Origin of the sequence: Allobosea sp. (assembly GCF_051860145.1) — a bacterium.
Taxonomy (GTDB): domain Bacteria; phylum Pseudomonadota; class Alphaproteobacteria; order Rhizobiales; family Beijerinckiaceae; genus Allobosea.
Genome location: NZ_JBHYEM010000016.1, coordinates 1 through 41,577 on the forward strand (window position 1 = coordinate 1; position 41,577 = coordinate 41,577).

Here is a 41,577-nt window from a genome sequence, read left to right on the forward strand (position 1 = left end):
CGGGCCTTACCGACCGGAGCGGTTCATCGCCTGAGGCGGTTGCACGACGGATCCGCCGCAGTGCGGCGCTGAGGCGGCGCACCCGCCCTTGATCTGCCACAGCCCGTCACCCCGCCCTCCTTCGTCATCCTCGGGCTCGACCCGAGGATCCACGCATTACGGCGTAGCTTGAGTTTGTGGCATGGATCCTCGGCTCAAGGCCGACGATGACCGCGGAGAGGTGGAGAGCCTTGGTTGGGGTCGCCTGGTCCGATGTGGCATCCTATCGCCTGATCCGCGTCGACAGGATGATCGACGACAGTGTGCGTTCCACGCCGTCGATAGCGCCGATGCGGTCGATCAGGTGATCGAGTTCGGCGATCGACGTTGCCTCGACCACGGCAATCAGGTCGAAACTGCCGCTTACCGAATGTAGGGTGCGTACGGCCGAGATGGCGTGCAGTTCCGTGGTGATGCGCGCCAGCGTCTTCGGCGCGATGGTGATCAGTACATGCGCCTTCACCATGCCGCTCTCATAGGCGTCCGAAAGCTTGACGCCATAGCCGGCGATCACGCCGTCCCGCTCCAGCCGGTCGATTTTTGCCTGCACGGTCGTGCGTGATAGACCCAGTTTGCGGGCGATCGTGGCTGTCTGTTCGCGGGCGTTCTCGCTGAGGATGGCGAGAAGTTCGCGATCCTTGGCGCCTAGCGTCGAAATGCTCATTTTAACCGTCATTCTGCCGATACTGATGATTGATTATGCCGGATATGGCGCTTTAAATCGACTGTCTTCCCTCTCAAAATAAACGCATCAATTCATGCCGGAGGGAAATCACATGAAGGACATCGTCGTCATCGGCGCGGGCAAGATCGGCTCCACCATCGCCCGCATGCTGGCTCACAGCGGGGATTACCGCGTCACCGTCGCGGACCGTTCGGACGAGCAGCTTGCCGCCATCGAGCGCCACGATGCCGTTTCGACCGCCGTGGTCGATATCGCCGACGGCGCCGCGCTCCGCGCCCTGCTCGCCGGCAAGTTCGCCGTCCTCTCCGCTGCGCCCTATCATCTGACGGTCGCCATCGCGGAAGCCGCAGCAGACGCGGGCCTGCACTATCTCGACCTCACGGAAGACGTCGAATCCACCCGCCAGGTCAAGCGCATCGCGGAAAACGCCAAGACGGCCTTCATCCCGCAGTGCGGCCTTGCACCGGGTTTCATCTCCATCGTCGCCAACGATCTCGCCAGCCGTTTCGATTCGCTCGAAAGCGTGCGCATGCGCGTCGGCGCGCTGCCGCAGTACCCGTCCAACGCGCTCAACTATAACCTGACCTGGAGCACGGACGGCGTCATCAACGAGTATTGCGAGCCCTGCGAGGCGATCGTCAACGGCGAGCTCGTGCTGGTCCCGGCGATGGAGGAGCGCGAGGAGTTCTCGCTCGACGGCATCACCTACGAGGCCTTCAACACCTCGGGCGGTCTCGGCACACTTTGCGAGTCGCTCAAGGGCAAGGTCCGGACGCTGAACTACCGCACGATCCGCTATCCCGGCCATTGCGCGATCATGAAGGCGCTGCTGCAGGACTTGCGTCTGGCCGACCGCCGCGACGTCTTGAAGGACATTTTCGAGAATGCGCTGCCGAGCACCCTGCAGGACGTCGTCGTGATCTTCGTCACGGTGAGTGGCCTGCAGGAGGGGCGGCTCGTCCAGCAGACCTATGCCAACAAGGTTTACAGCGCGACCGCCGGCGGCGTGACCCGTAGCGCCATTCAGATCACCACCGCCTCGGGCATCTGCGCGGTGCTCGACATGCTGGCTGAAGGTTCGCTGCCGCAGCGCGGCTTCGTCCGGCAGGAGGACATCACGCTCGAGGCCTTCCTCGCCAACCGCTTCGGCCGCGCCTATGCACGCCGCGAGGATGGCGCGCCCGGCAATGGCGAGATCGAGGGCAAACGCCGCGCCGCCTGAGCGCGCGACGGATGGGGCAGGCGCTCAACGCAGGGAGCGCATGCCGTATACAGGACTGGCATTGACCCGAACGACCGTTAAAAAGAGTCGAAAAGGGTCCGGAGGGGACGAAGACACGATGGCAAGGCGGGTTCTGGTCGCGGAATTCATGCATGAGACGAACACGTTCAGTGTTCAGCTCACGGGAGAAGAGGCCTTTCGCAGCTCGGGCGTCTATCTGGGCAACGAGATTCCGCCGGCTTTTCGCGGCACGCGCACCTCGATGGGGGCGGCCTTCGAGGCGGCCGATAAATTCGGCTGGAGCGTGACGCATCCGCTGGTCGCGGGCGCCAATCCCTCCGGCCGCGTGACCAAGGCTGCCTTCGAGCTCTTCGCCGGCCACATCCTCGCCTCCTGCGACGGCGTCGATGGCGTGCTGTTGCATCTCCACGGCGCGATGGCGACCGAGACCTCCGATGATGGCGAGGGCGAGCTGCTCGCCCGCATCCGCGCCAAGGTCGGCGAGGCCGTTCCGGTCGTCGCGGTGCTCGACCTGCATGCGACGCTGACCCAGCTCATGGCCGACAGCGCCAATGCCCTGATCTCCTACCGCACCTATCCGCATATCGATCAGTACGAACGCACCTGGCAGGCGGCCGAGCTGCTGCAGAAGGCGATGGACGGCACGATCACGCCGGTCTGCACTGTCGCCCGCCGGCCGATCCTCTATGCGCTCGACGGCGGCCGCACGACCTCGCCGCCGTTCAAGGAGCTGCTGCGCCGCGGCGATGCACTGGAAGCGGCGGGCGATGCCCTCGTCGTCAGCGCCCAGGCCGGCTTCTCCTCGGCTGACGTGCACGATATCGGCCCCTCCATCGCGGTCACGGCCAATGACCGGGCCAAGGCCCAGGCGATCGCCGAGGAGCTGATGGACTATGCCTGGGAGCAGCGCCGCTTCTCCTCGATCCATTTCGCGCCGCTGGCGGAAGCGATGGCCAAGGCCAAGGCGGGCGAGGACAAGCCCGGTAAGCCGCTGGTGATCTCCGACTATTCCGACAATCCGGGCTCGGGCGCCTATGGCGATGCCACCAACCTGCTGCGGGCGGTGCTCGCGGCCGGGCTGCAGAATGTCGGGTTCCATGCGATCCGTGATGCTGAGGCCGTGCTGCAGGCGCAGGCCGCCGGCGTCGGCAACGACGTCACGCTGGAGCTCGGCGGCAAGGTCGATCCCACCGTGGGCGGCGGGCCGCTCGAGATCACCGGCTGCGTCGTCGCGATCACCGACGGTCATTTCATCGCCTATGGCCCGATGGGCGGCGGCGCCTGGCGCAATTATGGCCTGAGCGCGCTGATCAGGGTCGAGGGCGTCGAGATCATCGTCATCAGCCATAACGGCCAGGCCACCGATCTGGCGCAGTTCACCTCGCTCGGCGTCGATCCGACCCGGAAATCGACGCTGATCGTCAAGTCGATGCAGCATTTCCGCGCCGCCTTCGAGCCGATCGCGCGCGAGGTGGTCGAGGTCGATACCGGCGCGCTCTCGACGCGCAATTTCAAGGAGCGGCCCTACAAGAAGGTGCGCCGGCCGATCTTTCCGCTCGACGATATCTGAGAGATGACGTGCCTTCCCACGAGCCCTCATCCTGAGGAGCCGCATCAGCGGCGTCTCGAAGGATGCTCCAGGAGGCTCCGGCACCAACTGGAGCATCCTTCGAGACGCAAGCTACGCTTGCTCCTCAGGATGAGGGCTCAGGGTTCCCCATGAATTCTGAGACCATTGCGAGACGACGGAAAGGGATGACGATGACGACGGAGCAAGCGGCATGAGCGTCAAGGCGGATATCGTGCTGCGCGGCGGCCCGATCTGGTGCGGCCGCGAGGATGGGGTCGTCGAGGCGCTGGCGATCTGGCAGGGCAGGGTGCTCGCAACCGGCAGCGATGCCGATATCGCCGCGCTGATCGGGCCCCGGACGAAGGTCATCGACCTGAAGGGCCGGCTGGCGACGCCGGGCCTGAACGATTCCCATCTGCATCTCGTCTCGCTCGGCATGACGATGGACTGGGTCGATGCCAAGCCGGCGGCCGCGCCCGACCTCGAATCCCTGCTGGCGGCGATCGCCAGGCGCGCTGCCGGCACCAGGTCCGGCGACTGGATCCTGGCGCGCGGCTACGACCAGACCAACCTCGACACCGGCCGCCACCCCTATCGCGAGGAGCTCGACCGCGCCGCACCGGACAATCCGGTGATGCTGGTCAGGACCTGCGGCCATGTCTCGATCTGCAATTCGCGAGCGCTCGAGCTCGCCGGCATCGACGAGCGCTCGCCGACACCTCCGGGCGGGCTGATCGAGCAGCAGAACGGCCGCCTGACCGGCCTGCTGGCCGAGAATGCCCGCGCGCCGGTCTGGGCCGTGATTCCCGATCCGACCGAGGAGGATCTCGTCGCCGGCATCGAGCGCGGCGGCAAATACCTGCTCTCGCTCGGTATCACCAGCTGCATGGACGCCGCCGTCGGCCAGCGCGGCGGATTTGGCGAGATCGCCGCCTACACCAGAGCCAAGCGCGACGGCCGCCTGCCGGTGCGCGCCTGGCTGACCCTGCTCGGCGACGAGGGTCGCTCGATCGTGCCGCAATGCCATGACGCCGGGCTGATCTCCGGCACCGGCGACGACATGCTGATGATCGGCGCGGTCAAGCTCTTCCTCGACGGCTCGGCTGGCGGCCGCACTGCCTGGATGAACGAGCCCTATCTCGGCGAGGACAAGACGACCGGCGTCCAGATGCTCTCCAACGAGGACCTGGAGCGCCAGGTCATGGAGGCGCATGTCAAAGGCTACCAGCTCGCCTGTCACGCCATTGGCGATGCCGCGATCGAGCAGCTGATCACGGCCTATGAGAAGGCGCTCAAGGCCCATCCTGACCCGGACCGGCGCCACCGCATCGAGCATTGCGGCTTCTCGACGCCGCGGCAGCATGAGCGCATGGTCGCAGCCGGTATCTATCCCTGCCCGCAGCAGGTCTTCATCCATGATTTCGGCGACGCCTATGTGAAGGTGCTCGGGCCCGAGCGGGCGCTGCCGAGCTACCCGTTCCGGACCTGGTTCGATCTTGGCCTGAAGCCGGCGACGGGCAGCGATGCGCCGGTCTGCGATCCCGATCCCTTCCCGAACTTCCATACCATGCTGACCCGCAAGACCTGGCGCGGCACGGTGATGGACGACAGGCAATGCGTCTCGATCGAGGAGGCGCTGCAGGCCTATACCGAGTTCGGCGCTTTCTCGCAGAAGCAGGAGACGGTGAAGGGCCGGCTCGTGCCGGGTTTCCTCGCCGATGTCGCGGTGTTCTCGCGCGATCTGCTCACCGCTGCGCCCGACGAGATCCTGAAGGACACGCGCTGCGATCTCACCATCCTTGGCGGCGAGGTGGTCTTTGACCGCGCCGCCTCGAAAGCCTGATCCGACCTGAGTTTTGGGAAAGCCGGCCAGAGAGGGAGGACAGACCGGAAAAACTCAGTATGGTTCCAGGCGGGACTGACCGACGCCGCCCTCGCGCGGCGTAAGAAGAGAATTCGAACGGGGTATTTTGGGAGGAATATGACGTGTTGAAGAAACTCGCTTTGACGACCGCGCTGACGCTCGCGGCCTTTACCGTGCAGGCGCAAGAGCCGCGCAAGGGCGGCACGATCCGCTTCACGGCGCCCTATGCGGCGTCCTTCGTCAGCAATGACAGCCATGTCTCGAACCAGATCCAGGACGAGATCTACGGCTACGCGCTGCATCGCTCGCTCTACAAATGGGATGCGGTGAACAACAAGCCGGTGCCGGAGCTGGCGACCGAGGTGACGAAGTCGGCCGACGGCCTGACCTACACCTTCAAGCTGCGGCCGGACGCGCTGTTCCATAACGGTCGCAAGCTGACGGCCGACGACATCATCTGGAGCCTCACCCGCCTGATGGACGGCTCGAAAAGCTATCCGGGCGCGCGCCATGTCCGCCGCATCGTGGGCGCGATCGACGTCGAGAAGGGCCAGGCCAAGGAGATCTCGGGCCTCAAGAAGATCGACGACTCGAGTTTCTCGATGACGCTGGTCGAGAAAGCCGATCCGGGCTTCTTCTTCTATTCGTCGACCACCTCGATCTATCCGGCCAAGGAAGCGCAGCAGGACGGCTTCTTCAACAAGCCGATCGGGCTCGGGCCGTTCAAGTTCGTCGAGCACGTGCCCGGTTCGCGCATGGTGCTGGAGCGCTGGGAGAAGTTCTACAAGGCTGGCAAGCCCTATGCTGACAAGGTCGTGATCTCGCCGATGGGCGAGGCGGCGGCCCGCGACATCGCCTTCCGCAACAAGGAGATCGACGTCTCGATCCTGGGGCCGACGCAATATGTCGCCTACAAGGCGGATCCGAACCTGTCGAAGGGCATTCTTGAGGTCGCCGAGGTCTTCACCCGCAACATGGGCATGAACCCGACCTTCAAGCCCTTCGCCGACAAGCGCGTGCGCCAGGCGATCAACCACGCGATCGACGCCGACCTGATCATCAAGCGCCTGGTCCGCGACAAGGCCTATCGCGCGGTGAGCTGGCTGCCGATCTCCTCGCCGGCCTATGACAAGGACATGAAGCCCTATGCCTTCGATCCCGAGAAGGCGAAGGCGTTGCTCAAGGAGGCCGGCTACGCGGACGGGTTCGAGTTCGAATGGACGGCCTCGCCGAACGAGAGCTGGGGCGTGCCGATCGTCGAGGCGGTCATTCCGATGCTGGCCAAGGTCGGCGTCAAGGTGAAGATCAAGCCGATCGAGGGCTCGGCGCTCGGCGGGACCATCTCGAAGGGCGACTTCCAGGCCTATATCTGGTCGAACACCTCCGGTCCCGATCCGCTGACGACGCTGAAATGCTTCCACTCGACGACGCCGCAGAGCGCCTGCAACTACGTCACTTACAAGAACCCGAACGTCGACAAGCTGATCGACGAGGCCGCCGCGACGGATGATCCGGCCAAGCGTCTCGACCTGCTGAAGAAGGTCAACGCGATCATCTATGACGACGCGCCGGTCTGGTTCTTCAACTACAACAAGGCGGTGATGGCCTATCAGCCCTGGCTGCACGGCCTGCAGCCCAACGCGACGGAACTCGCGCTCCAGAGCTACGAAGACCTCTGGGTTGACGCCTCTTCGCCAGCGGCGAAGTAGTCCCGGCGCATCCAACCCGGACGCCCGGCGGCCTTGCCTGCCGGGCGTCCGTGGTCAGGAATCCGCGGCGAGGAGTTCCGCATGTTGTCTTTCGTCTTTCGGCGCCTGCTGCAGGCCATTCCGATCCTGCTCGCGGTCGCCGGCCTGATCTTCCTGCTGTTCAGCGTCATCCCGGGCAATTTCGCCACCAGCCAGATGGCCGACGGCCGCACCGTCGTCGACGCCGAAGCAGTGGCGCGGATGAATAAGCAGTTCGGGCTCGACCAGCCGGTCGCGACGCGTTTCGTCAAATATGTCGGACAACTGGCGACGCTCGATCTCGGCACCTCGTTCCGGACCCGCCAGCCGGTCTGGCACCTGATCGGCGAACGCCTGTGGCCGACGCTGCAGCTCGCCTTCGCCTCGATGCTGTTCGCCATCGTCATCGGCGTCCCGCTCGGTTTCCTCGCCGCGCTGCGGCCGGGGAGCTGGGTCGACATGGGCTCGATGGTCATCGCCGTCTCGGGCCTGTCGCTGCCCAAGTTCTGGCTCGGCCTGATGCTGATGTATCTCTTCGCGCTGACGCTGGGCTGGCTCCCGAGCTTCGGCTACGGCGACGGCTCGCTGAGGAACCTGATCCTGCCTTCGGTCGCGCTCGGCGTCGCGCCGCTGGCGCTGCTCGCGCGCACCACGCGCGCCGCCGTGCTCGAGATCATGAACGCCGATTTCGTCCGCACCGCCCGCTCCAAGGGCATGAGCGAGCGGCGGGTCGTGCAATGGCATCTCGCCCGCAATGCGCTCGTCATCGTGCTCACCACGGTCGGCCTGCAGTTCGGCTCGGTGATCGGCCAGGCCGTGGTGATCGAGAAGCTCTTCGCCTGGCCCGGCCTGGGCTCTCTGCTCGTCGACAGCGTCAGCCTGCGCGACATCCCGGTCGTGCAGGGCTGCATCCTGGTGATCGTGCTGTTCTTCCTTCTGGTCAACATGCTCGTCGATGTCCTCGCCGCGCTCATCGACCCCCGCATCCGGTACACCTGAAGGCGCCGATGAAGTTCAGAGCCAATCTCGTGATCGGGGGAGTGCTGTTCGCGACCGTCGTCGTCGCCGGCGCGCTCGCTCCCTTCCTCGCCCATACCGACCCGGTGATGGACGCCAACCTGATGAATGCCGAGGTGCCGCCGGGCAGCGAATTCTGGTTCGGCACCGACGCCCAGGGCCGCGACATCTACAGCCGCGTCCTCTACGGAGCGCGCATCTCGCTGACGGTCGGCATCGTCTCGCAGCTCATCAACACGGTGATCGGCGTCGCGCTCGGGCTCTCGGCCGGCTACTGGGGCGGCAAGTGGGACGACTTCGTCAACGGCCTCACCAACCTGATGCTCGCCATTCCCTCGCTGATCTTCGCGCTCGCGATCATGGCGATCCTGACGCCCGGCCTGACCAGCCTGCTGATCGCGCTCGGGCTGACCAACTGGTCCTATACCTGCCGGCTCTCGCGCGCCTCGACGCTCTCGCTCAAGAGCCAGGGCTATGTCCAGGCGGCGAAGGTGCTGGGCTACAGCGATATCCGCATCATGCTGACGCAGATCCTGCCGAACATCCTCGGCCCGATCATCGTCATCGGCACGCTCGGCATGGGCGGCGCGGTCCTGGCGGAGGCCTCGCTCTCCTTCCTCGGCCTCGGTATCCGCCCGCCCTTCCCGAGCTGGGGCAGCATGCTCTCCGACGCGCGCGACCAGATCACCACCGCGCCGTGGATCTCGGTGTTTCCGGGCCTCGCCATCTTCGTCACCGTGCTCGGGCTGAACCTGCTCGGCGATGGCTTGCGGGACATCCTCGACCCCCAGTCGCGGGCGCGCACGGCATGACCGGCGAGCCGCTTCTCGACGTCGAGGATCTGCGCCTCGACCTGGTCGTCGGCGCGAAGCGCTTCCCGGCCGTGAAGGAGGTTTCCTTCACGATCGGGCGCGGCGAGACCTTTGGCCTCGTCGGCGAATCGGGCTGCGGCAAGAGCATCACCGCGCTCGCGCTGATCGGCCTGCTGAAGCACCCGCTCGCGATCGGCGGCGGGCGGATCCGCTTCAGGGGCCGCGAGATCCAGAAGCTGTCCTCGGGCGAGATGCGCAAGCTGCGCGGCAACGCGATCTCGATGATCTTCCAGGAGCCGATGACGGCGCTGAACCCGCTCTCGCCGGTCGGCCGCCAGATCGCCGAGATGTTCGTGCTGCACAAGGGCGCGACCTGGCACGAGGCGGAGCGCAAGGCGGTCGAGGCGCTGGCGAGCGTGCGCGTCCCGGCCCCGGACCGGCGCGTCAAGGACTATCCGCACCAGCTGTCCGGGGGCATGCGCCAGCGCGTGATGATCGCGATCGCGCTCGCCTGCCGGCCGGACCTGCTGCTCGCCGACGAGCCGACGACCGCGCTCGACGTCACCGTCCAGGCCGAGATCCTCGACCTCATTCGCGACCTGTCGGCGGCGCAGGGCACGGCGGTGCTGATGATCAGCCACGATCTCGGCCTGATCGCCAACATGTGCGCCCGGGTTGGCGTGATGTATGCCGGGCGCCTCGTCGAGCAGCGTGTCGCCGACGAGGTCTTTCGCGCGCCGAGCCATCCCTACACCAAGGGCCTCGTCGCCTCGCTGCCGCTGCTCGGCGCCCGCGCGCGCCACGGCCGCCACAAGCTCAAGGAGATCACCGGCGTCGTGCCGCCCGTGACGGCCTTCCCCGCGGGCTGCCGCTTCAACCCGCGCTGCTATGCCCGAACCGATATCTGCATCGCGGAGGACCCGGGCGAGACGCCGTTGCCGCATGGCGGCCTGGTCAGGTGCCATCATCATGAGTGACGCGACCCGTGAGACCATTCTGAAGGTCGAGGACCTCGCCGTTCAGTTCCATCTCGGCGGCGGGCTTCTCGGCGGCAAGCGGCGCACCGTGCATGCCGTCGACGGTGTCGATCTCGAACTGCGCAAGGGCGAGTGCCTTGGCCTCGTCGGCGAATCCGGCTGCGGAAAATCCACGCTCGCCTTGTCGATTCTCGGGCTCCAGCCGGCGACGCGCGGCCGGGTCCTGCTCGACGGCGTCGACATCGCCGCGCCGGGCGTCGACCGCAAGGCGCGCGCCCGCATCGTGCAGATGGTGTTCCAGGACCCCTATTCCTCGCTCAATCCGCGCCAGACGGTGCGCCGGACGCTGGAGGCGCCCCTGCGCATGCATGGCGTTACCGACCAGGCCGAGGTCGATGAACGCATAGCCGAGATCCTCAAGCATGTCGGGCTGCGGCCGGAACAGGCCGCGCGCTATCCGCACGAGTTCTCGGGCGGCCAGCGCCAGCGCATCGGCATCGCCCGCGCGCTGATCCTGAAGCCGAAGATCGTGGTGCTGGACGAGCCCGTCTCGGCGCTCGACGTCTCGATCCGGGCGCAGATCATCAACCTGCTGCTCGAGCTCAAGGAGACGCTCGAGCTCTCCTACATCATGATCAGCCATGATCTCGGCGTGGTCGAGCACATGAGCGACCGTGTCGCGGTGATGTATCTCGGCCGCATCGTCGAGACCGGCGACTGGCACACGATCTTCACGAAAGCCCGCCATCCCTATACGCGCGCGCTGATCGCCGCGATCCCCGATCCGTTCAACCACGAGCTCGTGGTGAAGATGTCGGGCGAGGTGCCCAACCCGCTGAACCCGCCCACCGGATGCCGCTTCCATCCGCGCTGCCCCGAGATGCGCGACATCTGCCGCGAGCCGCCGACGCCCTCGCTCGACGAGCTCGGCGAAGGCCATGCCGTCCGCTGCCTCAGGGCGGCGGAGCTGGCCTGAGCGGTCTCACCTATCGCCACAGCAAGCTATCCGAAGGACGAAAGCCTTGGCCAAGACCACGCAGAATCAGGCGAAGCACGATGCCGGCCTGGATGACGGCCCGCTGGAAAGCGTGCGCTTCACCGGGCTGAAAGCCGGCCCGAAGCTGATCGTGCTCGGCGCAGTCCATGGCAACGAGACTTGTGGCCCCAACGCGATCCGCCGGGTGATCGAGCAATGCCGCTCCGGCGAGCTGGTGATTCGCCGGGGCGAGGTCACCTTCGTTCCGGTGACCAATCCCAAGGCCTATCGCCAGAAGACCCGCGAGGGCGACCGCAATCTCAACCGAGATCTGCACGAGAAGCCGCAGCCGGCCGATTACGAGGACCGCATCGGCAACCGCATCTGCGCGCTGCTGCGCCAGCACGATGCGCTGCTCGACGTCCATTCCTTCAGGGGCGAGGGCGAGCCCTTCGTCTTCTTCGGGCCGGAGAACAATAGCGGCGAGCTCGAGCCGTTCCGCCTGGCAAAGGCGGAAGGCGCCTTCGCCGCCTGTCTCGGCGTGCCGGTGATGATCCATGGCTGGCTCGACAATTACGCCCGCCTGATCGCGGCGCGCGAGCGGCTCGACCTGCCGCGCCTGTCGCTCACCGAAGGCTACGGCACGACGGAATACATGCGCTTCGCCGGCGGCTATGGCGTGACCCTCGAATGCGGCTCGCATGACGACCCCGCCTCGGTCGAGGTCGGCCATGTCGCGATCCTGAACGTGCTCGCCCATCTCGGCCTGGTCGATGCGCCTGCGCCGAAGAGCAAGCTCCGGACCGTCATCCACATCACCGAGGTGATCATTTGCGAGTCGACCGGCGACCGGGTCGAAGGCGACTGGAAGACCGGGGACGCGATCGCGGCGGGCCAGATCATCGCGCGCCGCGCCAATGGCGAGCCGGTGAAGGCGCCGAGCCCGGGCTTCATCATCTTTCCCAACGCCAATGCCAAGCCGGGCGAGGGGATCTGCTATTTCGGTGTGAAGAGCGACCGGACACTATGAGAACGGTCCTCGCAATGTTTTGACTTTACAACCTCCGGTATGCGTTGAAAGCTTAACCACGCCGACCTGAGACGACTGGCGCGAGCGATCCGGCAGCTATACATGCTGAGGACGAAACCGGCTGGTGCCTGATATGCTGAAACTGCATAGTTTGTTCCTTGCGATGGGGTCGTTCGCGGTATTTGCCGCGCTCACGACATCGCAGGCTCAAGCCGGTCTACTCGAAATGATCTTCGGGGTGAGGCCGGCGCCGCCGCCCGCGCGTATCGAGAATCCTCTGGAAATGACGATTCGGCCGAGGAAGCAACTCTCCCGCCCGAAAGCGCGCCATGTCGTGCGGCAGGTGGAAGAGAAGAAGCCGGTGCTCGCGACCCCGATCGACCCCGTTGCCAACCCGCACTGGTATCTCAGCGACCCGACGCTGCGGCGCGGCGACATCGTCGTGCTGCCGGGCATGGTCCTGGTCTATGCCGGTGATCGCGGTCCCCGTCGGCTGGCCGATTTCGACACGCTCTACAAGTCGCGGCTGGTCTCGCGGAAGGATCGCGAGCGCATCAAGCTGCTGACGGAGTACACCCGCGGGCCGATGGGAAAATACAAGATCGTCCCCGATACGGACGAGCCGCTGCCCAGCGTGACCGAACGGACGGACAGGAAGCTCAGCGTCATCCTGCCCTGAGCGGATGCCGCGATAGAGCCCAGGGATCAGTCTCTCTGGCCACCAAGGCGGGTACCGCTGCCCGTCTCGCGGCGAGCCGCCATGCGATCAGACCGCTTGCCGGGTCTCCCTCCTGCCGTACCTTGTTCTCCCGCGACGGAAATCGGAGGAAACCCCCAATGGAACGACGCACATTCATCCTGGGCCTGCTCGCCGTGCCGGCGGCGGCAGTTGCGCTCAAGAGCGAGGCCAAGGCCGCTCCGGTCATCGACAGACTGCCGCAGGCCTCGGGCCCTGTTCCGACGCAGGACGCCGCTGTGACACTGCCCGATGGCACGCCGGTCGACTATGCGCAGTATCGGCGCCGGAGGCGGCGGCGCACGGTCTGCACCTGGCGGCGCAACAGGTATGGCCGCCGCGTCCGTGTCTGCCGGACGGTCTGGTACTGATCCGGACGGAATGAGCATGAAGGCCGCGGGCGAGCAGCCTGCGGCTCTTCGTTTGCGGGCTGCAGTGGGCAGCGTTGGTCCGGGACTGTCCGCCCCGGATCACGCCATATAGGCCCAAAAGGCGCGTATCCGTGCTGACCGGCGCACATTGCGCGGTTCGACAACCTACCGAAATGATTGAGTAAAATGGTCGGAGCGAGAGGATTCGAACCTCCGACCCCTTGTCCCCCAGACAAGTGCGCTAACCGGGCTGCGCTACGCTCCGACTGGCCGGCTTATAGAGGCGCGCGCGCCCGGATGCAACGCGCATCGGCGCTCTGTGGGCCTGGTTTTTGCGGCCGCGGATCTGCCCCGTAGCGGCACAGTCGGCCGCGTCCGTCGTTAACCCTCGATTAAGGCTTCGATTGCGGCCGCCTCCCGCTTTCCGCATCGTGCCGGCGGGACGGGAGGACGCGGCGGAGGGATCATCATGTCACTGGCGATTGCGACGGCGGAGCGGCGCAGCTCTCCGCTCCTGGCTGCGTCCAACAGGCCGCTAGGTTCCCTGGAGGGCTTTTTTCGTGAGTTGCAGCCTGACTGGCACTCGCAATGGGCCTGGGAGAATTACGAGCCGACGATCCTGGAGCTCGCCCGCCAATTCGGCCTGCGCCGCGTCTGCGAGATCGGTGGCGGCCGCGATCCGCTGTTCTCGGCCGGGGAGGCGGCAGGTCACGGGCTCGATCTCATCGTCAACGATATCGACGGCGGCGAGCTTGCGTTGACGCCGGCCGGCCTCAGGACGGCGCGCTTCGATATTGCCGGCGACCTCTCCGAGCCCGATGTCGTGCGCGGCGACTACGACCTGATGGTCTCGCGCATGGTGTTCGAGCATGTCCACGACGTCGAGCGCGCCTGGAGCAACATCCATGCCCTGCTGGCGCCCGGCGGCGTCGCGCTCGCCTTCTTCCCGACGCTCTGGGCGCCGGTCTTCGCCCTCAACCATATCCTGCCGGAGAAGGCCTCGCGCGCCATCGTCCATGCCCTGTTCCCGCTGCGGCGCGACGGCGGCGGCGACCCGAAATTCCCGGCCTTCTACGACTGGTGCCGCGGCAGCCGCTCGCGCTTGACGCCAATGCTGAATCGCGCCGGCTTCGAGGACGTTCATATCCAGCGCTTCTGGGGTCACGGCTATTTCGAGCGGATGCCGGGGCTGCGCCAGGCCGACCACGCCTTCAACGCGCTGGCGGCGAAGACCGGCTGGGAGTTCGTCACCACCTACGCCTATGTCGTGGTGCGCAAGAGCGCGGCCTGAAGCCGTGGGGCGCTAGCGGCCCGCGGCCGCGCGCGGTGGGTGGTCCGGCGTGAGCGCGGCCAGCCCCCAGACCAGCCCGAGCATCAGATACATGTGGCGCCAATGGTCGGTGTCGATCTGCAGGCCCTGCAGGATCGTGACGAACAGCACCGACCACAGCACGATCGCGTGGTTCTGCCAGGGCGCGCGGGTGAAGACCAGCCGCCAGCCGGCAAAGCAGGTGGCGGCGGTCAGCCCGAGATAGGCCAGCCCGCCGAGCCAGCCATAGGAGGCGAAGGCGTTGATGTAGACATTGTGCGGGTCTTCCGGGAAGAGCCAGCGGAAGCGCAGCGGGCCAAAGCCGTTCGGCGCGTCGAGCAGCAGCGGGATCGAGCGCAACTGGTTGCCGAAGCGGCCGGTGACGCCCTGGTCGTAGTCCTGGTCGAGCGAGGCGCGGACCTCGAAGACGCTGCGGATATTCTCGAACGAGAGCGCGATCAGCAGCGCGACCACCAGGAACGCCAGCGCGACCAGCGACAGGAAGACGATCCGGGTGCGGCGCGACGCGTTCGGCGAGGTCAGGAAGGTGAGGGCGACCATCAGCAGGGCTGAGCCGGCGAGACTGCCCCAGGCGCCACGCGAGAAGGTCAGGAACAGGGCCAGCAGCGGCACGCTCATCACGGCGAGCCCCCGGCCGAGCCCGAGCCGGCCGATCAGGACGTGCTGCAGCGTATAGACGATCGGCAGCACCAGGAACGGGCCGAGCACGTTCGGGTCCTTGAAGGTGCCCGAGGCGCGCCCGTAGAGCGTGAAGAGCGAGCCCAGCCCCGCCAGGTCGAAATAGCCGAGGATGGCGGCGAGCCCCGCGCACCAGGCGGCAAAGAGATAGCCCTTGCGCAAGGTGTCGAGCCGTCCGAGCGGGTCCTCGGCCATGATCGCGGCGAGGAAGATCGCGGTGATCATCAGATAGACCGAGACGGCGGTGAAGCGCACCGAGGCGCTCTCGTCCATCCAGGGGATCAGCGAGAAGATGCCGCCGATATTGTAGACCAGTAGCAGGAACACCATCGGCAGCAGCTTCTGCGAGAAGCGGATACCGGTCAGCGCGAAGACGAAGAGCGCGATCAGGAAGACGAGCTCGTAGGGCGAGGGTTCGATCAGCGCGAAGCCGCTGGAGGCCGTCAGCAGCCAGAGCGCGCCGCGCTTGATCGCGGCATAGGAAACCCGCAGGCCGCCGCGCCGGCCTTCGTCTTCGGCGCGGTCGGCAAGCGCGCTCAATAGGCGTTCTCGGTCTTGGTCAGGAGCGAAAGCGGCGTCTTGATCAGGATGTAGAGGTCGAGCAGCACCGACCAGTTCTCGATATAGTAGAGGTCGTGCTCGACGCGGCGCTGGATCTTGTCCTCGGTGTCGGTCTCGCCGCGCCAGCCGTTGATCTGGGCCCAGCCGGTGATGCCGGGCTTGACCTTGTGGCGGGCGAAATAGCCGTCGACGACCTGCTCATAGGCGCGGTTCTCGGCGGTGGCGTGGATCGCGTGCGGACGTGGGCCGACCAGCGAGAGATTGCCCTTCAGGATGACGTTGAAGAGCTGCGGCAGCTCGTCGATCGAGGTCTTGCGGATGAAGCGGCCGACGCGGGTGACGCGCGGATCGTCCTTGGTGACCTGCTTGGCGGCGGCGAAGTCGCTCATCTCGTGATAGAGCGAGCGGAACTTGAAGACCTCGATCAGCTCGTTGTTGAAGCCGTAGCGCTTCTGCCGGAACAGCACCGGGCCCTTCGAATCGAGCTTGATCGCGATCGCGGTCGCGACCATCAGCGGCGAGAGCAGGATCAGCGCCAGCGTCCCGACGACCTTGTCGAACAGCCATTTGACGACGATGTCCCAGTCGGCGATCGGCCGGTCGAAGACGTCGAGCACTGGCACCGCGCCGATATAGGAATAGGAGCGCGGCCGGAACCTGAGCTTCGACATATGCGCCGAGAGCCGGATGTCGATCGGCAGCACCCAGAGCTTGCGCAGCATGGTGAGCAGCCGCGCCTCGGCCGAGATCGGCAAGGTGAAGATCACGAGGTCGAGCTTGGTCCGGCGCGCGAACTCGACCAGGTCGTCGATCGTGCCGAGCTTGGGATAGCCGGCGACGAGATCGGGCGAGCGGTCGTCGTTGCGGTCGTCGAAGACGCCGCAGACCCGCAGGCCGGTGTCGCGCTGCGCCTCGAGCGCCTTGATCAGGGCTTCGCCCGCTGCGCCGCCGCCGACGATCGCGGTGCGGCGCTCCAGCCGGCCCATCCGGGTCAGCCGGCGCACGCCGAGCGTGACGGCCAGCCGCTCGACCAGAAGCGTCGCAAGACCACCGGCATAGAACCCGGCGAGCCAGACGCGCGAGACCTGGTCGCCGACCTTGAGGAAGAAGAAGGTAGCGAGCGCGAGCAGGAACAACATCGTCCAGCCAGCGACGAGACGAACCGCCATCGAGATGAAATGGCGCTGCGCACCGACATGGTAGAGATGCAGCGCCTGGAAGACGGCGAGCGCGCCGACGGCCATCAGGGGAATGGTGATCTGGTAGGGCAGGTTGCTTTCGACGGTGCCGGCGGCATAGAGCCAATAGATCAGGCTGCCGACGCCGGTCACCACCAGGACGTCGAACAGGCGCACCAGCCCCTCGATCATCACTGGCGAGAGCGTCGGCTTCACCGGCATGGCAGCGATGCGCTCGGCCAGGGGATGGAAGATGCGCGTGCCGCCGCGTGCCTGCCGGCCTCCCATCTCCGATGTCGCGGCCGCGGCCGCATCGACCTTGATCAGATCGCGTACATCGAAAGCGCCCATGACAACTCACCCTCGGTCCGGTCGGTCGGCCGCAACCCTCCAACCTCGCCACTCGACTATCCGAAAATGCTCACGGAAGACTTAATCGGACGCTTCGTTGTTTCAGCGGATTCGCCGCGACTCTAGGGAAGCCGGGAGTGCCGGGATGGGGTCCGAACGACACGCTGAGCCCGAATAATTCCGCAGCCGCAGAAAGCGCGATTTTCCCTCGGCCCGACAAGGTATTAGCTCAGGTATAACGAAGTGTTTTTGATATCGTTTCCTGCTCCGAAAACGCTGAAAAAGCTGTTTCAAGTTGACAAAAAGCAATGAAATTGGCATATCCAGCGGCGATGAGTGTCTGAGAAGCACATTTTTGAGCGGAACCTGTCTCGGCCCTTCGTGGTTGTGAGACAAGTCGCTGTGCCGCCCCTGCAGTTTTTCCTGCCGGGGCTTCGTATCCGGAACTCGTTGTCTAAACTCTAGCTTTGCTTAGCTGCCTTAACGCCGCCCCCGCGGCGTCCAGCGCCGGCTTCGCCCGTGTGCAACATGTCTTTCCATTGGTTATTCCTGCTCGCGGCCATCGCCGTCGAGATCGTCGCGACGGCCGCGCTGAAGTCGGTCGTCTCGGAGCCCTGGCTCCTGACCGCATTGCCGCTCGCCCTGATCGGGCTGTCCTTCGCGCTGCTCAGCGTGGCGCTCAGGGTCATCCCGATGGCTGTCGCCTATGCGGTCTGGGAAGGGCTCGGCATCGTCGGCATCGCCGCCGCCGGTCACCTCCTGTTCGGCGAGCATCTGTCGCCGGGGCGCCTCCTGGCGCTCGCCGCGATCATCGCCGGCATCGTGCTGCTCGAGCGCGGGGTCGGTCATGGCGCTGAGGAGGGTGACGAGCAGGGGAGGCTGGCGTGACCATCCTCCTTCTGCCGCAGTCGCTGGCCTTCGCTTGGCTGGCGCTTGCGGTCGTGCTCGAAGTCGCGGGCACCTATCTGCTCAAGCTTTCCGACGGGATGAAGCGGCGCGCCCAGGGTGCGCTCGGCATCCTGCTCGTCATCGGCGCCTTCGCCGCGCTGGCCCAGGCGATCCGCGGCATGGACCTGTCGGTCGCCTATGCGGTCTGGGGCGGCGCGGGGCTGGTGATCACCGCGATCATCGGCATGCTCGCCTTCGGCCAGCGCATCCGGCCCTCGGGCTGGATCGGCATGGCGCTGGTCGTCGCCGGCGTCGTCGCCCTGAAGCTGGTGTGAAAGCCAGCCGGGCTCAGGGTCGGGCGCGGCGCGCCATCGCGTCGCGATAGGCGCCGAGCACGCCGTCCACCATCGTGTCGATGCGGAAATTCGCGCGCACATGCTTCGCGAGATCGGCCGACTGCTCGCGCCGCTCGGCCTCGGGCATGGCGAGCGCGCTGCGGATCGCCTCGGCGAGGATGACCGGGTCGTTCGCCGCGATCAGCCGGTGCGCATGAAGCGGGCCGTAGATTTCCTTGATGCCGCCGACATCGGTCGAGATCAGCGGCTGGGCCGCGGCGGCCGCTTCGAGGATGACATAGGGCAGCGATTCCGCGCGCGAGGGAATCGCCATGACATGGGCCTTCGACAGGGCCGTGCGGATCGGCCCCGGCGGCTCGAAGACGCATTGCTCGCCGATGCCGCGTTCCACCGTCATCTGCTTGAGTTCGGCCTCGTCGGGGCCCGAGCCGACGATCAGGAGGCGTGGCTGCAGGCCGTCGCGGCGCTTCAGCAGCGCCAGCGCGTCGATCAGCGTGTCGACGCCCTTGGCCGAGCGCAATTCGCCGAGATAAAGCAGGTCGAAGCTCGCGCCCGAATGGTCGATCGGCGCGAATTCCGCTTCCGAGATGCCGTTCAGCACGATCCGGTGGTCGCTGCGCGGCTTGTGGCCGATATAGGCCTCGAAGCGCCCGGCGATGAAGGCGCTCTCGAAGCAGAACATGTCGGTCGCGCGCTCAAGCAGCCTTTCGACCGCCATGTAGACGCGGTGCTCGGTGCTGCCGGGTTTGTAGTTGAAGCTGCCGCCATGCGGCGTATAGGCGGTGACATAACGCCGCCCGGGCGAGAGCAGGGCAGGCAGGCGCGCATAAACGCCGCCTTTCGAGCCATGCGCATGGACGATGTCGGGTGCGAGCCGCGCGCGGGTGCGGACCGCGCTGATCTGCGCCATGGCGTCGGTCGGGCTCGGATAGCGCGACATCGGCACGCGCGTGATGCCGAGCGAGAGCGTCCCGGCCAGTTCGGCGAAGACCTGGTCGGCGCGGACCCCGCCGGTGGTCGAATCGCAGAAGATGCCGACCTCGTGCCCGCGTTCGGCCTGGCCGCGCGCGAGATCGAGCACATGCCGGAACAGGCCGCCGAGCGGCGCGCGGAAGACGTGCAGGATGCGTAGCGGCCTCACGCCGGGAGCGTCCGCCATGACCGTTGCCCCCTCAGGCCTAGAACCAGCGTTCCTTGATGACGATCGTGTCGCCGGGCTGCACCTGATAGGTGATCGGCACGGTGCCGGTCACGAGCTGGCCGTCGATCTGCCGGGTGACCTCGGCATAGTCGCGCTGGCCGCGCGGGGTGAAGCCGCCCGCGATCGCGACCGCGGTCTGGACGGTCATGCCGTTGACATAGGGGAACTGGCCGGAATTGGTGACCTCGCCCAGCACGAAGAAGGGGCGGTAGGCATCGACCTCGACCGAGACCTTCGGCTCGCGCAGGAAGCCGGCGCGCAGGCGCCCCTCGATCTCGCGGGCAAGCTGCTGCGTCGTCCGCCCCTGCGCGTCGACCGCGCCGATCAGCGGCATCGCGATCCGGCCGCTGCCGTCGACGGCATAGACGTTCGACAGGTTGTCCTGGCCGAAGACGATGATACGCAGCCGGTCGCCGCTCGCCAGCCGATAGGGCGCGTTGATATCGGCGACCGCCAATTCCGGCGCGACATAGCGCGGCGCGCAGGCGCTCGCCGCCAGCGCGACGGCCAGAGCGAGAGAGGCGAGCGGTCGACTCATCACTTGCTGAACCTATCCAAATGCGAGGTCAGGGTTAGGGCGATATGGTTAACAAAGCCTGATCGCGCCGCCTTGCCCGAACCCCAGGCGAAAGCGCGTCTTAACTCCGCAATAACCTTAATCAGCTTTGATTGACCCAGCGTCCTGTCCCGGACGCGAGAGTTTTGCGTGAATGGATGGGTCATGACCGCTCGAACCGACAGCGATGCGCGGGATGCCGGCGAAGGCCGCGGCGACATGCTCGACCTTGCCGCCCTCTGGGCCGCGATCAAGCGCCGCAAGGCCTGGATCATCGGGCCCACGCTGGCTGCGCTCGGCCTCTCCTTCGTCGCGGTCAACCTGATCCCGCCGCGCTATACGGGCGAGGCGCGCATCCTGCTCGAGAATCGTGACAGCTTCTACACGCGCCCCGGCCAGAGCGCGACGGAATCGACCGGGCAGCAATTCGACAGCGAGGCCGTCCAGAGCCAGGTCCAGGTCATCATGTCGCGCGACCTGGCGCGCGAGGCGATCAAGCGAATCGGGCTCGTCGGCAATTCCGAATTCGATTCCGGCGCGGGCGCGCTCGGCGCCGTGAAGAAGCTCGGCGTGCTGGTCGGGTTGGGCGCGCATCCGGCCGACCGCTCGCCTGAGGAGCGGGTGCTGGAGAAATACTACGACCGGCTGCTGGTCTATCCGGTCGGCCGCTCGCGCATCGTCGCCGTCGAGTTCACCTCGCAGGACCCGGCTCTGGCGGCGAAGGCAGCGAACATCATCGCCGAATCCTATCTCGAATTGCAGGAGGCGGCGAAGCAGGATACCGCGCGCAGCGCCTCGTCCTGGCTCTCGACCACGATCGAGCCCTTGCGCAAGCGCGTCGCCGAGGCCGAGGCCAAGGTCGAGGATTTCCGCTCGCGCAACGGCCTGCTGGTCGGCACCAACAACACCACCATCACCTCCCAGCAGCTCGCCGACCTGTCGACGCAGCTCTCCAGCGCCCGGACCCAGCAGGCCGAGGCGCAGGCCAAGGCCGGCATCATCCGCGACGCGATCAAGCAGGGCCGCACCTTCGAGATCCCGGATGTCGCCAATAACGAGCTGGTGCGCCGGCTGATCGAGCAGCGCGTCAACCTGCGCGCCCAGATCGCGCTGGAATCGCGCTCGCTGCTGCCGGAGCATCCGCGCATCAAGGAGCTGAACGCCCAACTCGTCGATCTCGAAGGCCAGCTCCGCGCTGCCGCCGAGCGCACCGTGCGCATGCTCGAGAACGAGGCCAAGATCGCCGGCCAGCGCGTCGAGAGCTTCACCGCCGCGCTCGACGGCCAGAAGAAGAACGTCTCCAGCGCCAATGACAGCGAGGTGCAGCTGCGGGCGCTCGAGCGCGAGGCGCGCACCCTGCGCGAGCAGCTCGAGCAATATATGCTGCGCTATCGCGAGGCGATCGCGCGCGACACCCAGAACGCCACGCCGGCCGATGCGCGGGTGATCTCGCGCGCCATCGAGCCGACCGAGCCGTCCTTCCCCAAAAAGATCCCGACCATGATCGTGGCGACGCTGGCGACCTTCCTCGTCGCGCTCTCGACGGTCGTCGCGCGTGAGCTGCTGAACGGCAATGCCGGCGCGCCGGCAGGGTCCGGCGGGCAGCGCCGCGCTCCGGGTTGGGTCGGCGGCGGCGCCACCATGCCGTCCCGCCCCGGCAGCGCCGATCCGCGCCGCGAACGGGTGGCGGGGCTTCTGACTCATGGCGGCCGCCTCGGCCAGATCACGGTCGACCTCGCCGATCCCGACGAGGCCCTGGCGGCTCTCGCCGAGCGGGTCGTCGAGCCGCCGCGGGGCATGGCGCCGCTTGTCGTCGTCCTTGACGGGGCCGGTCCCGAGGCGACCAGCGCGCGCGACCTCGCCGAGCTGCTGGCCAAGCGCTGCCGCTGCATCCTCGTCGACCTCGCCGCCGACGGAGAGGCCCCGGAGGCGGGCTTCTCGGAGCTCCTCGCGGGCGAAGCCCTGTTCTCCGACATCATCATGCGCGAGCCCGGCTCGCGCCTGCACCGGATCGGTCCCGGCCTCGCCGGCCGCGAGGCGGTCCTGGCCGCGCCCGATATCGTCGAGGTCGCGCTCGACGCGCTTTGCGAGACCTATGACTGGGTGCTGGTCGCGGCGAATTCGGGCGATGACAGCGCCGTGCTGGCGCCGCTGGTGGTGCGCGCCCAGGGCGCGCTCGTCATGGCCGGCAAGGTCGGCAACGGCCATGCCGTCGAGGCCGCCTACCGGATCACCGATTTCACCAAGGCCCCGGTCGTCCTGGTCCTCGACGCCGTCGATGAGCCGCCTGCCGGCCCGTTCCCGACCCGCGAGCGCGACGAGGCGATGGCCTGAGCTGCGGCCGTTCCCGTCATGGTCGGGCTTGTCCCGACCATCCACGTCTTCGCTTATCGTGGGCAGTGTTCAAGACGTGGATGCTCGCCACAAGGGCGAGCATGACGAGCTGCAGTAGCCGCGGCCAGCGTACCGGAACGACCTATCAGCCCTCGTCGGCTTCCATGCGGCGGCCGCGCCGGTTCAGCCAGCCCGAGGCGCGCTGCGCGATCTTCAGCGCCAGCGGTGAGCCCTTGATCCGGCGCTTGGCGACGCGCTTGGCGCGGCTGAACCAGGCATAGGCCCGGCCCTTCGCGGTCAGCGGCAGGAAGGTGTCGACGAGCTCGTCCCGGTCGTCGCAGATGGTGGTCTTGTAGCGCGCCTCGCCGACGCCGAGATCGAAGACCCGGATGCCTTCGTGGCATTTCAGCTTGATCAGGTCGACCAGCAGGATCTCGCCCGGGCTCGTCTTCGCGATCTCGCTGTCCATGTCGAAGGAGGTCGCCATCCCGGAGAAGCGCTGGCCCTGAACCGCGCCGACATAGGTCGCGACCGAACGGCCCTCGACATCGAGCGAATAGAGCTCGAGCGCCGGCGGCTCCTCGGGCCGGATCGTCGCCGCGCCGCGCAGGAAGGCGCGCAGCCCCGGTTCGGCGAAGGGGTCGGGCACGCCCATCGTAGCGAAACGCACGGCCTTCTGCGCCAGGAAGGCGTCGATGACGCGCTCGATCTCCTCGGGTGTCACGGCCCTGACCAGCGCAGAGGCGCCGAAGCCGGCGAAGCGATTACGCTTGTTCTTCAGCTTCTTGCGGGCATGCGTGCTCATCGCCCGCTTCAAGGTGCCTTCGCAGTCATGCTGCATCAGTGCCAGCTTGTAGGCCCCGCTCGGGCTCGGGCCCGCGGCGAGAAGCGCGGTCGGGTTCGGCACGCCCTGCCATTCGACCGGCTGGTTGACGAAGATGAAGCCGTCGAGCCCGCCGATGCCGGCGCCGATCTCGGTCAGCATGGCGCGGGCAGCCGCCGGATCGAGCGCTGCGGCGAAACCGGGGGCATAGAGCCCCATATGGTAATTGGCGTGCTTGCCGCCGATGAATTCGGCGAAGCGGATGCCGCTGCGCCGTGTGATCACCAGCGGCAGGATGGCCTGCGCCAGTCCGTTGGCATCGCGCAGGACGGCATGCCGGAAATCCTGCTGATGCGCCGCGCCGACCGTCTCGACGAAGGGGGCGATCCAGCCCAGCGCCTGATAGGGCGTGACGAGCGCGCGGGCCTCGAGCTCGCGCCAATCCGCCGCGATCGCCGCGAGGTCGGGCGTGATGGTGACGCTGTGCCAGGGCCGCGCGCGTTCGCTGTCGCGGCCGGGAGCCAGCGCGAGCGAGAGAGCCGAGGCCGGCGTCACGGCGCGTTCGGCGAGTGCGGACATCGTGTCGGAACCCTTTGGCGGCAGCATTCCGCGTCCTTTTAACCCGCTATTGTGAACAGACCTGCCAAACTCTTCGCGAGAGGCCGAAGCTTCGGCGAACAACGTTAGCGAGCGGTTTCGGCCGAGATCGGGATGAGCCTGCGCCACAAAGCCTTTTCCGCCGCCTTCAGGGTCATGGCGGCGACCGGCGCCGACCGCTGGGGCAGGGGCTTCGCGCAGGGGCGCGGCATGATCCTGACCTTGCACCATGTCCGGCCCTGGCGCGAGACCGGCTTCGCGCCGAACCGGCTGCTGGAGATCACGCCGGATTTCCTCGATCTCGCGCTCGGCCTGATCCGGGAGGAGGGCTACGACCTCGTCTCGCTCGACGAGGCGCTGGTCCGGCTCGGCGATGTCAAGCCGGGCCGCTTCTTCGTCGCGCTGACCTTCGACGACGGCTATCGCGACAATCTCGACCATGCCTGGCCGGTACTGGCGAAGCACGGAGTGCCCTGGACGTTGTTCGTCACTCCGGGTTTCGCGGACCGCACGGCGCGGCTCTGGTGGCTGGAGCTGGAGGAGGCGATCCGCGTCCTGCCGCGCTTCTCCCTCGATCTTCCGGGCGGCGGTTTCTTGGCCCGCACCGAGACTGACCGGGAAAAACAACTCGCCTTCGCGACGCTCTACTGGCGTCTGCGCAAGGAGCCGGAAGCGATTCTGCTCTCAGCGATTTCCGAGCTGACGCGGCAGGTCGGGATCGACGCTGCCGCGCTGGTCGAGCGCGAATGCCTGCCCTGGGAAACGCTGCGATCCCTATCGGGCGCGCCGGGCGTGACCATCGGCGCGCATACGCTCAGCCATCCGATGCTGGCCAAGCATCCGCAGGACGTGGCGCGGCGCGAGATCGTGGAGAGCAAGGCGCGGCTGGAAGCCGAGCTCGGCCTGCCGATCCGGCATTTCGCCTATCCGGTCGGCGACCCGAACTCGGCAGGTCCGCGCGAATTCGGGCTGGCGCAGGAGGCGGGTTTCGCCAGCGCGGTCACGACGCGGCCGGGCCATCTCTTCGAGCCGCATGCGCGCCATCTCCATGCGCTGCCGCGGGTCTCGCTGAACGGCCATCACCAGAGCGAGGAGGCCGTGCGGGCGCTGCTCTCCGGGCTGCCGTTCCTGCTGTGGAATCGCGGGCGGAAGGTGAATGTGGGGTAGGCTGTTCGTCATGCTCGGGCTCGACCCGAGCATCTCTTTCAGGAGATTCTCGGGTCTGCGCTTCGCTCCGCCCGAGCATGACGGCCTTTACGCCTCGTCCTTCCGCTCCATCCAGCGGATCAGCGGCAGCAGTGGCAACACCCAGGCGAGGCCGAGCGCGATATAGGCGATCGTCTGCACCAGCTTGGGGGCCTCGGTGATCCGCCCCTGTGCCAGTGCCATCGCGACGAGCGCGTAGACGCAGACGAAGGCGAGGATCACGACCGTTCCGATCAGCTTGCGGTGACTCTGGCTCATCTCTCGTCTCCGGGCGCTGCGGCATCGCGGGCGTTGTTCCGCTGCCGCGCGGGGTCTATCTGTCACCCGCGACCGCGCTTGTGAAGCGTCCTCTCTGCGACCGAAGGCTCCGTTTCCGTGACCCTAGCCCTGAATCAGACCGCTGCCGAGGCGAATCCCGGCGCCCATGCCGGCATCCGGCGCTGGCTCTGGATCACCGCCGCGCTCGTCTTCATCATGGTCGTCGTCGGCGGCGCGACGCGGCTCACCGGCTCGGGGCTTTCGATCACCGAATGGCGGCCGGTCACGGGCGCGATCCCGCCGCTCTCCGATGCCGCCTGGGCGCTCGAATTCGAGAAATACCGCGCGAGCCCGCAATACCAGCTGCTCAATGCCGGCATGGCGCTGGCGGAGTTCAAGTTCATCTATTGGTGGGAATGGGGCCACCGCCAGCTCGGCCGTTTCATCGGGCTGGTCTATCTCCTTGGCTTCCTCGTCGTGGCGCTGCGCCGGCTCCTGCCCTGGCGGCAGAGCGCCGTGCTCTTCGGCATGGGGCTGCTGCTCGGCCTGCAGGGCGCGATTGGTTGGATCATGGTCGCCTCCGGCCTCGAGCCCGGCATGGTCGCCGTCGCGCCGGTCAAGCTGACGCTGCACTTGACCTTCGCCGGCCTGTTCTTCGCCTCCGTCGTCGCCTTCGCGACCTGGCTGACGCCGCCGCGGCGGGCCGAGGCGGCGAGGGGGCGTGCCGCCGCCTGGATCCTGCTCGCGCTCACCTTCGCCCAGATCGCGCTCGGCGGTCTCGTCGCCGGCTCTCGCGCCGGCTTCACCTTCAACACCTGGCCGCTGATGGATGGCGGGCTCGTGCCGGCCGCCTCGACCCTGTTCGCGCAGACGCCGTTCTGGGAGAATTTTGTCGATAATGTCGCGCTGGTGCAGTTCAACCACCGCCTCGGCGCCTATTTGCTGCTGGCGCTGGCACTCTGGCACGCTTTTGCGATGCGCCGCGCGGCGCCGGGCTCAGGGCCGGCCAGGCGCGCGACCGCGCTGGCCGGGCTGACGCTGGCGCAGGGCGCGCTCGGCATCGCCACCTTGCTCCTCGTCGTGCCGCTCTGGGCCGGGCTGGCGCATCAGGCGCTCGCCTTCCTGGTGCTGGCGATGGCCGTGGTGCATGTGACGCGGAGCGCGTCGTCCGGCACCCGTCATGCTCGGGCTTGACCCGAGCATCTCTTGACCGTGAGGGCTCCCGATGAAAGGGAGCCTCTTCCTGCCTGAGATTCTCGGGTCTGCGCTTCGCTTCGCCCGAGAATGACGGCTGCCGGTCAGGCGAGCGCCTGCTCCAGATCATCGATCAGGTCGGCGACATCCTCCAGACCGATCGAGAGCCTGACCACCTCGGGCCCGGCGCCGGCCTGCGTCTTCTGCGCATCCGTGAGCTGGCGATGCGTGGTCGAGGCGGGGTGGATGATCAGCGAGCGCGTGTCGCCGATATTGGCCAGATGCGAGAACAGCTTGAGGTTCGAGACCAGCTTGACGCCGGCGTCGTAGCCGCCCTTCAGCCCGAAGGTGAAGACCGCGCCGGCGCCCTTGGGCGAATAGCGCTTGGCGAGGTCGTGATACTTGTCGCCGGCCAGGCCGGGATAGCTGACCCAGTCAATCGCCGCATGCTTCGAGAGATGCGTCGCCACCGCCAGCGTGCTCTCGCAATGGCGCTGCATGCGCAGCGGCAAGGTCTCGATGCCGGTCAGGATCAGGAAGGCGTTGAAGGGCGAGAGCGCCGGGCCCATGTCGCGCAGGCCGAGCACGCGGGTCGCGATGGCGAAGGCGAAATTGCCAAAGGTCTCGCCCAGGACCATGCCGCCATATTCCGGGCGCGGCTTGGAGAGCATCGGGTAGCGCTCGTCGCCGACCCAGTTGAACGAGCCGCCATCGACGATCAGGCCGCCGATCGAGTTGCCATGCCCGCCTAGGAACTTGGTGGCCGAGTGCACGACGATGTCGGCGCCATGCTCGAAGGGGCGGATCAGGTAGGGGCTCGCCATCGTGTTGTCGACGATGAGCGGGATGTTGTGCTTCTTGGCGATTGCCGAGACGCCGGCGATATCGACGACGACGCCGCCCGGATTGGCGATCGATTCGATGAAGATCGCCTTGGTGCGCGGCGTTACCGCGGCCGCAAAGCTCTCCAGATCGTCGGAATCGGCCCAGATCACGTTCCAGCCAAAATTCTTGTAGGAATGGTTGAACTGGTTGATCGAGCCGCCATAGAGCTTCTTGGCGGCGACGAACTCATCGCCCGGCTGCATCAGCGCGTGGAAGCACAGGAATTCGGCCGCGTGGCCTGACGCCACGGCGAGCGCAGCCGTGCCGCCCTCGAGCGCCGCGACGCGCTCTTCGAGCACGGCATTGGTCGGGTTGCCGATGCGCGTATAGATGTTGCCGAAGGCCTGCAGCCCGAACAGCGAAGCGGCATGGTCGACATCGTCGAAGACGAAGGAGGTCGTCTGATAGATCGGCGTGGCGCGCGCGCCGGTGGCGGCGTCAGGGGCCGCGCCGGCATGGATGGCGAGCGTGTGGAAACCCGGGGCGCGATCGGTCATGGACGGTTCCTCGGCGAGATGTCTTGTTGAAAGGCGATATCGTTCGATTTAACGAACGCTCTTGGCGACGTCAATTGTTCGCCGCATCCCCTTGCGTAACCTGCGGCCTTCGCCAAAACTCGCAGCGTGAATTCGGGTGGGGGATTTGGATGCGACTGGCCTGGGCCTGTGCCGTAGTGATTGCCTGTTCTCTTGCTTCAACCTTTCCCGCCCGCGCCATCTGGCTTTCCGAGAATGGCGCCTCGGCATGGCTGAGCGGCTCGATCGAGCATGGTGACGAGGAAACCTTCAAGGCCTTCCTTGAACGGCCGCGTTCCCAGCCTCTGAAAGTCATCCATCTGTCGAGCGAAGGCGGCTTCTTGACGCCGGCGATGGCGATCGGGCGCATGATCCGCAAGGCTGGGCTGGCGACGGCCGTCGATGCTGGCCGCACGAGCTGCGACAGCGCCTGCACCTTCATCTTCGCCGGCGGCGTGCATCGACACTATGTCAACGCCGAGGGACTGTTCGAGGGGCTCTCGGGCCATGCCGGGCTCGGGTTTCACCCGTCGCACAGCAAGGGCAACCGTATCCGCAGCGGCGAGCACAGTGAACGCGGCACTGCACGGATGCGTGCATACTATGCCGAAATGGGCATGCCGCGGGCAGCGGACCTGATGCAGAAGGCGTCGATAACGACGCTGTTTCGTCCGAACGCCCGCACGGCGCAGGAGTTGCGGATCGCGACCAGCCTGACGGCGCCATGAACCGGGAGCGCCATGAATCGGGAGCGCAATGAACCGGGAGCGCCGGCTCAGGTGCCCGGCCGGTTGATCGTCAGCTTCTGAAAGCCCTTGCCGGCGAGCTGGGGCTTCTTTGCTGACAGGATGCGCGAATTGATGCCCTGCCAGCCGATCTCGCCGGAGAGCCGGCCATATTCGATCTTGGGGCAGCGATTCATGATCACGGTGACGCCCTTGGCCTCGGCGCGGGCGGCGGCGGCGTCATCGCGCACCGAAAGCTGCATCCAGATCACCTTCGGCAGTGGGTCGAGCGCGAGCGCCTCGTCGGTGATCGGCCCGGCGGCTGCCGAATTGCGGAATATCTCGACCATGTCGATCGGGCCGGGGATGTCTTTCAGCGAGGCATAGACCGTCTTGCCGAGCAGGGTCTGGCCGGCGAGGCCGGGATTGACCGGAATCACGTCATAGCCGCGGTCGATGAGATATTTGGTGACGATCCAGCTCGGGCGGGCCTCGCTGGCGGAGGCGCCGACCAGCGCGATCGTCTTCACCTCGCGCAGGATGCGGCGGATCAGCGCATCGTCATAGCTCTCGTGATTCAAGGCGCTGGAACCTCTCGGAAAGACGCTGCAACCTGCCAGATCCGGCTTTCGCGGGGGGCTGAATCCCAGCTTCATCATTCCTATCTGATGGAATGGAACACAGGCCGAACAGCCCGGTTGTTCCGCCATGAAAGGAGGGTCTGCCATGTGCGATTACAGTCTGCACAATGTGATGTCCACTCCAGCCAAAGTGGGCGATGAACTGACCACGACCAGCTTCCCGAACTCGAGCACGCGCGGCTTCCGCACAACCGCTGAGCCGGATGTTGCTGTCTGCGTGCTGCCCGGCACGGAGCTGGCCTTCGAGAAGGATATCGAATGTGACCGGTTGGTCGGCTTCCTGCCGCATCGCAAGATCGCGGCGCGGGTCGCACGCTTCCGTCAGATCGATCTCGACAAGCCCTATGCGCATCACGATGCGCTCGAACTGCCCGACGGCCAGGTCCTGCTGCTGACGAACCTGTCGATGGGGCAGAAGGCCACCGTGCTGCAGCTGCCGGCCGATCCGCAATCCGAAGCGGAGAAGGCGCGGCCGCAGGCCGAGATGCCGGAACATTATCCCGCGATCCTGTGACGGGATGCGCGATTGGCTGGCCCACGCGGCGACCTCGTCGGGTTGCCGCGTGCAGGATACGCAGCGCGGCCAGATGACGGCCGGCGCCTAGAGCATCGGACCGAAAAGTGGAATCCACGTTTCGGAAAAATCCGATGCTAAAACAAAAAGATAGATCGCCACCTTGCGTCCGATAGGACGCACGGCGATCTAGCTGTCGCGCCAGACAGGCTGGCGTTTCTCCATGAAGGCGCCGATGCCTTCCTCGGCGTCGCGCGCCAGCATGTTCTCGGCCATCACCGCCGAGGCGTGGTCATAGGCGGCAGCGAGGCCCATCTCGCGCTGCTCGTAGAAGGCGCGCTTGCCGGTCTTGACGGTCGCGGGCGATTTCGAGGCGATCACGGCGGCGAGCCGATGCGCCTCGGCCAGCGCTTCGCCGGCCGGCACGACACGGTTGACCAGCCCCATCCGCATCGCCTCCTGCGCCGGCACCATCTCGCCGAGCAGCAGCATCTCCATCGCGTGCTTGGCCGACAGGTTGCGCGAGAGCGCGACCATCGGTGTCGAGCAGAACAGGCCGATATGGACGCCGGGCGTGCAGAACCGCGCCTCGTTGCCCGCGACGGCGAGATCGCAGGTCGCGACGAGCTGGCAGCCTGCCGCGGTCGCGGTGCCCTCGACGGCGGCGATCGCCGGCTGGGGCAGGGCGGTGATCTGCTGCATCATGGCGGAGCAGCGGCCCAGCACATCGGTGAAATAGGCTCGCCCGCGATCGCCGTCGCCGCGCCGGGCGCTCATTTCCTTGAGGTCGTGCCCGGCCGAGAAGACGGGGCCCGCTGCGGTCAGCACCACGACGCGCACGCTCCTGTCGGCGGCGATGGCGACGAACGCGTCCCGCAGCGCGGCCAGCATCGCCTCGCTCAGCGGGTTGCGGGCCGCCGGCCGGTTCAGCGTCAGCGTCGCGATGCCGTCATGGTCCTCGCGAAGAAGCGCGGGCGCGGTATCAGGCTTGGTGGGATCGGGCTTGGTATGGGCGTTCATGGCGTGGCCTTTCGCATCCATGCCTATTGTCGGAGCCGGATCGCCATGCTGCAAGGGGAGGAGCCCGCTCCTCAACGATCGCCGGTTTTCCGCCCATGACCCCCCGCATGACCGTCTCGGAGATCGAGGCCTATCTCGACCAGGTCTTCCCGCAGCTCCATTATGGCGGGCGCACCTATTTCATCGAGGAGGTCGGGCCGCTGACGGCGCGGATGCGCTGCGACTATCACGAGCGGCATTTGCGTCCCGGCGGCACGATTTCCGGCCCGACCATGATGGCGCTCGCCGATCTGGCACTCTATGTCGCGATCCTCGCCCAGATCGGCCCGGTCGCCCTCGCGGTGACGACCAGCCTCAACTACAACTTCCTGCGCAAGCCGGGCCAGGCGGCGCTGATCGCGGAGGCGAAGCTGCTCAAGCTCGGCAAGCGGCTGGCGATCGGCGAGATCGCGCTGTTCTCCCAGGGCGACCCCGAGATGGTCTGCCACGCGACCGGGACCTATTCCATTCCGGCGCACTCCTGACCAGAAGCCCGGCATGACCGCCGACGTCTCGTTGCTCCAATATGTCCTCGTCGCCGCGACCGCTTTCCTGGCATCGGTCGTCGGCGGCGTCGCCGGTTACGGCACGGGGCTGCTCCTGCCGCCGGTCCTGATCCCGATCATCGGCGCTGAGGCGGTCGTTCCGGTGATCGGATTGTCGGCGCTCGCCACCAATGCCAGCCGGCTCATCGCTTTCCGCGAGCATCTCGACTGGCGCCGCGCCGGCATCGTCTCGCTCTGCGCGCTGCCGACCTCGGCGCTCGGTGCTTACGGCTACACCTTGTTGTCCGGCGCCGGGGCGATGGTGCTGATCGGAACCGTGCTGATCGTTCTCGTTCCGGCGCGGCGCCTTCTTGCGCGCCGGCGCGGCCATCTCGGCGATCGCGGGCTGGCCTTCGCCAGCGGCGGCTACGGCCTGCTCGTTGGAGGAACGGCCGGTTCCGGGGTCTTCCTGATCTCGATCCTGCTCTCCGCCGGCCTGACCGGCATGGCGGTGATCGCGACCGACGCCGCGATTTCGCTGCCGGTCGGCCTCGTCAAATCGGCGGTCTTCCTTTGGCAGGGCGCCTTGCCGCCGTCATCGCTCGTCATGGCGGGCCTGATCGGCGCCTGCGCCGTTCCCGGCGCGTTTCTCGCGCGCCGCCTGACGGCGCGCCTGCCCATCGCGGCTCATGCCTGGATACTGGACGGGGTCGTCATCCTCGGCGGCGTCCTGATCGTCGCGCAGGGTCTGCGGCAGATTCTGTGAGGGTCATCGCCGCGGTTGTGGTATCCTGATACCTATAGCGCTATCGCGCTTGAATTAATGGATTTTTTGCTTCCGTACGCGCATCCGAATATTGACATGACGCAGGCCGGGCCCTAAGCACCGCCTCACATCGCCGCCGGCCCGCCGGCGGCTTGTCCTTTTTCAAGCAACCGAAGGGTGCCGCGATGAAGACCGTCTCGCTCAAGCCCGCCGACGTCGAGAAGAAGTGGGTTGTGATCGATGCCTCCGGGCTCGTCGTTGGCCGTCTCGCCTCCGTGGTGGCGATGCGCCTGCGCGGCAAGCACAAGGCCGCCTACACCCCACATGTCGACTGTGGCGACAACATCATCGTCATCAACGCCGACAAGGTGGTCCTGACCGGGCGCAAGCGCGATCAGAAGGTCTATTACCACCACACCGGCTATGCCGGCGGCATCAAGGAGCGTTCCGCCAAGTTCATTCTTGAGGGTCGCTTCCCCGAGCGCATCGTCGAGAAGGCCGTCGAGCGCATGCTGCCGCGCGGCCCGCTCTTCCGCCAGATCCTCGGCAATCTCCGCGTCTACAAGGGTTCGGAGCACCCGCACGCCGCCCAGTCGCCGGAGGCGCTCGACGTCGCCGCGCTCAACAGCAAGAATGCGAGGGTCTGACATGGCCGAGGTTCTTCAGTCTCTCGAGCAGCTCGGCCAGGTCGCGAAGTCGACCCAGCCCGAGGCTCCCGTTCACGTCAAGAAGGTCGATGCGCAGGGCCGCGCCTATGCCACCGGCAAGCGCAAGAACGCCATCGCCCGCGTCTGGATCAAGCCCGGCTCCGGCAAGATCACGGTCAACACCCGCGATCAGGAAGTCTATTTCGCCCGCCCGGTGCTGCGCCTGATCCTGCAGCAGCCGCTGATGCTGGTCGATCGCGCGACGCAGTATGACGTCATCGTCACCGTCAAGGGCGGCGGCCTCTCCGGCCAGGCCGGCGCGGTCCGCCACGGCATCTCCAAGGCTCTGACCCATTACGAGCCGGAACTCCGCGGGCCGCTCAAGAAGGAAGGCTTCCTGACCCGCGATTCGCGTGTCGTCGAGCGCAAGAAGTTCGGCAAGGCCAAGGCCCGCCGCAGCTTCCAGTTCTCGAAGCGCTGATCGTTTCAGGACTATCCTTCATGCATCGGGGCGGCTCGCAAGAGCCGCCCTTTTTCGTTTTGATGGCTCGCCAATCTCGACGACACGCACGACCCATGAAGACCACGCCAAGGAGCTCCCCGATGATCCGTCCCGTCCTTCTCGTCACCGGCGGCAGCCGCGGCATCGGCGCTGCGATCTGCGTCATGGCGGCCAAGCGCGGCTACGATGTCGCGGTGAACTACCAGCGCGACGCCGAGGCGGCGGCCCGGGTGGTCGCTGCCTGTGAGGCGGAAGGCGCCAGGGCGCTCGCGCTCCAGGGCGACATGGGCAACGCGGCCGACATCATCCATGTCTTCGCCGAGACCAAGGTCACGCTCGGGCCGATCAGCCAGGTCGTCAACAATGCCGGCATCACCGGCAAGTCGAGCACGCTCGCCGAGGCCGACACGCAGGTCATCCGCACCTGCATCGACGTCAACGTCACCGGCGCGATCCTGGTCGCCCGCGAGGCGGCCCGCAGCCTCTCGGCGCATCCGGAAATCGGAAACCGGGCGATCGTCAACATTTCCTCGGTTGCCGCCACGCTGGGCTCGCCCGGCGAATATGTCTGGTACGCGGCCTCCAAGGCCGCGGTGGACGCGCTGACGATCGGCCTCTCGAAGGAGCTGGCACCGGCCGGCATCCGGGTCAACTCCGTCGCGCCCGGTCTCACCGAGACCGAGATCCATGCGGTGTCGACCGGGGAGGCGGGACGGGTCGCGCGGATCGCGCCGCTGATTCCGCTGCAGCGCGCCGCGACGCCGGACGAGATCGCAGAGGCCGTGCTGTTCCTGCTGTCCGAGGCGTCGTCCTATACGACAGGCATCATCCTGCGTGTCGGCGGCGGCCGCTGACGCGGCGACGGCTCTTGGCGACAGATTCGGCTGCAGCTGCCCATCTCGGTGGCTGGAACAGCGCCGCCGCCATGCTAAACCGCAGGCTCGTTTCGTCAGGTCCGGCTGTTCGACATGCGCATCCTGCTCGTCCTCATCGCCTTCGGCATGATCGCCGTCCCCGCCCTGCTGGCGCTCGGCCGCCAGGACGAGGCGCGCGGGCGCCGGATCGCCAATGCCCTGATCATCTTCCTGACGCCGGCCTTCGCGCTCGGCCTGATCCATGGCGTGCCGGAGCTCGATGGCCGCGCGCTGCAATACCCCATCGCCTGGACGACGCTCAGGCTGGTGCTGACCGGTATCGCGCTGATCCTGCCCTGGTGCCTCTATGTCTGGCTCGCCGGCGCGCGGCGCTGACCGCATTCACGGATGCCCGAGATGACCGAACCGGCCGACACACCCACCATCGACCACGCCTTCACCGGCGACAGGCGCGGGCCGGCGCATGACCCGACCTATGCCGGCGCGCTCTCCTTCATGCGCCGGCGCTACAGCAAGGACGTTGCCGGTTGCGATCTGGTGGTCTGGGGCGTGCCCTTCGACCTTGCCGTCTCGAACCGGCCGGGCACGCGTTTCGGCCCGCAGGCGCTGCGCCGGGTCAGCGCGATCTTCGACGGCGACGCGCAATATCCCTCGCGCATCGACCCGTTCGAGCATCTCTCGGCCGTCGATTACGGCGACTGCCTGCTGCCGCGCAGCGACCTGCAGGGCTGCGCCAAGGCGATCGAGCACGAGGCGGCTGCGATCATCGCGACCGGCGCGCATCTGGTGACGCTCGGCGGCGACCATTTCATCACCTTGCCGCTGCTGCGCGCCCATGTCGCCCGCCACGGCAAGCTCGCGGTGGTGCAGTTCGACGCGCATCAGGACACCTGGGATGACGGCGTCGGCGCGATCTCGCACGGCACCTTCATGCTCGAGGCGGTGCGCGAGGGGCTGGTCGATGTCGAGCGCTCGATCCAGATCGGCATCCGCACCATCGCCCCGCGCGATTGCGGCATCGCGGTGCTCGATGCCTATGCGGCCCTCGAGCTGGGCGTGGATGGCGTGACCGAGCGCATCAGGCAACGGGTGGGCCAGGGGCCGGCCTATCTCACCTTCGACATCGACGCGCTCGACCCCGCCTTCGCGCCCGGCACCGGCACGCCGGTCTCCGGCGGCCTGACGGCGGCGCAGGCGCTGCGCATGGTCTGGGCGCTCCGCGAGCTCGATTTCCGCGGCATGGACATCGTCGAGGTTTCGCCGCCTTATGACCATGCCGATGCGACCGCGATCGCCGGGGCGGCGGTCGCCCAGCACTACATCCAGGCGCTGGCGCTGAAGAAGGCCGGTTGAATCGCGCTCCGAACGGGCGGAATCGAATTGTCAGGAAAAGAGGGCATGCTCCTCGGAAGATTCGGATTTCTTGAGACGCGACGATGGCGAAAGGCCCCGGCATGACGAGCTTACCCACGCCTGCGGATGCCTTTCCCGCGGCGCTTGAGGCCTTGCGCAAGGCCCTCGGCGATGTCGCCAATGGCGATGTCCGCGCGATCAAGGCGCTTTATTCGCACAGCGACGAGGCCACGAGCTTCTATGGCTGGGGCGGCTACGAGAAGGGCTGGGATGCGGTCTCGAAGCGCTGGGATTGGGCTGGACAGCAGTTCAAAGGTGGCACTGTCGCCCATGAGAACGTCACGATGGTGGTCGGCGATCCGCTCGCTCTGGTCACGAATATCGAGACCTTCGAGGTCGCCATGGCATCCGGCGCCCCGCCGTCGCGCTGGACCAACCGCGTCACGCATGTCTTTCGCTTCGAGCAGGGCGGATGGCGGCTGCTGCACCGGCACGCCAATCGACTCGAGGGGCGCTACGAGCCGGCCTCGCGGCTCGAGGCCGGGTGAGGCAGCCCGCGACCCGTGCTGGTGCGCAACTGTTGACACCCGCCCCGTCCGTGAACATATAGCTCGCCCATGATGACCACGAACCCGACCCGACGTCGTACCAGCCAGGCCGCCCCGGCGCGCCCGCGATGACGCTCGGCTGCTAGTCCGAACGCCCGCGACCGCGCCCCGAGCGCGGTTTTTTTATGCCTGAAGCCGACCAACCATCGAGCGCGAGCGCGCCTTGGGGGATCACGATGAGCCAGAACCTGAAATCCATCTTCATCGACGGCGAGGCCGGCACCACCGGGCTCGGTATCCGTGATCGGCTCGCGGCCGTGCCGGAGGTCGTCGTCAAGAGCATCGACCCCGACAAGCGCAAGGACCCCGGCGCCCGCAAGGACATGATGGCCGGTGTCGATCTCGTCGTCCTGTGCCTGCCGGACGAGGCGGCGAAGGAATCGGTCGCGCTCGCGGATGAACTGGGCTCGGACGCCCCCAAGATCGTCGACGCCTCGACGGCGCATCGCGTCGCGCCGGGCTGGACCTACGGCTTCGCCGAGCTGGAGCCGGGCTTCGCCGCGAAGGTCGCCAATGCCAACCGCGTCTCCAATCCCGGCTGCTATCCCACCGGCGGCATCGCCTTGCTGCGGCCGCTGGTCGATGCCGGCCTGCTCGCGCAGGATCATCCCGTCACGGTCAATGCCGTCTCCGGCTATTCCGGCGGCGGCAAGAGCATGATCGAGGCCTATGAGGCGGGCAGCGCGCCGTCCTTCGAGCTTTACGGCCTTGGCCTCAAGCACAAGCACCTGCCCGAGCTGCAGGAATATGCGCGCCTGACCCGGCGGCCGATCTTCGTGCCGTCGGTCGGCAATTTCCGGCAGGGCATGCTGGTCTCGGTCCCGCTGCATCTCGATACGCTGCCGGGCAAGCCCAAGGCCGTGGACCTGCATGAGGCGCTCGCCGCGCGCTATGCCGGCTCGACCTATGTGAAGGTCCTGTCGCCGGAGGCCGGTGGCAAGCTCGAGCCGGAATCGCTCAACGACACCAACCGGCTCGAATTGCGGGTCTTCGGCAATGACGAGCTGCGTCAGGCCGTGCTGGTCGCCAAGCTCGACAATCTCGGCAAGGGCGCGTCCGGCGCGGCGGTGCAGAACATCAGGCTGATGCTCGGCCTGCCGGAAGATTGAGCCAGAACTCTTCACAGTTTTGCGAAAGCCCGGCCTTCGGCCGGGCTTTTTGTTTGAACAACTTGTTCAAAACGCCGTTATTGGAGAAAAGAGGTTTATGATCGAGCGGAACTGATCCTAATGCCTGTCACCTTGGAAGAAAACGCCCTGGTCGATTGCATATATGAGGCTGCTCTCCTTGCGGAGCTGTGGCCGGAGACCTTGCGCCGTGCTGCCGCGATGATCCACTGCAAGGATGCGGTGCTCGCCACTCTTCTCGATGACGAGCCGCGTTTCGTCGCCTCGACGGAATATTACGAACGCTCTCTCCTCGAGATGCTGGAGCGGTTCCCGATTTCCGTGAACGAGCGCACCCAGCGGCTGCTGGCCGCCCATGCCGAAGGTTTCCTCGTCGATCAGGATGTCTTCACGCCCGAGGAACTGGCGCGCGAGCCGGTCTATCAGGAGGTTCTCATTCCGCAGGGTTACGGCGCCGGCGTCGCGACTGCGATAGCCGCTCCCTCCGGCGACACGATCATCGTGCATCTGGAGCGGCCCGTCGCCATGGGGCCGGTCGACGGCGCAACGATCGCCATGCTGAACCGTCTGCGGCCGCATTTCGCGCGTGCTGGGCTGCTCTCGCGTCGGCTCAGCCTGGAAAGGGCACGCGCCGCGACACAGGCGCTCGAACTGATGGGCTTGCCGGCTGCCGTGCTGGGCCTGGGCGGTCGGATCCTGAGCGTGAACGCGCTGCTGACGGGCCTGATACCCGACGTCTTTCGCGATCGGCCGTCACGGCTGAGCATTGTCGATCAGGCTGCCGACGGCTTGCTCGAGACAGCACTCGCGATCACGGCGCATGATGCGCATGACGCCGCGGTGCGCTCGATCCCTATTCCCGCCGATGGCTATCGCCCGCCGATCATCGTCCACCTGACGCCGATCAGGGGGCGCGCCCGCGACATCTTCACCGGCGCCGTCGCGATCCTCGTGGCGACGCCGGTCGTGACGCGCCGGGTGCCGGGCGCGAAGGTCATACAGGGGCTTTTCGACCTGACCCCCGCCGAAGCGAAGCTGGCGGCGCTCATTGCCGCGGGACACCCGCCGCGTGACGCGGCGGCGCTGCTCGGCATCACCGAGGGCACAGCACGCACCACTCTGAAATACGTCCTCGGCAAGACGGGAACGAGACGGCAGGCCGATCTCGTCGGCCTGCTGCAAGGGGCTGCGCCGCCCGGCAGGGACCCCTGTCCATCGCCTTAACAAAAAACATATCGCTGCCGTCGCGGAAACGCCCCCCATAGGGGGGGTGACCCGCCGTTCCGCTCCGTAGCCTATCGGGCAGGGAACTGGAGGGTGGCCGATGATCGGACGAATTTGTGCGACCTTACGCAATGGTCGGGTCGGGGGCGGGTCGCGTTCGCTTGCGCGGGCCGGAGCGGTCCTGGAGAGCCGCCGTCCGCGCGCCTGCCTGCGCGTGGCAGGTGTGCCGGTCTGGTATTCGTTCCAGGCGCGTGTGGCAGCCAGGCTCGGTTCGAGCCGGCGGCGCGGCCGCTCGGAACTCTGAAGGGATAACGGCATCCGCCGTCGGCCGTGGCGGCACCGGATTGCCAGGGAACTCGACCACGCCGCTCCTTGCTGCGGTTGCGGCAAGAGCGACAAATTATTCGCGGCGTAGGTCATAACGCCGTCATGGCTGGGTCAAGCAGCCATGACGGCGTCTTTTTGTGATCAGCCCTTATAGGCCACGAAGTTCTGCTTCTGCGTGCCCAGGCCCTCGATGCCGAGGGAGACGACCTCGCCACCCTTGAGGAAGCGCGGCGGCTTGAAGCCGAGGCCGACGCCGGGCGGCGTGCCGGTGGTGATGACGTCACCCGGATCGAGCCGCATGAACTGGCTGATATAATGGACGAGATAGGCGGCGCCGAAGATCATCGTCTTGGTCGAGCCGTTCTGGACCCGCTCGCCGTCGACCTCGAGCCACATGCCGAGATTCTGCACGTCGGCGACCTCGTCGGGCGTGACCAGCCAGGGGCCGAGCGGGCCGAAGGTCGGGCAGCCCTTGCCCTTGGCCCATTGCCCGCCGCGCTCGGTCTGGAACTCGCGTTCGGAGACGTCGTTGCAGATGCAGAAGCCGGCAATCGCCGCCATGGCCTTGTCTTCCGGGATGTAGGACCCGCCATCGCCGATCACGATCGCGAGCTCGACTTCCCAGTCGGTCTTCACCGAGTTCTTCGGGATGACGACGTCGTCATTGGGGCCGACGATGCAGTTCGGCGCCTTGTTGAACAGGATCGGCTCCTTCGGGATCGCGGCGCCGGTCTCGGCGGCGTGATCGGCGAAGTTGAGGCCGACGGCGATGAAGTTGCGGACATCGCCGACGCAGGCGCCGATTCGGGGCGAGCCCGACACGGCGGGAAGCGAGTCGGCATCGAGCGCCCTGATCTTCGCCAGCGAAGCCGAGGTCAGCGCCTTGCCGGCGATGTCCGGAATGACGCCGGAGAGATCGCGCAGCGCGCCTTTGGAATCCAGCAGCGCCGGCTTTTCTTCGCCAAATGCGCCGTAACGAACCAGTTTCACGTCGTTTCCCCCGTTTCAATCGATATGATCAGGCGGCGCGATCCTGTCCGCAGCGGCCGCTAGAGGCAAGCCCGTTCCTGCGCATGGCGTGGCTGCGCGGGGTGGCCGCGAGAATTGTTGCGGGAATGCAACGTCGAGCGCGAAAGAGACCATTGCCGGCAATATGCTGTCGCGCTGTGACGGATCGTGCTCACGCCCAAAATGACGATAGTTCGCATATAAACGATCTTTTTCTCGCAACCGGCGGTCCACGCTTGCGAGAAATCGTCGGATTTCGTGAGATTTTTGGCTTTTTGCGGGCTGCCTCAAGGCGCGCATGGCAATTCCGCGGCATTGGAGGCGGGATTGCGGCGGGAAATCGAGCGCGGCATGCTCGTCAACGAAGCGGGTGATTTGCCCGAAAGAACGTCAGTCCTGGGGATGGGATCTTCGATGAAGAGCATCGTTCGCTACACCGCAGCCGCAACCGTCTCCGTTGCCGCTCTTCTCGCCGCCGGCGCCGCCTCCGCGAGTTCCTTCGCTATTCGCAGTGGCCAGAGCGCCGAGGGCCTCGGCATGGCCTATGCAGGTGCGGCCGCTGGCGGCATCGGCATGGGCTCGATGGCCTGGAACCCGGCGACGATCACCATGTTCCCGGGCCGCAACAGCCAGTGGAACGCGACCTATCTCTATGCCAACGGCGACTACAACCCGACCTCGGTGACGCGGCTCGGTGCTCCCAACGGCCCGGCGAGCCCGATCCAGAACGGCACCGGCAATATCGGCGGCGACGGCGCCTTCATCCCGGCCTCCTATTCGGCCTGGCAGCTGACCGACCGGTTCTGGATCGGCCTGACCACCGGCGCGCCCTTCGGTCTGCGCTCGAAGCCTGAGAATCAGGTCCATGCCGCGCAGGTCTATGGCCGTTCGGCCAAGGTGCAGACGATCAACGTCTCGCCGACCATCGGCTACCAGGTCAATGACTGGCTCTCGATCGGTGCGGCGCTGCAGGTCCAGTATTTCAAGGCCAATCTGAAGCAGGCGGCCGGCATCGCCCCGACAGCCCCGAATGTGATCATCGAAGGCGACACGATCGATTTCGGCTACCGCTTCGGTCTGACCCTGACCCCGCTCCAGGGAACCACGATCGGCCTGGCCTATCGTTCCTCCATTCGCCAGACCCTCGAGGGCACGCTGCGCACGCCGCTCGCCGTGGTGCCGGTCAAGGCCAACCTGAACCTGCCCGACTCGGTCGTCTTCGGCGTCTCGCAGGTGATCAACGACCAGTGGCAGGCCCATCTCGGCGTGGAATGGACGAACTGGAGCCGGTTCCGCAACATTCCGATCGTCAGCCGGTTCAATGGCGCGCCGGCGACCAGCCTGAACTTCCAGTATGACGACAGCTGGTTCTTCTCGGCCGGCGCCGAGTACCGCTACAACAGGGACCTGACGCTGCGCGCCGGCGTCGCCTACGAGCTCTCCGCCGTCAACGATCAGAATCGCCAGATATTCATCTCCGACAATGACCGCCTCTGGCTCAGCGCCGGCGCGAGCTATCAGATCACCGACAAGCTCAAGCTGGACATCGGCTACACCTATATCCATGTGAACAAGGCGAAGGTGAACTACACGGGTGGGCATCCGCAGCAGCAGGCGGTGTTCTATTCGGCCCAAGCCGAGCCTTACATCCACATCGTCTCTGCCGGCCTGACCTATCGCTGGGACAACCCGACCGAGACCGTGCCGGTCCGGCCGGTGGTGCGGAAGTACTGAGCGCATTGCGCGCTCGACAGGAAG

General features: G+C 66.6%; 41 protein-coding genes and 1 tRNA gene. 30 read left to right on the forward strand and 12 right to left on the reverse strand.

What is annotated here, in order from left to right:
* Positions 1-262 precede the first annotated feature (262 nt).
* Positions 263-703, reverse strand: a complete 441-nt coding sequence (locus ACTIF2_RS21075; protein WP_165909364.1) for an Lrp/AsnC family transcriptional regulator — start codon at positions 701-703, stop codon at positions 263-265.
* Positions 704-815: 112 nt separating this feature from the next.
* On the opposite strand from ACTIF2_RS21075, the gene ACTIF2_RS21080 reads away from it, so the two are divergent.
* From ACTIF2_RS21080 to ACTIF2_RS21130, 11 genes are all read left to right on the forward strand, one after another.
* Positions 816-1,946 carry a saccharopine dehydrogenase family protein gene (locus ACTIF2_RS21080; RefSeq protein ID WP_439499080.1) on the forward strand — a complete coding sequence of 377 codons (1,131 nt, stop codon included), beginning with the start codon at positions 816-818 and terminating at the stop codon, positions 1,944-1,946.
* A gap of 118 nt (positions 1,947-2,064) precedes the next feature.
* Positions 2,065-3,537 carry a M81 family metallopeptidase gene (locus ACTIF2_RS21085; protein WP_439499081.1) on the forward strand — a complete coding sequence of 491 codons (1,473 nt, stop codon included), beginning with the start codon at positions 2,065-2,067 and terminating at the stop codon, positions 3,535-3,537.
* A 211-nt stretch (positions 3,538-3,748) separates the two neighbouring features.
* Positions 3,749-5,380 carry an amidohydrolase gene (locus tag ACTIF2_RS21090; RefSeq protein WP_439499082.1) on the forward strand — a complete coding sequence of 544 codons (1,632 nt, stop codon included), beginning with the start codon at positions 3,749-3,751 and terminating at the stop codon, positions 5,378-5,380.
* A gap of 146 nt (positions 5,381-5,526) precedes the next feature.
* A complete protein-coding gene (locus ACTIF2_RS21095; RefSeq protein WP_439499166.1) occupies positions 5,527-7,110 on the forward strand; it encodes an ABC transporter substrate-binding protein in 1,584 nt (527 codons plus the stop codon).
* Positions 7,111-7,191: 81 nt separating this feature from the next.
* Positions 7,192-8,127 carry an ABC transporter permease gene (locus tag ACTIF2_RS21100; RefSeq protein ID WP_439499083.1) on the forward strand — a complete coding sequence of 312 codons (936 nt, stop codon included), beginning with the start codon at positions 7,192-7,194 and terminating at the stop codon, positions 8,125-8,127.
* 8 nt (positions 8,128-8,135) lie between these two features.
* A complete protein-coding gene (locus ACTIF2_RS21105) occupies positions 8,136-8,957 on the forward strand; it encodes an ABC transporter permease (RefSeq protein ID WP_439499084.1) in 822 nt (273 codons plus the stop codon).
* A complete protein-coding gene (locus ACTIF2_RS21110; protein WP_439499085.1) occupies positions 8,954-9,934 on the forward strand; it encodes an ABC transporter ATP-binding protein in 981 nt (326 codons plus the stop codon). Before ACTIF2_RS21105 ends, ACTIF2_RS21110 begins: the two co-directional genes overlap by 4 nt.
* The gene (locus ACTIF2_RS21115; protein ID WP_439499086.1) at positions 9,927-10,910 is read left to right on the forward strand and encodes an ABC transporter ATP-binding protein; all 984 of its coding nucleotides are present in this window, start codon (positions 9,927-9,929) and stop codon (positions 10,908-10,910) included. Before ACTIF2_RS21110 ends, ACTIF2_RS21115 begins: the two co-directional genes overlap by 8 nt.
* A gap of 46 nt (positions 10,911-10,956) precedes the next feature.
* Positions 10,957-11,940 (forward strand): succinylglutamate desuccinylase/aspartoacylase family protein, encoded by a 984-nt coding sequence (locus ACTIF2_RS21120; RefSeq protein ID WP_439499087.1) that lies wholly within the window; start codon positions 10,957-10,959, stop codon positions 11,938-11,940.
* Positions 11,941-12,073: 133 nt separating this feature from the next.
* Positions 12,074-12,619 carry a hypothetical protein gene (locus tag ACTIF2_RS21125; RefSeq protein WP_439499088.1) on the forward strand — a complete coding sequence of 182 codons (546 nt, stop codon included), beginning with the start codon at positions 12,074-12,076 and terminating at the stop codon, positions 12,617-12,619.
* Positions 12,620-12,777: 158 nt separating this feature from the next.
* Positions 12,778-13,047, forward strand: coding sequence for a hypothetical protein (locus ACTIF2_RS21130; RefSeq protein ID WP_439499089.1), 270 nt, complete (start codon positions 12,778-12,780; stop codon positions 13,045-13,047).
* Positions 13,048-13,234: 187 nt separating this feature from the next.
* Here the strand turns inward: ACTIF2_RS21130 and ACTIF2_RS21135 are convergent.
* Positions 13,235-13,312: transfer RNA gene (locus tag ACTIF2_RS21135), tRNA-Pro, on the reverse strand.
* 204 nt (positions 13,313-13,516) lie between these two features.
* Between ACTIF2_RS21135 and ACTIF2_RS21140 the strand changes: the two genes are divergently transcribed.
* The gene (locus ACTIF2_RS21140) at positions 13,517-14,338 is read left to right on the forward strand and encodes a class I SAM-dependent methyltransferase (protein WP_439499090.1); all 822 of its coding nucleotides are present in this window, start codon (positions 13,517-13,519) and stop codon (positions 14,336-14,338) included.
* Positions 14,339-14,350: 12 nt separating this feature from the next.
* On the opposite strand, the gene ACTIF2_RS21145 is transcribed toward ACTIF2_RS21140, so the two are convergent.
* Both ACTIF2_RS21145 and ACTIF2_RS21150 read right to left on the reverse strand, forming a co-directional pair.
* A complete protein-coding gene (locus ACTIF2_RS21145; protein WP_439499091.1) occupies positions 14,351-15,595 on the reverse strand; it encodes an O-antigen ligase family protein in 1,245 nt (414 codons plus the stop codon).
* Positions 15,592-17,145: an undecaprenyl-phosphate glucose phosphotransferase gene (locus ACTIF2_RS21150; protein WP_439499092.1), complete on the reverse strand. Its 1,554-nt coding sequence runs from the start codon at positions 17,143-17,145 to the stop codon at positions 15,592-15,594. Before ACTIF2_RS21150 ends, ACTIF2_RS21145 begins: the two co-directional genes overlap by 4 nt.
* Before the next feature lie 528 nt (positions 17,146-17,673).
* On the opposite strand from ACTIF2_RS21150, the gene ACTIF2_RS21155 reads away from it, so the two are divergent.
* Both ACTIF2_RS21155 and mdtI read left to right on the forward strand, forming a co-directional pair.
* The gene (locus ACTIF2_RS21155) at positions 17,674-18,033 is read left to right on the forward strand and encodes a DMT family transporter (RefSeq protein WP_439499093.1); all 360 of its coding nucleotides are present in this window, start codon (positions 17,674-17,676) and stop codon (positions 18,031-18,033) included.
* Complete coding sequence (gene mdtI, locus ACTIF2_RS21160) at positions 18,030-18,368, forward strand: multidrug/spermidine efflux SMR transporter subunit MdtI (protein ID WP_439499094.1); 339 nt, start codon at positions 18,030-18,032, stop codon at positions 18,366-18,368. The genes ACTIF2_RS21155 and mdtI overlap by 4 nt, the downstream gene beginning before the upstream one ends.
* A 13-nt stretch (positions 18,369-18,381) precedes the next feature.
* Here mdtI and ACTIF2_RS21165 read toward each other — a convergent pair whose 3' ends face one another.
* Together ACTIF2_RS21165 and ACTIF2_RS21170 are read right to left on the reverse strand one after the other, a co-directional pair.
* Positions 18,382-19,548: a glycosyltransferase gene (locus ACTIF2_RS21165; protein ID WP_439499095.1), complete on the reverse strand. Its 1,167-nt coding sequence runs from the start codon at positions 19,546-19,548 to the stop codon at positions 18,382-18,384.
* A gap of 19 nt (positions 19,549-19,567) precedes the next feature.
* Positions 19,568-20,128 (reverse strand): polysaccharide biosynthesis/export family protein, encoded by a 561-nt coding sequence (locus ACTIF2_RS21170; protein WP_439499096.1) that lies wholly within the window; start codon positions 20,126-20,128, stop codon positions 19,568-19,570.
* A 183-nt stretch (positions 20,129-20,311) separates the two neighbouring features.
* Here ACTIF2_RS21170 and ACTIF2_RS21175 point away from each other — a divergent pair, with 183 nt between their 5' ends.
* On the forward strand, positions 20,312-22,480 hold the full coding sequence (locus ACTIF2_RS21175) for a GumC family protein (protein WP_439499097.1): 2,169 nt from the start codon (positions 20,312-20,314) through the stop codon (positions 22,478-22,480).
* 145 nt (positions 22,481-22,625) lie between these two features.
* On the opposite strand, the gene ACTIF2_RS21180 is transcribed toward ACTIF2_RS21175, so the two are convergent.
* A complete protein-coding gene (locus ACTIF2_RS21180; protein ID WP_439499098.1) occupies positions 22,626-23,909 on the reverse strand; it encodes a GNAT family N-acetyltransferase in 1,284 nt (427 codons plus the stop codon).
* Positions 23,910-24,014: 105 nt separating this feature from the next.
* Here ACTIF2_RS21180 and ACTIF2_RS21185 point away from each other — a divergent pair, with 105 nt between their 5' ends.
* The gene (locus tag ACTIF2_RS21185) at positions 24,015-25,067 is read left to right on the forward strand and encodes a polysaccharide deacetylase family protein (RefSeq protein ID WP_439499099.1); all 1,053 of its coding nucleotides are present in this window, start codon (positions 24,015-24,017) and stop codon (positions 25,065-25,067) included.
* An 87-nt stretch (positions 25,068-25,154) separates the two neighbouring features.
* Here the strand turns inward: ACTIF2_RS21185 and ACTIF2_RS21190 are convergent, their stop codons facing one another.
* Positions 25,155-25,364, reverse strand: coding sequence for a DUF2842 domain-containing protein (locus tag ACTIF2_RS21190; RefSeq protein WP_439499100.1), 210 nt, complete (start codon positions 25,362-25,364; stop codon positions 25,155-25,157).
* 117 nt (positions 25,365-25,481) lie between these two features.
* Here ACTIF2_RS21190 and ACTIF2_RS21195 point away from each other — a divergent pair, with 117 nt between their 5' ends.
* Complete coding sequence (locus tag ACTIF2_RS21195) at positions 25,482-26,558, forward strand: COX15/CtaA family protein (RefSeq protein ID WP_439499101.1); 1,077 nt, start codon at positions 25,482-25,484, stop codon at positions 26,556-26,558.
* A 104-nt stretch (positions 26,559-26,662) separates the two neighbouring features.
* On the opposite strand, the gene ACTIF2_RS21200 is transcribed toward ACTIF2_RS21195, so the two are convergent.
* Positions 26,663-27,940: an O-acetylhomoserine aminocarboxypropyltransferase gene (locus tag ACTIF2_RS21200; protein WP_439499102.1), complete on the reverse strand. Its 1,278-nt coding sequence runs from the start codon at positions 27,938-27,940 to the stop codon at positions 26,663-26,665.
* Positions 27,941-28,089: 149 nt separating this feature from the next.
* Between ACTIF2_RS21200 and ACTIF2_RS21205 the strand changes: the two genes are divergently transcribed.
* Complete coding sequence (locus tag ACTIF2_RS21205; protein WP_439499103.1) at positions 28,090-28,686, forward strand: COG3904 family protein; 597 nt, start codon at positions 28,090-28,092, stop codon at positions 28,684-28,686.
* Between the two features lie 47 nt (positions 28,687-28,733).
* On the opposite strand, the gene ACTIF2_RS21210 is transcribed toward ACTIF2_RS21205, so the two are convergent.
* Complete coding sequence (locus ACTIF2_RS21210; protein ID WP_439499104.1) at positions 28,734-29,264, reverse strand: CoA-binding protein; 531 nt, start codon at positions 29,262-29,264, stop codon at positions 28,734-28,736.
* Between the two features lie 145 nt (positions 29,265-29,409).
* On the opposite strand from ACTIF2_RS21210, the gene ACTIF2_RS21215 reads away from it, so the two are divergent.
* On the forward strand, positions 29,410-29,838 hold the full coding sequence (locus ACTIF2_RS21215; protein ID WP_439499105.1) for a hypothetical protein: 429 nt from the start codon (positions 29,410-29,412) through the stop codon (positions 29,836-29,838).
* 189 nt (positions 29,839-30,027) lie between these two features.
* Here the strand turns inward: ACTIF2_RS21215 and ACTIF2_RS21220 are convergent, their stop codons facing one another.
* Positions 30,028-30,858 carry an enoyl-CoA hydratase gene (locus ACTIF2_RS21220; RefSeq protein ID WP_439499106.1) on the reverse strand — a complete coding sequence of 277 codons (831 nt, stop codon included), beginning with the start codon at positions 30,856-30,858 and terminating at the stop codon, positions 30,028-30,030.
* Between the two features lie 95 nt (positions 30,859-30,953).
* On the opposite strand from ACTIF2_RS21220, the gene ACTIF2_RS21225 reads away from it, so the two are divergent.
* The 10 genes from ACTIF2_RS21225 (at position 30,954) to ACTIF2_RS21270 (ending at position 38,484) form a co-directional block, all read left to right on the forward strand.
* The gene (locus ACTIF2_RS21225) at positions 30,954-31,382 is read left to right on the forward strand and encodes a PaaI family thioesterase (protein WP_439499107.1); all 429 of its coding nucleotides are present in this window, start codon (positions 30,954-30,956) and stop codon (positions 31,380-31,382) included.
* Positions 31,383-31,395: 13 nt separating this feature from the next.
* The gene (locus tag ACTIF2_RS21230; RefSeq protein WP_439499108.1) at positions 31,396-32,148 is read left to right on the forward strand and encodes a TSUP family transporter; all 753 of its coding nucleotides are present in this window, start codon (positions 31,396-31,398) and stop codon (positions 32,146-32,148) included.
* Between the two features lie 185 nt (positions 32,149-32,333).
* Positions 32,334-32,795 carry a 50S ribosomal protein L13 gene (gene rplM / locus ACTIF2_RS21235; protein WP_439499109.1) on the forward strand — a complete coding sequence of 154 codons (462 nt, stop codon included), beginning with the start codon at positions 32,334-32,336 and terminating at the stop codon, positions 32,793-32,795.
* Position 32,796: 1 nt separating this feature from the next.
* Positions 32,797-33,276 (forward strand): 30S ribosomal protein S9, encoded by a 480-nt coding sequence (rpsI, locus tag ACTIF2_RS21240; RefSeq protein ID WP_439499110.1) that lies wholly within the window; start codon positions 32,797-32,799, stop codon positions 33,274-33,276.
* A gap of 122 nt (positions 33,277-33,398) precedes the next feature.
* Positions 33,399-34,151: an SDR family oxidoreductase gene (locus ACTIF2_RS21245; RefSeq protein ID WP_439499111.1), complete on the forward strand. Its 753-nt coding sequence runs from the start codon at positions 33,399-33,401 to the stop codon at positions 34,149-34,151.
* A gap of 114 nt (positions 34,152-34,265) precedes the next feature.
* Positions 34,266-34,547 (forward strand): hypothetical protein, encoded by a 282-nt coding sequence (locus ACTIF2_RS21250; RefSeq protein ID WP_439499112.1) that lies wholly within the window; start codon positions 34,266-34,268, stop codon positions 34,545-34,547.
* A gap of 21 nt (positions 34,548-34,568) precedes the next feature.
* Positions 34,569-35,525 carry an agmatinase gene (gene speB / locus ACTIF2_RS21255; protein WP_439499113.1) on the forward strand — a complete coding sequence of 319 codons (957 nt, stop codon included), beginning with the start codon at positions 34,569-34,571 and terminating at the stop codon, positions 35,523-35,525.
* A 101-nt stretch (positions 35,526-35,626) separates the two neighbouring features.
* Positions 35,627-36,073 (forward strand): YybH family protein, encoded by a 447-nt coding sequence (locus ACTIF2_RS21260; RefSeq protein ID WP_439499114.1) that lies wholly within the window; start codon positions 35,627-35,629, stop codon positions 36,071-36,073.
* Positions 36,074-36,309: 236 nt separating this feature from the next.
* Positions 36,310-37,242, forward strand: a complete 933-nt coding sequence (argC, locus tag ACTIF2_RS21265) for an N-acetyl-gamma-glutamyl-phosphate reductase (protein WP_439499115.1) — start codon at positions 36,310-36,312, stop codon at positions 37,240-37,242.
* Between the two features lie 201 nt (positions 37,243-37,443).
* On the forward strand, positions 37,444-38,484 hold the full coding sequence (locus ACTIF2_RS21270) for a helix-turn-helix transcriptional regulator (protein ID WP_439499116.1): 1,041 nt from the start codon (positions 37,444-37,446) through the stop codon (positions 38,482-38,484).
* 468 nt (positions 38,485-38,952) lie between these two features.
* Here ACTIF2_RS21270 and ACTIF2_RS21275 read toward each other — a convergent pair whose 3' ends face one another.
* A complete protein-coding gene (locus tag ACTIF2_RS21275; protein ID WP_439499117.1) occupies positions 38,953-39,801 on the reverse strand; it encodes a fumarylacetoacetate hydrolase family protein in 849 nt (282 codons plus the stop codon).
* A gap of 432 nt (positions 39,802-40,233) precedes the next feature.
* Here ACTIF2_RS21275 and ACTIF2_RS21280 point away from each other — a divergent pair, with 432 nt between their 5' ends.
* Positions 40,234-41,553, forward strand: coding sequence for an OmpP1/FadL family transporter (locus ACTIF2_RS21280; RefSeq protein ID WP_439499118.1), 1,320 nt, complete (start codon positions 40,234-40,236; stop codon positions 41,551-41,553).
* The last annotated feature ends 24 nt before the right edge of the window (positions 41,554-41,577 follow it).

What these genes read in the sequence shown, in the direction of transcription:
- ACTIF2_RS21075 (WP_165909364.1), bottom strand. Translation starts at nt 703, where the DNA reads ATGAGCATTTCGACGCTAGGCGCCAAGGATCGCGAACTTCTCGCCATC.
- ACTIF2_RS21080 (WP_439499080.1), top strand. Translation starts at nt 816, where the DNA reads ATGAAGGACATCGTCGTCATCGGCGCGGGCAAGATCGGCTCCACCATC.
- ACTIF2_RS21085 (WP_439499081.1), top strand. Translation starts at nt 2,065, where the DNA reads ATGGCAAGGCGGGTTCTGGTCGCGGAATTCATGCATGAGACGAACACG.
- ACTIF2_RS21090 (WP_439499082.1), top strand. Translation starts at nt 3,749, where the DNA reads ATGAGCGTCAAGGCGGATATCGTGCTGCGCGGCGGCCCGATCTGGTGC.
- ACTIF2_RS21100 (WP_439499083.1), top strand. Translation starts at nt 7,192, where the DNA reads ATGTTGTCTTTCGTCTTTCGGCGCCTGCTGCAGGCCATTCCGATCCTG.
- ACTIF2_RS21105 (WP_439499084.1), top strand. Translation starts at nt 8,136, where the DNA reads ATGAAGTTCAGAGCCAATCTCGTGATCGGGGGAGTGCTGTTCGCGACC.
- ACTIF2_RS21110 (WP_439499085.1), top strand. Translation starts at nt 8,954, where the DNA reads ATGACCGGCGAGCCGCTTCTCGACGTCGAGGATCTGCGCCTCGACCTG.
- ACTIF2_RS21115 (WP_439499086.1), top strand. Translation starts at nt 9,927, where the DNA reads ATGAGTGACGCGACCCGTGAGACCATTCTGAAGGTCGAGGACCTCGCC.
- ACTIF2_RS21125 (WP_439499088.1), top strand. Translation starts at nt 12,074, where the DNA reads ATGCTGAAACTGCATAGTTTGTTCCTTGCGATGGGGTCGTTCGCGGTA.
- ACTIF2_RS21130 (WP_439499089.1), top strand. Translation starts at nt 12,778, where the DNA reads ATGGAACGACGCACATTCATCCTGGGCCTGCTCGCCGTGCCGGCGGCG.
- ACTIF2_RS21140 (WP_439499090.1), top strand. Translation starts at nt 13,517, where the DNA reads ATGTCACTGGCGATTGCGACGGCGGAGCGGCGCAGCTCTCCGCTCCTG.
- ACTIF2_RS21150 (WP_439499092.1), bottom strand. Translation starts at nt 17,145, where the DNA reads ATGGGCGCTTTCGATGTACGCGATCTGATCAAGGTCGATGCGGCCGCG.
- ACTIF2_RS21155 (WP_439499093.1), top strand. Translation starts at nt 17,674, where the DNA reads ATGTCTTTCCATTGGTTATTCCTGCTCGCGGCCATCGCCGTCGAGATC.
- ACTIF2_RS21165 (WP_439499095.1), bottom strand. Translation starts at nt 19,548, where the DNA reads ATGGCGGACGCTCCCGGCGTGAGGCCGCTACGCATCCTGCACGTCTTC.
- ACTIF2_RS21170 (WP_439499096.1), bottom strand. Translation starts at nt 20,128, where the DNA reads ATGAGTCGACCGCTCGCCTCTCTCGCTCTGGCCGTCGCGCTGGCGGCG.
- ACTIF2_RS21175 (WP_439499097.1), top strand. Translation starts at nt 20,312, where the DNA reads ATGACCGCTCGAACCGACAGCGATGCGCGGGATGCCGGCGAAGGCCGC.
- ACTIF2_RS21180 (WP_439499098.1), bottom strand. Translation starts at nt 23,909, where the DNA reads ATGCTGCCGCCAAAGGGTTCCGACACGATGTCCGCACTCGCCGAACGC.
- ACTIF2_RS21185 (WP_439499099.1), top strand. Translation starts at nt 24,015, where the DNA reads ATGAGCCTGCGCCACAAAGCCTTTTCCGCCGCCTTCAGGGTCATGGCG.
- ACTIF2_RS21190 (WP_439499100.1), bottom strand. Translation starts at nt 25,364, where the DNA reads ATGAGCCAGAGTCACCGCAAGCTGATCGGAACGGTCGTGATCCTCGCC.
- ACTIF2_RS21200 (WP_439499102.1), bottom strand. Translation starts at nt 27,940, where the DNA reads ATGACCGATCGCGCCCCGGGTTTCCACACGCTCGCCATCCATGCCGGC.
- ACTIF2_RS21205 (WP_439499103.1), top strand. Translation starts at nt 28,090, where the DNA reads ATGCGACTGGCCTGGGCCTGTGCCGTAGTGATTGCCTGTTCTCTTGCT.
- ACTIF2_RS21215 (WP_439499105.1), top strand. Translation starts at nt 29,410, where the DNA reads ATGTGCGATTACAGTCTGCACAATGTGATGTCCACTCCAGCCAAAGTG.
- ACTIF2_RS21220 (WP_439499106.1), bottom strand. Translation starts at nt 30,858, where the DNA reads ATGAACGCCCATACCAAGCCCGATCCCACCAAGCCTGATACCGCGCCC.
- ACTIF2_RS21225 (WP_439499107.1), top strand. Translation starts at nt 30,954, where the DNA reads ATGACCCCCCGCATGACCGTCTCGGAGATCGAGGCCTATCTCGACCAG.
- ACTIF2_RS21230 (WP_439499108.1), top strand. Translation starts at nt 31,396, where the DNA reads ATGACCGCCGACGTCTCGTTGCTCCAATATGTCCTCGTCGCCGCGACC.
- rplM (WP_439499109.1), top strand. Translation starts at nt 32,334, where the DNA reads ATGAAGACCGTCTCGCTCAAGCCCGCCGACGTCGAGAAGAAGTGGGTT.
- rpsI (WP_439499110.1), top strand. Translation starts at nt 32,797, where the DNA reads ATGGCCGAGGTTCTTCAGTCTCTCGAGCAGCTCGGCCAGGTCGCGAAG.
- ACTIF2_RS21245 (WP_439499111.1), top strand. Translation starts at nt 33,399, where the DNA reads ATGATCCGTCCCGTCCTTCTCGTCACCGGCGGCAGCCGCGGCATCGGC.
- ACTIF2_RS21250 (WP_439499112.1), top strand. Translation starts at nt 34,266, where the DNA reads ATGCGCATCCTGCTCGTCCTCATCGCCTTCGGCATGATCGCCGTCCCC.
- speB (WP_439499113.1), top strand. Translation starts at nt 34,569, where the DNA reads ATGACCGAACCGGCCGACACACCCACCATCGACCACGCCTTCACCGGC.
- ACTIF2_RS21260 (WP_439499114.1), top strand. Translation starts at nt 35,627, where the DNA reads ATGACGAGCTTACCCACGCCTGCGGATGCCTTTCCCGCGGCGCTTGAG.
- argC (WP_439499115.1), top strand. Translation starts at nt 36,310, where the DNA reads ATGAGCCAGAACCTGAAATCCATCTTCATCGACGGCGAGGCCGGCACC.
- ACTIF2_RS21280 (WP_439499118.1), top strand. Translation starts at nt 40,234, where the DNA reads ATGAAGAGCATCGTTCGCTACACCGCAGCCGCAACCGTCTCCGTTGCC.